The sequence below is a fragment of the Desulfobacter curvatus DSM 3379 genome, assembly GCF_000373985.1.
Classification (GTDB): Bacteria; Desulfobacterota; Desulfobacteria; order Desulfobacterales; family Desulfobacteraceae; genus Desulfobacter; species Desulfobacter curvatus.
Genome location: NZ_KB892901.1, coordinates 1 through 57,671, shown reverse-complemented (window position 1 = coordinate 57,671; position 57,671 = coordinate 1). Strand labels below are relative to the sequence as shown.

General features: G+C 50.7%; 41 protein-coding genes, 1 tRNA gene and 1 pseudogene. 22 read left to right on the top strand and 21 right to left on the bottom strand.

What is annotated here, in order from left to right:
• Window positions 1-132 precede the first annotated feature (132 nt).
• From rpmI to B147_RS0100925, 13 genes are all read left to right on the top strand, one after another.
• Complete coding sequence (rpmI, locus tag B147_RS0100985; RefSeq protein WP_004071481.1) at window positions 133-330, top strand: 50S ribosomal protein L35; 198 nt, start codon at window positions 133-135, stop codon at window positions 328-330.
• Window positions 331-533: 203 nt separating this feature from the next.
• On the top strand, window positions 534-887 hold the full coding sequence (rplT, locus tag B147_RS0100980; RefSeq protein WP_020585394.1) for a 50S ribosomal protein L20: 354 nt from the start codon (window positions 534-536) through the stop codon (window positions 885-887).
• A 53-nt stretch (window positions 888-940) separates the two neighbouring features.
• Window positions 941-1,948, top strand: coding sequence for a phenylalanine--tRNA ligase subunit alpha (pheS, locus tag B147_RS0100975; protein ID WP_026259459.1), 1,008 nt, complete (start codon window positions 941-943; stop codon window positions 1,946-1,948).
• 2 nt (window positions 1,949-1,950) lie between these two features.
• Window positions 1,951-4,413 (top strand): phenylalanine--tRNA ligase subunit beta, encoded by a 2,463-nt coding sequence (gene pheT / locus B147_RS0100970; protein ID WP_020585392.1) that lies wholly within the window; start codon window positions 1,951-1,953, stop codon window positions 4,411-4,413.
• A gap of 114 nt (window positions 4,414-4,527) precedes the next feature.
• Window positions 4,528-4,603, top strand: a tRNA-Gly gene (locus B147_RS0100965).
• A 157-nt stretch (window positions 4,604-4,760) separates the two neighbouring features.
• The gene (locus B147_RS0100960) at window positions 4,761-5,237 is read left to right on the top strand and encodes a ribosome maturation factor RimP (RefSeq protein WP_245568879.1); all 477 of its coding nucleotides are present in this window, start codon (window positions 4,761-4,763) and stop codon (window positions 5,235-5,237) included.
• A 17-nt stretch (window positions 5,238-5,254) separates the two neighbouring features.
• Entirely contained in the window at window positions 5,255-6,628 is a 1,374-nt protein-coding gene (nusA, locus tag B147_RS0100955) for a transcription termination factor NusA (RefSeq protein WP_020585390.1), read from the top strand.
• 72 nt (window positions 6,629-6,700) lie between these two features.
• Entirely contained in the window at window positions 6,701-9,673 is a 2,973-nt protein-coding gene (gene infB / locus B147_RS0100950; protein ID WP_020585389.1) for a translation initiation factor IF-2, read from the top strand.
• Between the two features lie 12 nt (window positions 9,674-9,685).
• Window positions 9,686-10,096 carry a 30S ribosome-binding factor RbfA gene (gene rbfA, locus B147_RS0100945; RefSeq protein WP_020585388.1) on the top strand — a complete coding sequence of 137 codons (411 nt, stop codon included), beginning with the start codon at window positions 9,686-9,688 and terminating at the stop codon, window positions 10,094-10,096.
• Window positions 10,093-11,046 (top strand): tRNA pseudouridine(55) synthase TruB, encoded by a 954-nt coding sequence (gene truB / locus B147_RS0100940; protein ID WP_020585387.1) that lies wholly within the window; start codon window positions 10,093-10,095, stop codon window positions 11,044-11,046. Before rbfA ends, truB begins: the two co-directional genes overlap by 4 nt.
• Before the next feature lie 150 nt (window positions 11,047-11,196).
• The gene (gene rpsO / locus B147_RS0100935; protein ID WP_020585386.1) at window positions 11,197-11,466 is read left to right on the top strand and encodes a 30S ribosomal protein S15; all 270 of its coding nucleotides are present in this window, start codon (window positions 11,197-11,199) and stop codon (window positions 11,464-11,466) included.
• Window positions 11,467-11,696: 230 nt separating this feature from the next.
• Entirely contained in the window at window positions 11,697-13,799 is a 2,103-nt protein-coding gene (pnp, locus tag B147_RS0100930; RefSeq protein WP_020585385.1) for a polyribonucleotide nucleotidyltransferase, read from the top strand.
• On the top strand, window positions 13,777-14,565 hold the full coding sequence (locus tag B147_RS0100925) for an MBL fold metallo-hydrolase (protein ID WP_020585384.1): 789 nt from the start codon (window positions 13,777-13,779) through the stop codon (window positions 14,563-14,565). Before pnp ends, B147_RS0100925 begins: the two co-directional genes overlap by 23 nt.
• An 18-nt stretch (window positions 14,566-14,583) precedes the next feature.
• On the opposite strand, the gene B147_RS0100920 is transcribed toward B147_RS0100925, so the two are convergent.
• Window positions 14,584-15,879, bottom strand: coding sequence for a sodium:solute symporter family protein (locus tag B147_RS0100920; RefSeq protein WP_020585383.1), 1,296 nt, complete (start codon window positions 15,877-15,879; stop codon window positions 14,584-14,586).
• 313 nt (window positions 15,880-16,192) lie between these two features.
• Here B147_RS0100920 and B147_RS0100915 point away from each other — a divergent pair, with 313 nt between their 5' ends.
• The 4 genes from B147_RS0100915 to B147_RS0100900 all read left to right on the top strand — a co-directional run bounded on the left by B147_RS0100915 (window position 16,193) and on the right by B147_RS0100900 (window position 23,211).
• On the top strand, window positions 16,193-17,629 hold the full coding sequence (locus B147_RS0100915; RefSeq protein ID WP_020585382.1) for an efflux transporter outer membrane subunit: 1,437 nt from the start codon (window positions 16,193-16,195) through the stop codon (window positions 17,627-17,629).
• A 130-nt stretch (window positions 17,630-17,759) separates the two neighbouring features.
• Window positions 17,760-18,944: an efflux RND transporter periplasmic adaptor subunit gene (locus tag B147_RS0100910; RefSeq protein WP_020585381.1), complete on the top strand. Its 1,185-nt coding sequence runs from the start codon at window positions 17,760-17,762 to the stop codon at window positions 18,942-18,944.
• Window positions 18,944-22,066, top strand: coding sequence for an efflux RND transporter permease subunit (locus B147_RS0100905; protein ID WP_020585380.1), 3,123 nt, complete (start codon window positions 18,944-18,946; stop codon window positions 22,064-22,066). The genes B147_RS0100910 and B147_RS0100905 overlap by 1 nt, the downstream gene beginning before the upstream one ends.
• Complete coding sequence (locus B147_RS0100900) at window positions 22,063-23,211, top strand: DUF362 domain-containing protein (RefSeq protein WP_020585379.1); 1,149 nt, start codon at window positions 22,063-22,065, stop codon at window positions 23,209-23,211. The genes B147_RS0100905 and B147_RS0100900 overlap by 4 nt, the downstream gene beginning before the upstream one ends.
• 362 nt (window positions 23,212-23,573) lie before the next feature.
• Here B147_RS0100900 and B147_RS0100895 read toward each other — a convergent pair whose 3' ends face one another.
• The 9 genes from B147_RS0100895 to B147_RS27055 all read right to left on the bottom strand — a co-directional run bounded on the left by B147_RS0100895 (window position 23,574) and on the right by B147_RS27055 (window position 37,848).
• Window positions 23,574-24,227 (bottom strand): hypothetical protein, encoded by a 654-nt coding sequence (locus B147_RS0100895; RefSeq protein ID WP_020585378.1) that lies wholly within the window; start codon window positions 24,225-24,227, stop codon window positions 23,574-23,576.
• Window positions 24,220-25,551 carry a hypothetical protein gene (locus tag B147_RS0100890; protein WP_157237711.1) on the bottom strand — a complete coding sequence of 444 codons (1,332 nt, stop codon included), beginning with the start codon at window positions 25,549-25,551 and terminating at the stop codon, window positions 24,220-24,222. The genes B147_RS0100895 and B147_RS0100890 overlap by 8 nt, the downstream gene beginning before the upstream one ends.
• Window positions 25,523-25,762 (bottom strand): hypothetical protein, encoded by a 240-nt coding sequence (locus B147_RS0100885; RefSeq protein ID WP_020585376.1) that lies wholly within the window; start codon window positions 25,760-25,762, stop codon window positions 25,523-25,525. The genes B147_RS0100890 and B147_RS0100885 overlap by 29 nt, the downstream gene beginning before the upstream one ends.
• 147 nt (window positions 25,763-25,909) lie before the next feature.
• Window positions 25,910-29,467, bottom strand: coding sequence for a DNRLRE domain-containing protein (locus tag B147_RS0100880; RefSeq protein WP_020585375.1), 3,558 nt, complete (start codon window positions 29,465-29,467; stop codon window positions 25,910-25,912).
• Window positions 29,468-29,649: 182 nt separating this feature from the next.
• Window positions 29,650-30,555 carry a type II secretion system protein N gene (locus B147_RS0100875; RefSeq protein ID WP_033396666.1) on the bottom strand — a complete coding sequence of 302 codons (906 nt, stop codon included), beginning with the start codon at window positions 30,553-30,555 and terminating at the stop codon, window positions 29,650-29,652.
• Window positions 30,556-30,673: 118 nt separating this feature from the next.
• Window positions 30,674-32,704: a TonB-dependent receptor plug domain-containing protein gene (locus B147_RS0100870; RefSeq protein ID WP_245568877.1), complete on the bottom strand. Its 2,031-nt coding sequence runs from the start codon at window positions 32,702-32,704 to the stop codon at window positions 30,674-30,676.
• A 13-nt stretch (window positions 32,705-32,717) separates the two neighbouring features.
• On the bottom strand, window positions 32,718-33,107 hold the full coding sequence (locus tag B147_RS0100865) for a DUF2149 domain-containing protein (protein ID WP_020585372.1): 390 nt from the start codon (window positions 33,105-33,107) through the stop codon (window positions 32,718-32,720).
• A gap of 2 nt (window positions 33,108-33,109) precedes the next feature.
• Window positions 33,110-33,718, bottom strand: a complete 609-nt coding sequence (locus B147_RS0100860) for a MotA/TolQ/ExbB proton channel family protein (protein ID WP_020585371.1) — start codon at window positions 33,716-33,718, stop codon at window positions 33,110-33,112.
• Window positions 33,718-37,848 carry a cobaltochelatase subunit CobN gene (locus B147_RS27055; protein ID WP_020585370.1) on the bottom strand — a complete coding sequence of 1,377 codons (4,131 nt, stop codon included), beginning with the start codon at window positions 37,846-37,848 and terminating at the stop codon, window positions 33,718-33,720. Before B147_RS27055 ends, B147_RS0100860 begins: the two co-directional genes overlap by 1 nt.
• A 309-nt stretch (window positions 37,849-38,157) precedes the next feature.
• Between B147_RS27055 and B147_RS29885 the strand changes: the two genes are divergently transcribed.
• Both B147_RS29885 and B147_RS0100845 read left to right on the top strand, forming a co-directional pair.
• The gene (locus B147_RS29885; RefSeq protein ID WP_020585369.1) at window positions 38,158-43,350 is read left to right on the top strand and encodes a choice-of-anchor J domain-containing protein; all 5,193 of its coding nucleotides are present in this window, start codon (window positions 38,158-38,160) and stop codon (window positions 43,348-43,350) included.
• 77 nt (window positions 43,351-43,427) lie between these two features.
• Window positions 43,428-43,994 carry a PEP-CTERM sorting domain-containing protein gene (locus tag B147_RS0100845; protein ID WP_020585368.1) on the top strand — a complete coding sequence of 189 codons (567 nt, stop codon included), beginning with the start codon at window positions 43,428-43,430 and terminating at the stop codon, window positions 43,992-43,994.
• Window positions 43,995-44,062: 68 nt separating this feature from the next.
• Here B147_RS0100845 and B147_RS0100840 read toward each other — a convergent pair whose 3' ends face one another.
• Genes B147_RS0100840 through B147_RS0100805 form a run of 8 tightly spaced genes read right to left on the bottom strand, consistent with a single transcriptional unit; the run spans window position 44,063 to window position 52,903 of the window.
• Window positions 44,063-44,728, bottom strand: coding sequence for a hypothetical protein (locus B147_RS0100840; RefSeq protein ID WP_020585367.1), 666 nt, complete (start codon window positions 44,726-44,728; stop codon window positions 44,063-44,065).
• Window positions 44,698-45,867, bottom strand: coding sequence for a radical SAM/SPASM domain-containing protein (locus B147_RS0100835; RefSeq protein ID WP_020585366.1), 1,170 nt, complete (start codon window positions 45,865-45,867; stop codon window positions 44,698-44,700). The genes B147_RS0100840 and B147_RS0100835 overlap by 31 nt, the downstream gene beginning before the upstream one ends.
• Window positions 45,864-47,201 (bottom strand): hypothetical protein, encoded by a 1,338-nt coding sequence (locus tag B147_RS0100830; protein ID WP_020585365.1) that lies wholly within the window; start codon window positions 47,199-47,201, stop codon window positions 45,864-45,866. The genes B147_RS0100835 and B147_RS0100830 overlap by 4 nt, the downstream gene beginning before the upstream one ends.
• On the bottom strand, window positions 47,194-47,442 hold the full coding sequence (locus tag B147_RS0100825; RefSeq protein ID WP_157237710.1) for a hypothetical protein: 249 nt from the start codon (window positions 47,440-47,442) through the stop codon (window positions 47,194-47,196). Before B147_RS0100825 ends, B147_RS0100830 begins: the two co-directional genes overlap by 8 nt.
• A 5-nt stretch (window positions 47,443-47,447) precedes the next feature.
• Window positions 47,448-49,838, bottom strand: coding sequence for a metallophosphoesterase (locus tag B147_RS0100820; RefSeq protein WP_020585363.1), 2,391 nt, complete (start codon window positions 49,836-49,838; stop codon window positions 47,448-47,450).
• 8 nt (window positions 49,839-49,846) lie between these two features.
• Window positions 49,847-50,440, bottom strand: coding sequence for a TlpA disulfide reductase family protein (locus B147_RS0100815; protein ID WP_020585362.1), 594 nt, complete (start codon window positions 50,438-50,440; stop codon window positions 49,847-49,849).
• Window positions 50,437-50,739 (bottom strand): hypothetical protein, encoded by a 303-nt coding sequence (locus B147_RS0100810; protein WP_020585361.1) that lies wholly within the window; start codon window positions 50,737-50,739, stop codon window positions 50,437-50,439. The genes B147_RS0100815 and B147_RS0100810 overlap by 4 nt, the downstream gene beginning before the upstream one ends.
• Before the next feature lie 13 nt (window positions 50,740-50,752).
• Entirely contained in the window at window positions 50,753-52,903 is a 2,151-nt protein-coding gene (locus B147_RS0100805; RefSeq protein WP_157237709.1) for a tetratricopeptide repeat protein, read from the bottom strand.
• 487 nt (window positions 52,904-53,390) lie between these two features.
• Between B147_RS0100805 and B147_RS0100800 the strand changes: the two genes are divergently transcribed.
• The 3 genes from B147_RS0100800 (at window position 53,391) to B147_RS0100790 (ending at window position 55,267) form a co-directional block, all read left to right on the top strand.
• On the top strand, window positions 53,391-53,699 hold the full coding sequence (locus B147_RS0100800; RefSeq protein WP_020585359.1) for an HU family DNA-binding protein: 309 nt from the start codon (window positions 53,391-53,393) through the stop codon (window positions 53,697-53,699).
• Window positions 53,700-53,716: 17 nt separating this feature from the next.
• Entirely contained in the window at window positions 53,717-54,304 is a 588-nt protein-coding gene (locus B147_RS0100795; protein ID WP_020585358.1) for a DUF2293 domain-containing protein, read from the top strand.
• Window positions 54,305-54,562: 258 nt separating this feature from the next.
• Window positions 54,563-55,267: a spermidine synthase gene (locus tag B147_RS0100790; protein WP_020585357.1), complete on the top strand. Its 705-nt coding sequence runs from the start codon at window positions 54,563-54,565 to the stop codon at window positions 55,265-55,267.
• Window positions 55,268-55,287: 20 nt separating this feature from the next.
• Here B147_RS0100790 and B147_RS33365 read toward each other — a convergent pair whose 3' ends face one another.
• The 3 genes and pseudogenes from B147_RS33365 to B147_RS0100770 all read right to left on the bottom strand — a co-directional run.
• Complete coding sequence (locus B147_RS33365; protein ID WP_020585356.1) at window positions 55,288-55,554, bottom strand: phospholipase D-like domain-containing protein; 267 nt, start codon at window positions 55,552-55,554, stop codon at window positions 55,288-55,290.
• Entirely contained in the window at window positions 55,535-56,428 is an 894-nt protein-coding gene (locus B147_RS0100780) for a phospholipase D-like domain-containing protein (RefSeq protein WP_020585355.1), read from the bottom strand. The genes B147_RS33365 and B147_RS0100780 overlap by 20 nt, the downstream gene beginning before the upstream one ends.
• Before the next feature lie 706 nt (window positions 56,429-57,134).
• Window positions 57,135-57,671 (bottom strand): annotated as a pseudogene (locus tag B147_RS0100770) (IS701 family transposase); the annotation flags it as partial.

Genomic DNA, 57,671 nt, shown 5'->3' with positions numbered 1-57,671 from the left:
CTGTTCACCGGCTGGTTGTTCCTGTTTTTGTGCAGGCTTTCCGGTGTTAAGGGGGTAATGTGTGTGGTGGTATATTCCGTATATACCGCCTTTAGTTTTTATAATAGTTGAGAATCTTCAGGAGATTTAGTAATGCCAAAAATTAAGACATGCCGTGCGGCTGCCAAACGGTTTGAAAAAACCGGGTCAGGTAAATACAAATTCCGCAAGTCCCATGCCAGTCATATTCTGACCAAGAAGACCACCAAACGAAAGAGAAGCCTTCGCCAGCCCCAGATTGTTGCGGGTTCTGATATGAAGGAAGTCCGCCGGATGCTGCCCTACGGCTAATTAGTGTTTGAACACAAAGTCTCCCACCTGCGACGTTGCATATAAAAGCTGCTATCCTCACAACCATGAGGTTCGATTGCAAATTTGTCTGCGCCTTGCATCTGGGCAACTTTTTATCCAAACACAGCGGTTTTAAATAATATTGATATGGAAGCCGACCAATATAAAGTGGTTGGCTGATGGTGTATAAGGAGTGTAGAAAAATGAGAGTAAAAAGAGGATTCAAGGCAAGACGGCGCCGCAACAAGGTGCTTAAGCTGGCAAAAGGTTTCAGGGGTGGGCGAAGCAAGCTTTACAGAACTGCTGCAGACGCAGTGGATAAGGCATTAATGTACGCCTATAGGGACCGTCGGGCAAGAAAAAGAGATTTCAGAAAATTGTGGATTGTACGTATCAATGCCGGCGCACGGATGAATGAATTGTCCTATTCCCGGTTCATGAACGGGCTGAAACTTGCCGGCAGTGAACTGGACAGAAAAGTCCTGGCTGATCTGGCTGTATCCGATCCTGCGGGATTCTCCCAGCTGGCTTCCCAGGCATCTGCCAAACTGAACTAATATCCATCCAGAAATATGGATGGGTAGGAACTAAAGTGTATTTCGGGGGGACTTTGCAAACTAATCTCCAAGACATTGAAAAACAGGCCCTGGAACAAATCGGCGCAGCAGACTCAAAGGACGCCCTTGAGTCGGTTTCCACACATTTTTTGGGTCGTAAGGGGCTGCTTACAGCTTTTTTGCGCAACATTCCATCCCTGCCGGTGGATGAACGTCCTGCTGCAGGGAAAAATGGTAATCTGCTGAAGGTAAAGCTTGAAAAAGCGGTACAGCAAGCCCAGGCCGGCCTGGAAGCCAGCCTGGCCGGTGGTGCTGAGGGTATTGACATTACCCTGCCCGGGCGTATGGTCAAAAAAGGTGCCCTGCACCCTATCACCCAGGTGATAGATGAGATCTGCGGCATTTTTCTGCGCCTGGGGTTTGACATTGCCGAAGGTCCGGAAGTTGAGACGGATTACTATAACTTTGAGGCCCTGAATATTCCCCCATATCATCCGGCCAGGGATATGCAGGATACCTTCTATGTGTCTGAAAATATAGTTTTGAGAACCCATACGTCAGGTTCCCAGCCCCGGGTAATGGAAAAAAATGAGCCGCCTGTGCGCATTATTTCTCCGGGTAAGGTGTTTCGCTGTGACTCGGATTTGACCCATACCCCTATGTTTCATCAGGTGGAAGGCTTGATGGTAGATAAAAATATCTCTTTTGGAGATCTTAAAGGGGTGCTGACTACGTTTGTTCAGCAGTTTTTTGATAAGGATACGTCATTGCGGTTCAGGCCCAGTTTCTTTCCTTTTACCGAACCCAGTGCTGAAGTGGATATCCGCTGTGTCATGTGCAAAGGCAAAGGCTGCCGGGTATGTTCGAAGACCGGCTGGATTGAAATTCTGGGTGCCGGTATGGTCCATCCGGCTGTGTTTGAAAATGTCGGTTATGATACCCAAAAGTATACAGGGTTTGCCTTTGGCCTTGGCATGGAACGGGTTGCCATGCTCAAATACGGAATTGATGATATCAGAAAATATTTCGAAAACGATATGCGTTTTCTAGGGCAGTTCTAATTATGAAAGTCAGTTTAAGCTGGTTGCGTGAATATATTCCCATTGATCTTGATCCCCAGGAAATATCAGACAGACTGACCATGGCCGGTCTTGAAGTGGACGGGGTGGAAAGTCTTTATGATTACCTGGACAATGTGATTGTGGCTCAGGTTGTACAGGCAAGACAGCATCCCAATGCTGATAAGCTTACCTGCTGTGCTGTGGATATTGGAAAAGGGGAGCTTTCTCCCATTGTTTGCGGTGCGCCCAATGTCAGAGAAGGTATGTATGTTGCCTGTGCCCTGCCGGGGGCTGTGCTGCCCGGTGATTTCAAAATAAAGAAAAGCAAACTGCGGGGCGAACCGTCCCATGGTATGCTATGTTCGGCTGCTGAACTGATGCTGGCGGATGATGCATCCGGTATCATGGACCTTGACGGCGAGTTTGTTACAGGAACTCCGCTTGAGTCCGCCTTAAAGCTGGATGATGCCGTTTTTGAGATTGATCTGACCCCTAACCGGCCGGACTGCCTGAGTCTTATTGGGGTCGCCCGTGAAATAGGGGCGTTTACGGACCCTCAAAATAAGGTGACCCTGCCGGACGTGACGTTTCCGGAAGCCCAAATGGATTCCCGGAGTCTTCATGACTTTGTTACTGTGGAGATTGAAGATCCTCAATTGTGTCCCAGATATACTGCAGGCATGCTTTTTGATGTCACGGTCGGGCCTTCTCCGCTTTGGTTGAAACAGCGCCTTGAGGCCGTTGGCCTCTTTTCCGTAAATAACGTCGTGGATGTCACCAATTTTGTTATGATGGAAACCGGGCAGCCCTTGCATGCCTTTGATTATGACAACATTGCCAAAAATAAAATTATTGTCAGAACAGCCGGAAAACCCGGCGATGCGCCCTTAGAGTTTACAACGCTTGATTCGAAAGTCCACAAACTTGACCCTGAAATGCTCATGATCTGTGACGGGGAAAAGCCTGTGGGTATTGCCGGTGTTATGGGTGGCGAGAATTCTGAAATTACCGATGCCACCACCCGGGTGCTGGTGGAAAGTGCTTATTTTAATCCCGTGTCCATCCGGCGTACCGCTAAAAGGACAGGGATCTCTTCGGATGCCTCCCACCGATTTGAGCGCGGTGTTGACCCTGAAGGCACCATGTTTGCCTTGAAGAGAGCTGTTGTATTAATGGCTCAGTTATGTTCGGCCACCATTGCCAAAGACATTATTGATGAGAATCCAATTAAGGCCCAGCCTGTGACCATTGATATGAGCCCTGATGCGTTGAATGTCCGGTTGGGGACCACGTTTTCCGCAGATGAGATGGCGCAGATTCTGACGTCTGTGGCATTTGACGTAGAAAAAAAGATGGACAAAGAAGGCGAGAGTCTTCTGCGGGTTCATGTCCCCTCCTTTAGAGTTGATGTGACCAGGCCCGAAGATCTTTCCGAGGAAGTGGCCCGGTTGTGGGGATATAATAAAATTGAGACCAGCTATCCTTTGGTTAAAGCCGAAGGGCGGCCCCTTGCCGGTCGCCTGGTGTTGCGAAGCAAAATTCGTCAGGCCATGACCGGATTTGGATTTTGTGAGGCCATTAATTACAATTTTATCCGCAAGGACGCCTGTGAGCGTATGGGCATTGAAGCCCCGGACAAAAGAACCCGGATGGTCGAAATTTTAAATCCCATTTCCGACCAGATGTCAGTCCTCAGGACATCCATTGTACCCGGATTGCTGGAATCCATGGCCAGAAATACGGCCCAACAAGTGGACACGCTTCGGTTGTTTGAAATCGGAAAGACCTTTATTGAAACAGCCCCGGGTGAGCAGCCCGAGGAAGCTGAGGTGGTTGGCGGGTTAATCACCGGATGCCGCTGGGAGCAGACCTGGTATTCCAAAAAGGAAGCTGTTGATTTTTTTGATCTAAAGGGTGTTGTGCAGGGGCTGTTGGATACGCTTCAGATTTCCGATGTTGTGTATGAAAGAACCGATGCCGAAACCTGTCCTTATTTTGAAGCGGGATATGGTGCCAGGGTGGTGAAAGACGGTCTGGTGCTTGGTACGCTTGGCAAAATAGCATCAGATGTGGGAACGGCCTTTGGTTTGAAGCAGGATGCTTATCTTTTTGATTTGGACATGGACCGTTTTGAGAAAGTGGTTCCCCAGGCTGTCCAGGCGGTTGGACTGCCCAAATTCCCTTCAATTTCCAGGGACATGACCTTTATCGTGTCAAAGCGTGTTGAGGTCGGAGCCATGATGGATACCATTTCAACCTTTGCCCAAACGCAGGCTTTGATAGAAAATTATTTCCTTTTTGATGTATTTGAAGGCCGGAACATTGGTGAAGATAAAAAGTCCCTGTCATTCAGGATCGTCTACCGCTCTGCGTCAAAAACCCTGACAGAAAAAAATATTAAGAAGATCCATGATCAGTTATCCCAGAAGCTTATCAATGATTTTAATGCGGGTCTGCCCGGATAATTCTTAAGGTGGGCGGGCTGGCAGTTGAACCGGGATAACCGGCGCTACAAAATTGTTTCATAATAAAGGGTGTTGACAAATTTAATATACCCTGTTATATTTAGCCGCTAAAATGCGGGCATAACTCAGTTGGTAGAGTGCAAGCTTCCCAAGCTTGATGTCGCGAGTTCGAGCCTCGTTGCCCGCTCCAAATCAGATTGGTATGGGCTGGCAGATTTGTTCCACTTGTTTGGGGGAAAGTATGATCTGAACCTGATATTTTGGTGAGGATTTTTGAGTGTTTTAGTATCTGGAACGGGCATCTGCCCGTTTTTGTATTTGTGGAAAAAGGACGATTGCTGCAGGGTATGGCATTTATAAATTCTAAAAAAACCGGAGCCGTTGAACAACAGATTCAGGCTGTGGCCGAACCCCTGATTGATTCTTTGGGGTTGGAACTGGTTCACATTGAATGTGTTGTCCATAATCGGCAGAAATTTGTACGAATTTATATGGACAAGCCCGACGGGGTTGGACTGGATGACTGTGTGGCCGTCAGCCGGGAGCTTGGAGATCTGATCGATATCCATATCGCGGATATTGGTCCTTACCGTCTGGAAGTTTCATCTCCCGGTCCAAACCGCCCCTTGAAAACAAAGGCGGATTTTATCAGATTCCAGGGTGAGCGAATTAAAATTGAAACCCATGACGCCGTGGAGGGAAGAAAAAAATTCACCGGGATTCTTGAGAAGACAAATGATGATTCTGTAACGATTGCAGTTGACGGCAAGTCCTTTGATGTTTCCGGAACCAATATCATGAGAGCAATTCTCGCAGGTCAGTAAAATGGAGAGCATTTAGCATGTTTATTACAGACATAAAAAGGGTGATCGATCAGGTAAGCCGAGAAAAAGGTATTGATGCTGAAATCCTTATTAATACCTTGAAAGAGGCCATTGTTTCTGCCGCAAGAAAAAAGATCGGCCCACGGGCGGATATTGAAGTCCATTATGATGAGAAAAGCGGAGATGTTGAAGTTTTCCATTTTAAAGAGGTTGTTGAAGAGGTTGAATATTCGGACAGCGAGCTGACCCTGGAGGAAGGGCTTGAATTCGATCCTGAATGTGAAATCGGTGACTCTTTGGGGATCCGAATGGATACCGAGGAGTTCGGCCGCATTGCAGCCCAGTCCGCCAAGCAGGTGATCATACAAAAAATGCGGGAAGCGGAACGTAATGCCGTGTATGAGAATTTTATTCATAAAAAAGGTAAAATAATCAACGGTATTGTCCAACGGTTTGACCGGGGCGCCATCATTATCAATCTAGGGCAGGCAGAGGCGGTGCTGCGGCCAAGGGAGCAAATGCCCAAGGAAAGCTATAAACGGGGGGACCGGATCCGTGCTTATGTCCTTGATGTGCTGGAAGAATCCAAAGGCGCCCAGATTATTTTATCCCGGACCCATCCGGAATTTTTGGTGGAATTGTTTAAAACCGAGGTGCCGGAGGTAGCAGAAGGCATTGTTTCCATTCGGGGGGCAGCACGCGTGCCCGGCGTAAGGGCAAAAATCGCTGTCTCCTCCATTGATTCCGATGTGGACCCTGTAGGGGCATGTGTGGGTATTAAAGGCAACCGGGTTCAAAATATTGTTCAGGAACTGCGGGGCGAGAAAATAGATATTGTTCAGTGGAGCCCGGACGTTGCAAGATTTGTATGCAATGCCTTGTCCCCGGCTGAGATCGCAAGAGTCATCATTGATGAAGATAACCAGTCCATGGAGGTGATTGTCAATGATGAATATCTTTCCATTGCGATAGGTAAGGGGGGGCAAAATGTGTCCCTTGCCTGTGAGATCACCGGTTGGCATCTTGAAGTCACCAGTGAAGAGGAGTACAGCCGGGAGGTTAAAGAGGGGTACGACAGTTTGATGAAACTGTCCACAGTGGGCCTGCCGGCAGCAGAGTTGCTGTTCAAGGCAGGTTATTCTTCGTTTCTGGATATTATGGATGCCATGCCCGAGGATATCGCAGCCTTTTTAGATATTTCCGTGGAAGAGGCCCAGGCAATGATAGAAGAAGCCGGGCATCTGATGGAAGTCGAGCGGGAAAGGGCCCGGGATGAACTGCTGCAGCCTGCACCTTCTCAGGATACCGACACGTATGTGGACGACAATGCCGGTGATGGAGAAACGTTTGCTGATGTTGAAGATGGGCCGGTTGAAAAATCAGAAGAATGAGGATTGTTGCATCGGTAGCGCGGAGAACGAATTTCAAAAGAATCAACTATAGAGGATTACTGGGGGCAACGAATGGCCAAGGTCAGGGTATACGAGTTAGCTAAAGATCTGAACATGACAAACAAGCAGCTTCTTGAAAAGCTTAACGAGCTGGAAATAGATGCTAAAAGCCATATGAGTGCTCTGAGTAGCAGTGACGTCGCGGCTGTCAAACAGAATTTGTTGGGTAAAAAGAAGCGCTCCAATGAGGTTAAAGTCCGCCCCTCGGTGATCCGTAGGCGAAGGACAAAGACGACATCCCAGGTTGATGAATTGGAGAAGGATGAGGATATGGAAGAATCATTCGAACCCGAAGAACCGATTGTGCAAGACTCTGGTCATCAGGAGAAGGCACAGGATTCGGAAAATGATGCTGTTAGACCGGTGCAGCCGGAGGACTCTGTTACCCAAGGTAGTGAGGATGTGGCGGAATCCAAAAAATCAACGGATGTAAAACGGCCCGCCAAAAAGGTTGTGTCCAAGAACAGCGAACCGGCTAAAATTATCAAGCCTGCCAAGGTTGAAGAACCGCCGGAGCCTGAAGATGTGGCTGTAGATGTTGAAGAAAAGATTGAACAGGTCTCCGCCGAAGATGATAATGCTGTAAAGCCGCAGGAACATGCGACCGCAGAATCGCCGGTGGCATCCACGACTGAATCCGAAGATGAGAATAAAGACGATACGCCTGAACCGGCAGATCCCGGGGAGGGTAAATCATCATCGGAATTGATGGGCGATGACCGGAAATCGTCTCATGAGCAGAAACAGAATACGGATCAGCCCGGTGAAGACGAATCTCCTGAAGAGGACAATGGTCAGGGTAAACGTAAAAAGAAGAAAAAGAAAACAACTCCTGCCAAGATCGTCAGGGTGGCGGATCCCATGGTTTTGGAAAATATAAAGCGGATGAAAGCCGGCGAAAATCATTCAGCTTCCGGAAACGATCATGATCGACCCGCACGCAAACAGCCGGTGGCGGATACCGGAACCGGACCTGCGGATATCCCAGGGCAAAGCTTTGCTATACCGTCTGCAGCGCCCAATGACCGTAAACGGGCAAAGATGCGTGATGAATCTCAATCCGATGATGGCCCTGGAGCCAGGAAGAAACGCCGCAAGAAAAAATCCGTAGTGGAGGGTAATGACCTCTACCGGGGCAGGGGCGGCCGGAAGAAAAAGGGCAAAAAAGATCCCAAGGGTAAAAAAGGCAGCTTTCAAAAAACCCAGATTACAACGCCCAAGGCAATTAAACGCCGTGTAAAAATAGATGAGGCGATTGAGCTGGCAGAGCTTGCCAAACGTATGGGCATCAAAGCCAACGAAATGATTGTCAAGCTCATGGGCATGGGTGTAATGGCCACGGTGAACCAAACCATTGATTTTGATACTGCCTCTCTTGTAGCCGCTGAATTTGACTTTGAAGTTGAAAAGGCAAATTTTGAAGAAGAGACCTTGCTGAATGTCGTGCCCGAGGAGGACGATAAAGAGAAGTTGGAAACATGTCCTCCTGTGGTTACAATCATGGGGCATGTTGACCATGGTAAAACCTCTTTGCTGGACGTGATCCGGGAATCCAAAATCACAAGCGGCGAGGCCGGCGGCATTACCCAGCACATTGGCGCCTACAATGTGGAAACGCCCAACGGCGGACGGATCACCTTTCTTGATACGCCGGGTCATGCCGCATTTACTGCCATGCGTTCCAGGGGAGCCCAGGTTACGGATATTGTTATTTTGGTGGTGGCCGCCGACGATGGTGTCATGCCCCAGACAGTTGAGGCCATCAATCATGCCAAGGCCGCAGGGGTACCTGTGGTGGTTGCCGTGAATAAGATGGATAAAGAGGGGGCGGACCCGGACCGTATCATGCGTGAGTTGTCCGAACACGATCTGCTGGCCGAGGAATGGGGCGGTAATGTCATTTTTGTGAAGGTTTCCGCAAAAACCGGTAAGGGCATTGATGAACTGCTTGAAATGGTGCTGCTCCAGGCCGAAGTTCTGGAATTGCGGGCCAACGCGGATCGGAATGCCACTGGCTATGTTGTGGAATCCCGTCTGGACATCGGCCGTGGTGCTGTGGCCACCGTACTGGTAAAACAGGGCACCTTAAAGGATGGTGACCCCATTGTATGCGGTCTTCATTCAGGCCATATCCGGGCCATGATTGATGATTCCGGTAACCGGGTGGAATCGGCTGGGCCTTCCACGCCTGTGGAAATCGTGGGCCTGGCCGGCGTGCCCGATGCCGGTGACGAGTTCGTGGCTGTGGCGTCGGATAAGGACGCCAAGCAGATCGCTGCCCATCGTATGCAGAAACAGCGGGCCAAGGAACTGGCCAAAAAGAGCCGGGCCAATCTGCAAAAAATGTTTGAAAATCTTGGCACCGCCGAAATCAAAGAGCTTAAACTCATTGTCAAGGCTGATGTCCAGGGCTCCATTGAAGCGCTTAACGATTCCCTCAAAGACCTGGCCAAGGAAGAGGTGGATGTTAAAATTGTTCATTCCGGCGTGGGCACCATCAATGAATCGGATGTGTCCCTGGCGGCTGTCTCCGATGCCATTATTATCGGGTTTAATGTCCGGCCCACACCCCAGATCCGTAAGCTGGCCAAGGATGAGAACGTGGACATGCGCTTCTATGACATCATCTATGATGTGATCAATGATATTAAAGCCGCCCTTGACGGCATGATGCCCTCCACCTTTCAGGAGAATATCATTGGGCGGGCCGAGGTCCGGGACACCTTTGTGGTTCCCAAGATCGGAACCATTGCCGGGTGCGGTATCACGGAAGGCAAGGTTGTGCGAGGCAAAAAGGTGCGCCTGCTGCGTGACGGTATTATAAAATGTGATACGGAGCTGTCTTCCCTGCGCAGATTCAAGGATGATGTCAAGGAAGTTGAACAAGGATATGAATGTGGTATCGGCCTTGAAAAGTATAATGATATCAAGGTGGGCGATGCCATTGAATGCTATGAAGTTGAAGAAGTTAAATATCAGGGATAGCAGGACTGATTTATGAAACCCTATACACGTGCCGAGCGGGTCTCCATACAGATTCAGCAGGCCATAACAGAGCTTTTGGCCAAAAAGATGCAGGACCCCAGAATGGAGATGGTAACGATATCCGGTGTTAAAATGTCCCCGGACCTTAGCCTGGCTTATGTTTATGTCACGGTGTTCGGGGATAAAAAAAGGATTCGTGAAGCCCTGGAAGGATTCCAGAAATCAAAGGGGTTTATTAAGAAAAAAATTGCCCCGAAATTGGGTCTGCGGTTGATGCCGGACCTGCGCTTTATCCATGATGATTCCTTTGATGAGGCTGCCCGCCTGGATGCCCTGATTGATGCGGCCCCTAAGGGGGAGAACCGGGAATCGGACGATACGTCCGGTGCCCCGGACGGGCCTTCCGGCGACCCTGCTGAATGAAAAGCGGCATTCTTGTTGTTAATAAACCCAAAGGTATCTCCTCGGCAGCAGTGGTCAACCGGCTCAAGCGTCTGCTCAAGGTAAAAAAAATTGGGCATACAGGCACCCTGGATCCCTTTGCCACAGGGGTACTGCCCATTGCCGTGGGCCAGGCCACCCGGATTTCAAAATATTTTCTAAAAGGTGTTAAAGGGTACTATGCCCAAGTTACTCTTGGCATCGAAACCGACACCTATGATTGCACCGGCACGGTTATTCACACGGTGCCTTCCGGTCATCTTGCCGCCCTGGGTCCAAATCAGGTTAAAGATGTTGTGACTGGTTTTTTGGGGCCCCAAGAACAAATCCCTCCGGCTTACTCGGCCCTGAAGCATAAAGGCCAACCCCTCTATAAACTGGCCCGCCAGGGACATATGATTGAGAAGCCGCCCCGGCCCATTGAAATTATGGCCATTGCCATGGAAAATTTTCATAAGGATACGAACGGGTATCCGGTTTTTGACATGCCGGTGACATGCTCGGGGGGCACTTATATTCGCAGTCTGGCCCATGATATCGGGGCGGCACTGGGGTGTGGTGCTCATTTGTCTGCATTGCAACGCACCCGGGCCGGCCAGTTTAAAATTGAAGATGCTGTGGATCTTGACCGCTTTGAAAAGATGCCGATCCCGGATATGGATGCCCGGTTCATATCCATGTCCCGGTGTCTGGATTTTCTTCCAAGCATCGTTGCAGACAGTGAAACAGCCGGAAAAGTTAAACATGGCCGGCCCTTGTCTGTGGCGAAATTTCCCATGCCAGACGCCTTGGTGGGTGCCGGTGATAAAAACAAATCCCAAAACACTATTTCCGATATCCGGGTACTGGATTCCGATGATAACCTGCTGGCCATCGTAACCCCGGATAAATCCGGGCAAACATACAAATATTGTTGCGTTTTTAATAGTTAACTGATAAAAATATCAGGCTATCTCTTCGATGTCCGGGCGGTTTGTTGCCTTTTTTTCTGAATGGAATATTGGATAAAAGGCAATTTAGGTGAACTGCTTGTCTCTTTATGGCATCGAATTTTAATTTATTCCAAATAAAGGAGTGTTACAGTGGTACTACTTGCAGAAAACAAAGAGGAGATGATTGAAAAATTCAAGCTCCATGAGTCCGACACCGGTTCACCTGAAGTTCAGGTGGCTATTTTAACCCACAGGATCAGCTATCTGACCGATCATTTGAAGACCCATAAAAAAGACCACCATTCAAGGCGTGGGCTTTTAATCCTGGTCGGTCGGCGCAGAAGTCTTCTGGATTATCTCAAGAAAAAAGATATTAACAGATATCGTTCATTGATCGAGAAGCTCGGACTCAGAAGATAAGATGGTCTTTTTAAACCGGTTTTTGATGCGCTTTGGGTCAAAAACCGGTTTTTGTTTTAAGCAGGGCGGTACAAGACGGGAACGGCTTTTATATAAGTTCGCATCTTTGCTATCAAATCAACCTTGGCATGCAATGAGGTGTTTGATGGTAAATATGCGGGTTTATTATATGTAAGCGCTTTTCCTACCTTATGCCGCCCGATCTATTTTTTAGTTTATCAGGAGAATTTATGGAAAAAGTTGTTTCAGCCGATATCGGCGGCAAAGAATTAATAATCAGTACAGGAAAAATTGCCAAACAGGCCTCCGGGTCTGTGATGGTGCAGTATGGCGAGACCGTGGTGCTTGTAACGGCAGTGGCCTCCAAAGACCCCAAAGAGGACATCAGTTTTCTGCCATTGTCCGTTGAATACCAGGAAAAGATTTATGCGGCCGGCAGAATTCCGGGGAACTATTTCAGACGGGAAATCGGCAGGCCTTCGGAACATGAGACCTTAAATGCACGTCTCATTGACCGGCCCATCCGTCCCTTGTTTGAAGATGGCTATAATTTTGAAACCCAGGTGATCGCAACTGTTATGTCCACGGACAAGTTGTGCGAACCGGGCATTCTTGCCATGATCGGGGCCTCTGCTGCCCTTGAAATTTCAGACATCCCCTTTGATGGCCCCATTGCCGGTGTTAAGGTGGGACGGGTCAACGGACAGTTTATTGCCAACCCCACACCTGCACAGATGGAACAAAGTGATATTGATCTGACCGTGGCCGGTTCCAAAACCGGTGTGGTCATGGTGGAAGGCGGCGCTGACATCGTATCTGAAAAGGATATGCTGGATGCCATTTTCTTTGGCCATGAAGCCATGCAGCCTGCTATTGCCATGCAGGAAGAGCTGAAAAGCACCGTGGGAAAGACCAAACGGGAATTTATTGCACCGGAAAAGGATGAGGCGCTTGCTGCCAAGGTCCAAGATTGGGCCTGGGACAAGATTCATGAAAAGGTTCAGATCAAAACAAAAATTGAGCGTCAGAACGCCTTGCGTGAACTCAAGGATGACGCTGTTGCCCAGTTTGAGTCTGAGTATCCGGAGCAAATTAAAGATATCAAGGAATTTTTCGGTAAAACCGTTAAAAACGTATGCCGGGATATTGTGCTCAAGGAAAACAAACGCATTGACGGTCGCGCCTTTGATGAGGTCCGCCAGATCACCTGCGAAGTGGGCTGTCTGCCCCGGCCCCATGGTTCGGCTTTGTTTACCCGCGGTGAAACACAGGTTCTGGGCGTACTTACCCTGGGTTCCGGACTGGACGAGCAGCGTCTGGAGACCCTGGAATCCAATAATGAGACCCGGGCATTTATGCTTCATTACAACTTTCCTCCCTATTCCGTTGGCGAAGTGAAACGTCCGGGTGGGCCGTCTCGCCGGGATATCGGCCATGGAAACTTGGCCCACAGGGCATTGAGCCGGGTTATTCCACCCCATGATGAATTCGAGTATACCATCCGTCTGGTGGGCGAAGTCATGGAATCCAACGGGTCCTCATCCATGGGAACCGTATGTTCCGGGTGCCTGGCGCTGATGGATGGCGGTGTGCCCATTAAAGCCCCGGTCTCCGGCATCGCCATGGGTCTGGTATCCGATGAAAATAATACGGTTGTGCTTTCCGATATCCTTGGGGACGAGGACCATTTCGGTGACATGGACTTCAAGGTTGCCGGTACCAAAGAAGGCATTACCGCCCTGCAGATGGACATCAAGATCAAAGAATTGTCCAAACAGATTATGGAAGACGCTTTGAACCAGGCCAATGGCGGCCGCCTGCACATTTTGCAGAGAATGCTGGATACCCTGGATCAAGCAAGGACGGAGATCTCACCCCATGCGCCCAAGATCGTATCCGTTCAGATTAACAAGGACAAGATCCGGGATATCATCGGCCCGGGCGGCAAGGTGATCCGGGCTCTCCAGGCCGACACCAATACCACTATAGAAGTGGATGATGACGGTATTGTGAAAATCGCCGCTGAAAATGAAGACGATTCCGCCAAGGCTGTGGCCATGGTCAAGGATATTGCCATGGATCCGGAGATCGGTGCCATCTACGAAGGGGCTGTGGTTAAGATCACGGACTTTGGCGCCTTTGTAAACATCAAGTCCGGTACGGACGGTCTGGTTCATATTTCGGAACTGGCAGACTACCGGGTTAAGAAAGTCACCGATGTGGTCAAGGAAGGCGAAGTGATCAAGGTTAAGGTGCTGGATATCACCCGGGACGGAAAAATCAAGCTTTCCTATAAAGCCGCTAAAAAAGATGCAGAAAAAGCCGGAAAATAGCGCATTCTGCCTGTGTCCTCTTGCCAGCGGCAGCAAAGGGAACGCTATATTCGTATCCACACCGGATACTGCCGTGCTTGTTGATGCAGGGCTTTCAGGTATAGAGATTCAGCGTCGAATGGCCGCTTTAGGCCGGACGCCGAATGAACTGAAAGCCATCATCATCACCCACGAGCACACCGATCACGTTAAGGGGGCAGGGGTGTTGAGCCGCAGGTTCAATATTCCTGTCTATGTGACCTCCGATACCTTTAATGCCTGCAAGGGCTTGGGCAAAATTGACCAGCTCAACTTTTTTGAATGCGGAGCTGCCTTCGACATCGGCTCCCTGGCAGTCAATCCCTTCTCCATCAGCCACGATGCCTGCGATCCTGCAGGCCTTACCTTGCAACACCAGGGAAAAAAGATCGGCATTGCTACGGATCTCGGGGTAGTCACAAATCTTGTGCGAACCCATTTGAGCCATGCCAATGCCCTTTATATTGAAGCCAACCATGACCCGGAAATGTTAATGACAGGCCCTTATCCCTGGTATCTGAAGCAGCGCATCCAGTCGCGAACCGGCCATCTTTCCAACCAGGATGCCAGGGATCTGGTAGCGCAAGTTTCTCACAAGAATCTTGACCATGTGGTGCTTGCCCATTTAAGTGAAGAAAATAATTGTCCTGAAAAAGCATCCGCAGAGATGTCTAAAAATCTTGACCCTTTGTCCACGGCACTGCATGTTGCCGGCCCGGACCAACCCGGGGAAATGATCTGGCTATAATTCAACGCGTTGTGGTTTTCATAGAAAGACTGCCAGGATAAAGTAACAGATTGGCAGAAAGTATAGAATACCGCGTATCATGGCAGAATATTTTTTTTGTCTTGTAAACACCACAATACATAATCCAACAAAGACGGACGCCCCCCTGAACCCCATGGAAAGATAGCTCCAGCGCAAAATTGTTGTGCTAAAACCCGCTTGTACAATACAACCGGATAGAATGAGGACGGCAAGTGTGCATAACCGGACGATGAACAGGCTGTGCTTTGGTTCTTTTGTGAACAGGTGTCGAATTCCATCCATATAAACATTGGTCGTAACCCCAAGGACAAGTCCTGCACCAGTGCCCAGGACTGCAAGCAACAACACGGCAGAGCAAAAAGCGGCGATTGCCGGGGGCAGGGTATACTGGAAGAAAAAGGGTAATGCCTGGGCACTTTGGCCATCAAGTTCCGGACAGTTAGCCCGAAGAAAAAGACCCACAATAATACCTAAAATGCCTATGGGAGGAATGATAACGGCGGTAAGAAAAGCACCGTTTCTGGCCTCTTTTATGGTTTTAGCTGAAAAAATGGCCTGCAGGTAAATCTGGGTGGATAAAACGCCGGTGACCATGGAGACGATATCAATGGTCGTTGTGCCAAAACCATTGGAGAAAAAATTTAGAAAATCAGTATCTTTCGGCAGTTGAGATAGAATGTTGCCAAGGCCCTGGCCTTTGATAAGTGCAATAACCGTGCATACGATCATGATGCCGTACAGCAGGAAAAATTTGATTTTGCCCACTATGCCGGCACCGGAAATTCCGCCTGAAATGACAAAAAAGCCCATGAGGGCCACGGTAATTAATAAAGAGACAGGCAGCGGAAAGTGAAATACCGAGGTCAGGATGGCAATGGCGGCCAGGTACTGGGCAATAATATGGATAAACATGCCGCAGGAATTGAGCATGGAACAGTAATATTGAAAGTGGGTGCCAAAGTATTTGCCGAGCAGTTCGGAAACGGTTGTGACCTGCTCTCGTCTTAATGCTGTTGCAAAAAAGCATCCCAGGATAAAGCAGGAGATACCGCTGCCCAGGGTAAAAATCCAGGCGCTTATGCCATGGTCATAGGCCGATTGAACTGTCCCGATGGTTGAGACGCCACCGACCAGCGTGCCGATAATTACCCAGGATACCTGGGTGGTAGAAAGGGATCTGCCTGCTACGGAGAAATCCGAACCACTGACCATGCGCCTTTGATTTTTTAAAACCAGGGCGCCAAAAAGAACAAATGCGCCGACAAATACCACTGCGTATGTTAACTGTCCCAATCCGATTCTCCTCACTACTGCAGTGTCCTTTAAACCGGACCCAGTTTGAAAATTTTAAAAACGCAGTTCTACGCCTGATCAACACATAAAGCAATGGAAGAATCGGATTTTTAATCTTTTTGTTTTTTCGTCTGCCATCATAACATTGTTGATGAGCAAACACGAACTAACGAAAATGTGATTATGCGTAACTGCATAATTGGGGTATTTTATAAGCCCTGTCAGCCCGGTGAAATGATCTGGCTAAAGCCTAAAGGCCATGGTATATTTTTGCCTGCCAATAATTTTGAAGTTATAAACAGTGGGTTGTGAAATGATGCGTTATGCTTTGATCCTCATTGTACTGATGTCGGTTTTTTTTATTGCAGGTTGCAATCTGATAGCCCCTGAGCCTGTGGCGGAGATGTCCGTTGAGATTCCTGACGCCTATGTTTATCAGGCAGATACCGCAACGCCCCGAAGCGGTGAAGAAAATCCGGAGAGCGGTTGGTGGCTTGCGTTTGACGTTGATGAGCTCAGTGAACTGATCCGGACAGGTCTTGGCGCCAATCATGATTTAAACGTGCTTAAAGCCCGGGCTGACCAGGCCCTGGCTGATGTGAAACGCGAAAAGTCAAATTTGGGCCCCACCCTTGATTATTCCCTTGGCGGTGAACAAAATTACTCCCAATCTAAAACCCGGGATCAGTATAGTTCTTCTTCGGACCATAATCACAGCTACTCGGCCTCCCTGAATGCCGGCTATACCCTGGACCTGTGGGGGAAAAACCGCGCCGATGTCAATGCAAGAGCGTTGGAATACCTGGCTACGCTACAGGATTTGGAGGACGGGGCCCTGACCCTGTCCACCGATATTGCCGATACCTGGGTGGATATTGTGTCCGTACGGACCCGTATGCAGGTGCTTACCCGGCAGATAGAAGCCAACCAAATGACGTTGAACTTGCAGGAATTGCGCTATCTTAACGGCATGGCCATGGCCCTGGATGTGTCCCAGCAGCGACAAGCCCTGGCCCAGGTGCGTTCTGCCATGCCCTTGCTTGAAAAAGAGGAAAAACAACTGGTCAATGCCATGGGCCTGTCTTTGGGCCAGACACCCGGGACGCCTGTGGCGGTGTCCACCACAGATCTTCCCCAAACCTTTCTGGCACCCCAGCCCGGCATCCCTACTGACCTGCTTGAAAACAGGGCCGATATCCGGGCCGCCCGGATGCGCCTTGAAGCGGCTGCCCTGGACGTGGAAGCGGCTAAGGCCGATCTGTTGCCGGAACTGACCCTGTCTGCCTCGGCGGCATTTTCCAGCGGAACCCTGGACCTGCTGTTCCAGAATTGGGTGATCTCCCTGGGCGCTGCCCTGGCAGGCCCCCTGTTGGACGGGGGGAAACGCAAAGCCGAAATTGAACGCACCCGGGCCGTGGTTCGTGAAGAGGTTAATACCTATGCTAAAACCGTTGCCAATGCCATTTACGAGGTGGAAGATGCCCTGGTGGCCATTGACCGCCAGAAAGCCTATATTGAACTTTTAGAGCAGCAGCTTGCGGCTGTCAAGGTGACCCTGCAGGACGCCCGGGTTCAGTACCTGAACGGCCAGAGCAGTTACCTGAACTATCTTTCGGCCTGGGCTTCCATGGAGAGCCTGGAACGTCAGCTGGTCAGCGAGCAGGCAACCTATGTCAAGGAACGGATTGCACTTTATAAAGTAACAGGCCGGCGAGGTGCGTTTTTTAAAGCCACCCCCGCTACAAGATAATAAACTACAACAAACAATGAAATTAAAGGCATCAACAATGAAGGGCTAAAATGGGCGCCGCAGGCGCTTCGCCCTCTTGTTTCTCGTATCTTGTCTCTATTTTCATGAAAATACCGGAGCCAAGTGATTTATGAACCAGACTGCTTCACACACTTCCCTGGGTGTAACCCTTTTGAAAATTATTCTGCCTGTGTGCCTGATTGCCCTCGGTATTGCCGGATTTTGGTACTACAAATCAAAAGCCGTGAAAGTCCAACGCAAACCTGCTGAGAAAACTGCTCCGGTGGTGGATGTCATGAAGGTGGATCCTGATCGGGTCATCGCACAGATCCGGGCCATGGGTACGGTCCAGCCGGACAAGGAAGTGGTCATTAAATCCCAGGTGGCCGGCACGGTCATCCAGGTGGCCCCGGAATTTGTCCAGGGGGGATTGATTCGCAAGGGGCGGACCATGGTCCGGATTGATCCGGCTGACTATACGCTTGCCGTGAGCAAGGCGCAAAGCGCATTGGCCCAGGCCCAGGCTGATTTTGAAATTGAAAAGGGCCAGCAGCAGATTGCAAAAGAAGAGCTTAAGCTTATGTCCACAATGTCGCCCAATGAGATACAGGCGACCAGCCTGGTGCTCAGAAAACCCCAGCTTGAGCAGGCCCGGGCTGCCGTGGCAAGTGCCCAAAGCGATCTTGAAGCCGCACGCCTGGACCTGGAACGAACCAGAATAACAGCCCCCTTCCATGCCCTGGTATTGTCCAAAGAGGTGGATAAAGGGGCCATGGCCGCAGTCCAGGGAACCCTTGCTTCCCTGGTGGACGTGGCCTGTTACCAGGTGGAAGTCCAGGTGCCCCTGGACCGCCTGGATCGGATCCGGGTCCATGAAACCAAAGGCAGTCCGGCCCGTATCCGCTCCCTTTATGCCGGCCGTGAGTGGGAAGGGCGTGTGGTGCGGACCACCGGCGCCGTTACCGAGCAAAGCCGCATGGCAGGCGTGATTATTCAGGTGGATGACCCCTTGGGGCTTGGGCCTGCCAAAGGCCGTCCGGCCATGCTGTTAGATGATCACGTGGAAGCAATCATTGAAGGCCAGGCCTTTGACCATGTGTTTTCCCTGCCCCGGACCCTGGTCCGGGAGGATTCCAGTTTATGGATATATAATGACGGGCGCCTGGAGATCCGCAAGGTGGCCCCCGTGTGGATTGAAAATGACCGGGTGTTTGTTCAGTCCGGACTTTCCCCGGGGGACCTTGTGGTATCTTCTGATCTTTCCGCGCCAGTGCCGGGCATGGCCTTGACCCTTGCGTCACAGGAGAGCCGATAATGTCTGAACACAACCCGGGTTCTCCCGGTCCTTCAGGACACGGCCCAAGGGGTGCCATCGCCTGGATGGCCGGCAACACCGTGGCCGCCAATCTGCTCATGGCGGTTTTTCTTGTGGGCGGCCTTTTTATGGGCGTTAATATCAAACAGGAGGTGTTCCCCGAATTCTCCCTGGATACGGTGAGTATTTCAGTGGCCTATCCCGGGGCCAGTCCCGAAGAGGTGGAGTCCGGTATTATCCTGGCTGTGGAAGAGGCGGTGCGGGACCTTGAAGGCATTGATGAGATAACATCCCAGGCTTTGGAAGGCCGGGCGTCGGTCACCATAGAAGCGCTGGACGGGGCTGATGTCACCCGGTTGTGGCAGGAGATCAAAAGTGAGGTGGACCGGATTGACACCTTTCCCGATGAGGCGGAAGACCCGGTGATCACCATCACCTCCCGGCAGCGGGAAGTGGTGCGTCTGGCCCTTCACGGCAACGCGCCGGAAACCACCATGCGCGATCTTGCCGACGATATCAGGGACAGGTTTTTGTCCGACCCTGCAATCACCCAGGTGGAGCTTGAAGGCGTCAGGGAGCGTGAGATCCTGGTGGAGATCTCCACCAATACCCTGCGGCGTTACGGCATGACCCTGTCCGATGTGGCGGATGCCGTCTCCACGGCCTCGGTGGAGCTGGGCGGTGGTGCCATTAAATCCGGTGGCGGGGATATCCTGCTGCGCGTCAAATCCCGCAAAGACTATGCCCTGCAATATGAAAAACTACCCATCCTCACCCGGGAGGACGGATCTCAATTGGTGTTGTCCGACATTGCCAAGGTCAGCGAAGGCTTTGAGGATTCGGAAGAATGGGCTTCATTTAACGGCGAACGGGCCGTCACCATTGCGGTTTACCGGGTGGGCAAACAAACCCCCACCCGAGTGGCTGAGGCCACCAAAAAGATGCTGAAAATCATTAATGAGGACCTGCCCGAGGGGATTCATTTAAGCATTGTCAGGGATCTGTCCGAAATTTTTGCCCAAAGGGCGGATCTATTGCTGCGCAACGCCTATATGGGACTTGGCCTGGTGTTCTTGTGTCTGGCCTTGTTCCTTGAAATCCGTCTGGCCTTCTGGGTCAGTCTGGGTATCCCCATTTCATTTTTAGGATCTTTTATTTTTTTGTCCGCAACCGATTTTACCATCAATATGGTCAGCATGTTTGCCTTTATCGTTACGTTGGGTATTGTGGTGGACGATGCCGTGGTAGTGGGGGAAAATATCTATCATTGCCGCCGTCAGGGCATGAAGTTTCTGGAGGCTTCCATCCAGGGGGCAAAAAGCATTGCCGTTCCCGTATTTTTTTCAGTGGTCACCAATATGGTCACCTTTATGCCCATCATGTACATCCCGGGCATCATGGGCAAGATATTTAAAACCATGCCCCTGGTGGTGGTGGCTGTGTTTGGTGTCTCCTTGATTGAGAGCCTGTTGATCCTGCCGGCCCATTTAAGTCATGGCAGCCGTCCTTTGTTTTTCCCCTTAAATGTCTTTGAAGCCTGGCAGGCAAGATTCTCTGAAAAATTTGAAACCGTTATCAAATCCGTATATGGCCGGATTTTGTCCGGACTGCTTTCCTGGCGGTATACGGTACTTGCCTTAGGAGCTGCCCTGTTGCTGATTACCTTTGGATATGTAAAATCCGGGAAAATGGGCATGGTTTTGTTTCCAAAAGTTGAATCCGATTACGCCTTTTGTGAAATTTATCTGCCCTATGGCACGCCTGAAAGCAAGGTCCGGCAAATGGAAATCCGCCTGGTGGCATCGGCCCAAAAGACCGTGGATGAAAATGGAAAGCAGGAGTTGTCCACGGGAATTTTTTCCCAGGTCAGTGAGAACAATATCCAGGTGAGGATTTATTTGACGCCTCCCGAGGTGCGCCCGATATCAACCTCCGAGGTGACCCGGATCTGGCGGGAAAAAACCGGCCGGGTTGCCGGTGTTGAGACCATCTCCTTTGAATCCAACCGGGGCGGGCCCGGTTCCGGCAAGGGGCTGACCATTGCCTTGAGCCACCGGGATGCGGATATTTTGAACCGGGCCGGGGAAGACCTTGCCCAGCAACTGGGTGAATACCCCATCGTATCGGACATTGATGACGGATCTGCCCAGGGAAAACGGCAGTTTGACATCACCCTGACCCCTGCCGGTCACCGTATGGGACTTACCCCGGGAACCATTGCCCGCAAAATTCGAAATGCTTACCAGGGGATTGAGGCCGTGAAAAACCAAAGGGGAAGAAATGAGGTTACGGTCAGGGTGCGGATTGCAGACGATGAGCGCATTTCCGAAACCGCATTTGACAATTATGTGCTCAATACCCCAAACGGGGAGATCATGCTCCGGGATGCCATCGAAACTATCAAAGGAAGGGCTTATACCGAAATCAGCCGGAGCAACGGACGGCGGGAAATTGAGGTCTCGGCCAATGTTACCCCCCAGTCGCAGTCCGAGAATATTATCCGGGATATGGAGCAGGAGATTCTGCCGTCACTGATGAAGCAGTATCCGGGCCTGTCATACGAATTCAAGGGTAAACAGGCGGATATCAAGGAGAGTGTGACCGCGCTGGTCAAAGGCCTGGCCCTGGCGTTATTCTGTGTGTTTGCGCTGCTGGCCATTCCTTTTAAAAGCTATTTTCAGCCTTTGATCATCATGCTTTGTATTCCTTTTGGCGTGATTGGGGCTGTGGCCGGCCATATTATCATGGGGTATTCCCTTTCGGTTATGAGCCTGTTTGGCCTTGTGGCCATGGCCGGCGTGGTGGTCAATGACTCTTTGGTGCTCATTGATTTTGCCAACCGGCTTGTGCGTGGGGGCATGCCCGTGGCGGCCGCGGTTAAGGCTGCCGGGATACAGCGGTTCAGGCCCATTCTTTTGACGACCTTAACCACCTGCGGAGGTCTGGCGCCGATTATCACGGAGACGTCGCGCCAGGCAAAGTTTTTGATTCCCATGGCCATCTCCCTGGGGTTCGGTATTTTTTTTGCCACGCTGATTACCTTGGGGCTTGTCCCCTGTCTTTACCTGATATTAGAGGACATCAAAGATTTATTTAAAGATAATAAGGGGTCGTCTTTATGACCAAGGTGGCACTTTGTGCCTGTCCGAATTATGAGGCGGGGAATGTGGCTTCTGCTGTGGAGCGGGCCGTGGCGTTGTGTGGGGGCATGGAAACGTTTGTCCGTCCGGGACAGCGTGTGTTGCTCAAACCCAATATGCTCAGTGCCGCGCCTTTGGCGCAGCGGGTGACCACTGATCCAGCCGTAGTACGTGCCGTGGGAAAATTGGTGTTGAAGGCAGGGGGACAGGTCGTCATCGGAGACAGTCCGGCCATTGACAAGGTATCCCGTATTTCCCGGGTTACCGGCATGAAAGATGTGGCTGCCGAGCTTGGGGCGGATCTGATTGAGTTTTGCCGCCCCTCCTTGGCTAAAACGCCCGATGGCTCTATATACCATGCCCTGGAACTGGAAGAGACCGCACTGGCCGCTGATGTGGTCATCAATTTGCCCAAGCTCAAGACCCATTGCATGATGCTTTTAACCATGGGGGTTAAAAATCTTTTCGGAATGGTGGTGGGTCCGCGGAAAAGCCAGTGGCATATGCATGCCGGGGCAGACCGAATCATGTTTGCCGATCTTTTGCTGGATATCTGCCGCACGGTCAAGCCGGCCCTGACCATCCTTGACGGTGTCTGGGGCATGCAGGGCCGGGGACCCAATAACGGCACACCCTGCCATTTAGGCTTTCTGGGGGCCTCCTGTGATCCCCTGGCCATGGATTTGGCCCTGGCGCCTCTACTGGGTGCGCATCCGGCAAGCTTTCCTTTGTATAGTGCTGCCGTTCGCAGGGGGCTTGTCCGATCCGATGGGTCTGATACCCAGATGGTTGGTGACGATCCAAATGGATTAATCCCCCAAAATTTTCAATTGCCGGTACTGGAATCGGCCATGCTGGTGCCAAGGTTTATGTCCGGGCCAATGCGCAAGCACCTGACCTCCCGGCCGGTTCAAGACCCTGGCCTGTGCCGGGACTGCGGCAAATGTGCAGCAGTCTGTCCACCGGGAAGCCTTCGGTTCGAGGAGCCCCGTCACGCTGTCATTGATCATCTGACCTGTATCCGCTGTTATTGCTGCCAGGAGGTCTGCCCGGCCAACGCCATTCATTTCAAAACCGGCGCGCTGGTGGGCATTGTCGAGCGGTTGCGCGCTATAATGCCCCATTGAAAATTTGAAATGCTTCGCCTACACAATACTTTTGCTATTGAATACTGTTTTGAAATAGGCTTGGGTGAGAATAAATACCATCATTGTGGTCTAGTCAAAATTTCGAATTGAGAGGAATCGAAAACCCCGTGATACACGTAATATTGCTCGCTGGTTTGAGGATTTACAAAGTGTGGAAGTACAGGGATAGTCTGCGGTAGTCGTTCACCCCAGAATGGACTCTGTTTTTGAGGTAGTCTGCTCTATCTATGTTATTTTTAGCCTGCCAAAATAGACCTCTTTTCAATCCATATTTTGACAGTGAATTTTCTAGCCGAATGAAAAAAGTCCAGGCACAAGATGCGTGACCAATGTATTTTCGATCATGGCATGGGTCCTTTTTCCTGTAATACGGCAAGATCCTCTTTAGTGGTCAGCAGAGTCCATCCACCTTTTTCGGGGTGCACGGGATACCGGGACGCATATTTGTCGACCGGAATGGCACTGAGGGCTCTTGTCTGGTCGATCATCAGTACGAAACTGCCAGACTGTCCCGGTTTTTGCGGAATGGCCGCCACAGTCCAGGCTTTGGTGTAATCTATAGTAACAGGCGCCTGCTTCCCGGAGATTCTGCGCTGCCTGACATCTATGAAATAGTACCCGTCCACGATTTTGGTTGTCCCCACGGCAACGGCCAAAGATTCAGGAATCAGATTTAAGTTAACTGGGCGGCCTCCACGATCTACTGCCTTCCACAAATGGGTTAAAAATACGGCATACAATTTGCGACCCACGATTTCCCGGCTCTTTTCATAATAGGCGTTTTGTGCCGTAAAGATCTCTTTTAGATGGTCATAGGCAGCCATTTCATTTTTTCTCATCCGGGACAGGGTGACGGTGTCGTTTGAAAAAAAAGTGGTATAAGCCAAAAAAAGTCCTGCACAGATAAATCCCACAAAAATAGTATTGATAACGATGCCCGGCAGCTTGACAAAAGCGTGTTCCCGGCGGTTCTGTAGTTTGTGTCGGTTAATCATCGTCTTTTTTACCAAAATTCTTTGCCAGCTGATCATAGGATTTGAGCCATTCGATCAATTTTAAATCATCAATCTGGGTCAGATCCAGACCCTGGTAATACAAGGGGTTGGTTAACAGGTAGGGCTCAGGATCGCTTAGGGGATAGGCCAGGCAGCCTTTTGCCAGGTCCGCCACCCTGGTCTGCCTGGGGTAAAATTCAACATTTGTCTGACAGTGGTTTAGATAAAACAAGGTCCCCAATGATGTGCAAAGGACCAAGCCAAAAGCAAAATTTAGACCTGTGGCCAACAGTCGCCGCTTAAACCGGCCTGTGGCGGCACTGAAAAGAAAACTGCCGGTCACAGCCGCCAGTCCGTAGTAAAACAGGTAGTTTAAAGGCCCGGATCCGGGCGACCCTGATTTCAGATGCAGATAAAGGGGCAGCGGATAGATGCCGTCACTGTTCACAAGCTGGTGTGCATTGTCAAGGTGTTGGGGGGTAACAGCCCCAAAATGAAAGATCAGTACCCATACGCCTGCAACCACAGCTCCTGCAGCCAGATGCCTGAATCCAAACCAGCGTCCGGGCCGTTGAACGTACCAGGTGACCGTTAGGATCAACAGGACAATGCAAAGCAGCGTGCCTGCACCGATCCTTAAAAATTTGATCTGCCACATCAGCCGGGTCTCTTTTTCAAGCCGGGATACCGGCATATACAGATCCATGGCGGGCTTCAAGGTCAGGGCATGCCTGAACGCCTTCCAGGCCGCAAAGGGCTGGTCACAAACCTTGTGGGTCAGGCCCAGTGTATAATACAATTCGTGAAGCCCGTAATAATCGGGGCGGGATTTGATTATACTGCTGAGTGTATTGATATTCTGCCGGAGTCTTCGGGCCTGGGACGGGTTGCCCACGATTCGGCGTGTGAAGGTCAACTGCTTCATTTCCCGGATTTTCGGAAACAGGGCTGTCTCTTGTTTTCTAAGGGTTTCCCATTGGTCCAGCTGGTGTTGGGCGTCCTGGGAAACTTTAACTGAGTTCATGTTTTTCCAAGGTGACAGGGCGCGTTTCAACACCTGGGATGCCCGTTGAAAATCTCCGACCTGGTCTGCATAAAATCCGGCAAGGGCAAGGCTTGCTTGAAGTCGTTCCTGCTCTGATGCGGTTTTCTCTGCGGCGGCCCTGCGCAAAATATTTACCCCGTCCTGGAACTGTCCGGCTGTAAACTGCTTTTGCGCGTCATCCAGGACAGAGGCAGCTCCGGCGGTTCCCCCCGGGAGGATCAGCAGGATTAGAGCCAGGGAAACAATATACTTAAACATCACGTGGGCTTTCGACGTCATCGGTACCGGATATCTTTTCGTGCACATCAACAGGATCCGTGTGAGACAAAGGGCTTTTGTCCTTAACAAAGTGAGGCAGTATCAGACTGGATATGGCTGCCGTGCCAAAGGCCACACCGATCATAGACAGAGGCAGCACAAAAATAATGCTCCCCATGGAGGATGAGTTGGGATTATACCCGTGTTTCACCCTTAAAATTGAACCTTTCATATAAGGATTCCATAAAATTTAAGGAAGCAGCACCTTAAGGCACCGCTTCCTTATTAAATTTTTAAAATTTGTCCGTGCCGTTAAAGAAAGAAGAGCCGGGCGGCCGGACAGAATCGCTCCAGGCTCTTTTTCAGGCATTACAATAATTTATTCAGTTGCACATCTTGCACGCGTACAGCTTTTCATAAGCATTCTTGCATCTCTTATCGTAATTGTGCCGTCACCATCAATGTCGCACGCCTCACATACGGAAGCAGATGCGCGCAGGTGGGATCTGATCCTAGCAATATCATCCTTGTCAACATCACCGTCTTCATCCAAATCACCTTCTATGGTATAGTAGACGGTTAATTGAGGCCGGTCGCTCTGGGTCGCTGTCTCTGAGGCGTAGAAATCCCAGCCGTCGGTGGAGGAGTTGATGATACCCCATCCATAGTTGGGGACTCCGGCAGCCCAGGCTTTAACGGACTCTGTAACATCAATATATGTCAATTCGCCGGAGGACGGTGAGCCGGCCGTTGCTTCAGCCTCGGCTGTCGCTTCAGTGCCGTCAGGGGAAACCCCATCACCGCCCAGTGCGCTCCAGGTACACGCTTCGGGCCAGTCGGTCAGCATCCTGTAAAAGGATTGGGTGCCGTCCGAGCTGCTGGTGGTAAGCACCTGGAGTTCCGCACTGACAATTTCAGCGTTATCGGGAATGGATGCAATAAGGTTTTTAAATTTCACCATGCCGTGTACGACACCGCCGTCGGCCATATCCACACTCACGGATTCGGTGCCGTCAAACGCTGAGTCCGGGGATGCTGACCGAATTTCCATATCAAGGGTGCCGTCATAACCGTCCCGGCCGGTCTGGAAGACAACTTTCAGGCGGGGGTCAGTAAGGGTCGCAACGCTACACACACCGGTATAATTGGAATACCCAAAGATATTTCTGGCGCGCATTCTGAATTTATAGGTTGTTCCATCCTGGAGTCCGCTCAGCTCATAGGATTCAAGTTCCGGCTGAATCTGGCTGCTGAGGATTTCCCAGTCACCATCTCCAATTTTACGCTCAAGTTCAATCTTTTGAACGGATTCCGTGGATGTATTTGCCCATGTCAGGACGATCTCAGTGTAAGAGACAGCCTCTCCAGACAAGTCGGCGGGGGCTGTGGGCACATCACCGGAATAGGTGTTGCGGGTGAAGGGAAGCTGGATTTCAGTGCCGAAATAAGGGGCGTCCGCGAAAACGATGTTTTCAGGGATGGCCGTATATTTATTCTCTTCGGTCAGGCTTTCCACATCAGGCACCTGGGATACGGTGTCACCCGAGGTTTCACCTTCAGCACAGTTGTCATAGTAGCAGTTCTTTTTGCCGGTAATAACGGTTCTGATGGACAAATACGCCTCTTGGGTGCCTGTGGCCGGATAGACATGGATCCACTTAAACTGGTTAAAGGAATCACTGTCAAGGGTCCAGGGTTTGTCGTCGTTGTGGTCTCTGGGGCTTGCACCCCAGCTGCCTTCACCCAGGTAGAACGTACCGTTTTCCTCGTCAATTTTAAAGTCCTGAAAGCACGTGTCATCCGTGTCGTCACAGGGTGCCAGGGGAAAGGTCAGTTTGTGCATGTGGGAGTCGGCATCACAGGATATATCCATCCCGTAGGTGTAAAACAGATTTGCCCAGGCATTAATCAGGGTGGGGTTTTCAGCTTTGCCTGCTGTATGGGGGTGCAGGGGTTTGTGATATCCACACGTCTTAAACGTTACATCCTGACTTGCATAAAGCTCATCGGCCAGCCATTGGTTCATACTTTCAAAGGCTGTTGCATAGGTATCGCCGTTCTGCAGCTCGGAGTTCAGGGCAAACACCTTGAGCAGGTTACCGCCGAAGGTCAGCGCATAAAAGTTATACATATAACCGTTGGTTTCCGGGGTGTCGAATAACTTGTGCAACACCTCGTAATCCCCGTTTTCATGGTTGCCGTGAACGGCAATGATGGGGATAAGCCGGCCGTCTTCGGTGGTGGTCTGTTCGGACCAGTTGGTCAGCCAGTCTGCCCAGGCGTTTGCATCTGTGCCGTCCCCGCTGTTGTAGTCCCCGCTGAATAGAACAAACAAGGGGCGCAGCTTGGCCACCATCTGGTTTGAATACTGGCCGGCCAGGTAGGCATCGCCGGTGCTTTTGGTGTCACCGCCGGCAATGTAGGCAAAGGGCTCGGGGGAATCCGGGGCGGTTAAAAAGCAGTACCGTTTGCTGGTGTTCAGGCTGTCCTGGATCACAAAGTAAACCATGGTGTTGGGTGCAAGGCCCGTAAACGCTGCAAACTGGGTGTTCATGTCATAGGCGCTGACGGTTTTGTAAGGTGCCAGGGTATTGGGATAGGCACTTGCATCCCGGCCATGGTCGGTGGTATCCCATTTTACAACCGGGTTTTCACCGTCCAGCTGGTCCCAGCTGACCACCATGGTGGTGGCGGGATCCGCATTCCAGCTTGCTCTGATTTTTCCAATGGAGGGGCTCTCTTCTTCCCCGATAAATTTTACCACCAGGGTGGGCCGCTGCCCGGTGTTATCCCCTGCGCCGTCAAAGGATTCTGCGGTGCGCTGGCCGGTGCCTTCAAGGATAAAAACCATGTTGTTGCCGCCGTACCAGTCGGTGCGGTTGACAATTTCCTGAACAATGGGGGTCAGATCGCTGGTTCTCTGATCCTCACCCGCCGCTTGTTTGACAGTCCACATGGGGATGTCGTTCCACTCAACACTTGCGGACGTTCTTGTTCTTGAAGAGATATCATAAAGTGTATTTGAAAACGCTTCGGGGTAAGCGTTGGCTTCACCTGTAATGGTCACATTGAAGGGATCTGCATTTTTATCTTCTTCATCCACGTTGAACTGGATAAAGGCGCTCTGGATTTCAGCCCCCTGGGGGATGGAAACGCCTCTGAAGCGGATACCCACAGTCTGGTTCCGGCTGGGATCATCTTCATGATCCATGACAATTTCAAGATCAGAACTGTCGATATCCATGACACCTGCACCATCATCACCCTCTTCGGCGTCGTCGGCAGAGGATAACGGCTGGTAGGATGCGGTGGTGGCTGTTTCGATCACCAGTATCGGGGCATAGGTTTCCCCGCCGCCGTCATAGGACTCGGCGGTACGGGTACCAGTAGCTTCAAAGATGAATACGATACTCTGGCCATCGTTCCAATCCCCCCTGGCCTTGATTTCCTTGAGAATATTTGTCAGATCAGGCGTCTGCTGGTCCTTACCCTGTTCGTGGGTGACCGTCCACTCGGGTACATCCGTCCAGGCTACGGAAGCGCTTGTTTTTTCCCGTGAAGAAACAGCATAAGTCTCTTCCTGAAACTGGGGTGCGTCGCCGATGGCCTGTCCCCAGATGGTCGCTGAAAATGGAGACTGGTTTTTATCCTCATCCTGGGTAAACTGGATGTAAACTTTTGCAATTTCATCGGTTGCAGGGATGGTTACATTCTGGAACCTAACCCCGACAATCTGCTGTTCCTGGTCTTCCTCGCCAGGCTTTTCATAACCGATCTCAAGATCGGAACTGCCCGAGTCCCAGGAGCCGTCGGAGACGTACTCTTCAATATTGTCGAGTACTATCTGAGTTGTGTACATCGTTTTCTGTGCCCACACCGATGTGCTTATCAACAAACTGAAGCACAGTATGAGCAGGGTCGCTGTTGCCTTTTTCATTTCTCCTCCCAATTTACTGTTTAGTGAGCGATCTGCGACACCGTACAGCATCAATGCTTGGATTGTTTTGTTTTTTTATTAGTATTTTTTTAGGGCTTTGTTAGGGCGCAGATTCGGCGGAGGAAGGGAACCGCAGAAGTTACGTTCAACAAAACGACACATGAAATCTGCCATCATCCTCATTATTCAATATCGTTGACAGCGAAAGACTTTTCCTGTTCATTATATACAATTTCTTTGGTCTTTCCGCGCCGGATCACCGAAACCGTGATATCGGAATCCCTGTCCATACGGTCCATCATGCTTTCCAGATCTTGCGGATTTGTAATTTCAGTATCGTCCACGGCCTGGACAACATCTCCGTTTTTCAAGCCGAGGGCTTGGGCTGAGGCGCCTCGTCTGATGCCGTAAATCATCACGCCGGATTCCCGGCCATTGTCATAGTAAGTACGGGTTTTAAACAGCGGTTGTCTGGGGGCCGGTTCAATGTCGCCTGTCAGTTCTTTGACTGCATCAAGATCAATTTCTTTTTTTTTAGACGCGGCGGGTTGATGCTGTTGTTCTATGCTGGGATGAGGGCGGTTTGTACGTTTTCTGTAATTTTTCGTAAGGTTCTGGTTCACCTCTAAAATCTGATCTTGCCCATTGACCGATAATATAATTTTATTTCTTAAAATTGATTTGATTGTTCCATTTTGGATTGTATCTCCCACGTTGTACAGTGTCTGTTTTTTATTATTGGCCTCCTCTATGACAGCCCATCCTTTATTCTTTTTGCCTGGTGTTGTCACCGTACCCAAAAGGGTAATTTTAAGGTTGGTTTTTTCCAGCTGTGATATGTTTTCAAGCTTAAGGTTTTGATGCTTGTCCACCTCGACATTGAACAGATTTCGACCTGTGATGGTGCGCTGGTCATCATTTAATTTTACCGTTTGTTTTTTTAAAACGTTGGGTTCCGGCGTTTCGGGTGCAGCCGGTGAATCAGTTATCTTCTGCCCTACTTTATCCCCAGGACGGACTAAGGCATAAACCTGGAATGCCACCAGAGCGGTCAGAGCGGTCAGTATCGTGTAAAAAATAAATTTCATTATGGCTATCAATTGCCCGGCATTGTGTCGGCAGGGACGCATAAAATACCGTAGACTTCACGGCAGTTCGTTGGGAACAGACCGCTGATGAAATAAAGTAAGCAACATCCGGCCGGGATTAAAAACTATAGCTGACTTCAATGCCGTAAGTGGCGCCCACATCACGCAGGCAACCCCATTGGGCAAATGTTGGATATCCTTTGTTGTTGGTTGCGTATTCGTCATCCGTGATGTTTTTACCAAAGAGGGTTACCTTGACACCATTGAAAATCGTCCGGCTGACACTTAAGTTCACGGTTGTGAAATCCCCCACAGTGTATCCGTAACTTGAATAGGGCCCGACGTGAAGAATCGTCAAGTCGCTGCGCCAGTCACCATAATGCCAGTTAAGGCGTCCGCTGAATTTGTTTTCCGGATTTTCAGTCCCATTGTTCCCGTCCTCTTCGGTGTCCACAAAATGCGTCCATCCCAGTTCATATCCCAGGATGTCCTTGTAAAAACGGCCTTTAATGCTCAATTCAAAACCGTACAGTTCCCTGTCCTGGGAATCATATACCGTGATGTCCGTGGGATCTCCGCTAACCGGATCAAGGATGGGATCGCCATTGGAATCCGTGCTGATGGTATCCGCCGACACCTTGGCATTTTTAATGTTATAGTAAAATGGTGTTGCCGAGACCTGGATGACCTTGTTGAAATCAGCCGCCACACCCACTTCATAGCGATGTCGCTGTTCATCAGGCAGTTCGGCATCATCAACGGTTGTCAGCACATCCGGCGTCGGTGTCACATTAAACGAATAGCGCGCCGTCAATTTCCATATGGGATTGATCTGCCAGGCATTGCCCAGGGAAGCCACAAAGGCCTCATCGGTCCACTCCCCGTCAGACAGTTTTACCTGTGTGCCGTTGGACAGGTATGTATCTCCCCCATGAACAATTTTCTTTTTATCCACCCGCAAGGCTCCATCTATGAACCACCACTCTTTGATTTTATAGGCATCGGTTATATATGCCCCATAAATCTCTTCCTCCCGGGGTGAGGGAGCGCGCTCAATAAATTGAAACCAACTGACCATTTGCGTGCCGATTTTGAAGGTATTGCGATCCGTGGCAATGGAATGGGTAAGGTTCCACTCACTGGAACGGTCTTTGGCATAGTTACCGGTCGCCGATTTATCATCAATGGTGTACCTATATCCCGTGCACTCGGTTCTATTCCAGCCATAGGTCAGTGAGGTGGTATGATGTTCATTCCATGGCCGGGTCAGGTTGATGGACATCAGCAGGGTATCGATGGGATCGTATTCCCAGACATTTTCATTCAGTTCTCCGGTGTAGATGCTCTCGTGGCGTTGGATTTCTCTGGCTGCCGTGTTGTAGTAAAGTGAGAAATTAGCCAGAAGCACATCATTGTTGAAACCGCCGTTAAACAGCAAGGTATCCCCGGTATAGCCGTTGTTCCAATCGTCTCTTCCCTGGCTATGGGTCCGCTGGTATCCAGCGCTGAATGTAAAGCGGTCGTCCTGCCACGAATGGCCGGTAACCGCCGAGGCTTTGAACGTGTCATAGGAGGCGTAGCTTGCGCGGATCTGCGTGCCGTATTTTGTGTCCGGCCCTTTCTTCCGGGTCTCAATGATGATGAATCCCTGGTTGGGGGAACCTTCCTCGGCGGTACCAAACGACATCAAAGGTCCGATGGTGATCACCGATGCGTCACGTACAAATTTGATGGAATCGATCATCTCTACGGGGATATCTGAAATCATGCGCCGGGCCTCGTTTGATGTGAGATAGACCCCGTTCAGAATAACGCTGACCGCATCTCCGCGACTGAAGGAAAAGGTATGGATCCGGGCGCCTTGTTTCCACATGTTCATGCCCAGCGAATACTCGATCAGGTCTGTGACATCCCGGGGCTGGATGGCCTCAATATCTTCCCGGGTCAGGGTCTGGACGGCTTCCACGCTTTCCGGAAGATAAAAACGGCTTGAAACCTCTACCGCTTCCGGGGCCACCGTCTCCCCGATAACCGTCATGGACTCAAGTTCAGTGGTTTCTTTTTTTTCCGCTTCTTGTCCCCAGGCATTGAGGCTAAAACATTGCAAGAGAAAAATTAAAAGGACCAAGTTCCATATTCTGCTCATCATTTTCTTCCTTAGCTTAATTATCGGCATTGTTGGTTTTGGGTTTTTTCGTGGATTCAGGTACATAGACCATTTCACCGCCCTCCAGTCTGTAGCACACCCCTAACCGCTGCCCGTTGCCGCCGGCATCCTCCCGGCTCATGGTGTACTTCTCCATTTTTTTGCCATTTTTTTGTATGATCTCCATGTTGGCTTTCCCTGGATTCTTTATGATGGTGACATCATCGGTCCCCATGAGCAGTTCGGGAATGTTGAGTACATGGAAAATGCCTAAAATCAGCGCCACGGCAAACACCATGGCCACATCAAACAGGTTGGCCACACCGGACATGGGATCATCGGCATCGCTGTGGAACAACGCACTTTTACTGCGTGATCGTCTTATTGTAGAATGCGGTTTTACCATGGCTATACCCCGGGACAGATTTGCTGAAACAGGTTGTCGAGAAACGCAATATCCATTTTGTACCAGTGCTGGCGTACCACCAGGATTACCAGGCAGACCGAGCCGGTTAAAAGTCCGATCACGGTGGTGGAAAATGCCATAATCAGATTTTGGGCCATGGTTTCAAGGTTGCCTGTTGAAATGTTCATTAATGCCGGCCCCATGGGGATTAAGGTCCCCATCAGCCCCAGTACGGGCCCAAGGCGCACCCCAAGCTGAACCAGCCGGCACCTGCGGGCCGCCTCCATCTCCACATCTGTAAATACCTTTTCCAGATAGGCCGAATTTTCAGGGTGTTCACCTGCTTTTTCCAAAAAAGCAGCCACGGTTTCAGGACAGATCTGCAGGTTCCCGGACAGGGTTTCCAGTATCCGGGCCGGGGTGATTGGTTTTAAGATAAATGTATCCTGAAAGGTTTCCCATTGACCGGATTTGGCCCTGCGATTGACCCATTCGTTCAGGAACATGCCGGTTTCAAACAGGATAACCGCAAAGAGCAATAACAGGCAGACCACCACAGGTATTTTGAGTACCATGGTGATCTGGAACAGTATTTCCATTAAAATGGGCATTATTTTTTCTTTGCCCCTTTCACAACAAATCCGGCCAGAATAATGGCCAGTATACCCAAGGCAATGAGATACAGCATCATGTGGTTATGGGCGGTGTTGCTTTCTTCCTTTGTTTTATCTGGTTGTTCCATCTGCTCATGGACCATCTTCTTTCCCTGCACCTGCTGCTCACCCTGGGTCTGTTCCGGAGGCAGTGTCATCTGGGCTACCTTCTTTTTGAAAGGTTCGGCCAGGGTATTGAGTTCGGGCTTCCCAGGGGCTGTCAGTTGCCGGGTTACAAATTGTTCAAGCTTTTCATTGCCGCCTGCCCTAATGCCCGAGCCTGTGCCGTGATCCACAACAGACTGGGCATAGGCCCGAACAATCTGCTCCAGGGTCTGTTCATCGGCCTGCCAATACCCCTTTCTCACGGTTTCCAGCAGGGTCACCGTGATGTCCTGGAACGCATGGGGATTGTTTTTTTCAAACCATTGGAAAAGCCCCAGATCAAACGTGTCGTTTACATAGACATCGGTGACTTTTTGCCAGTCCCGGTCGGTGATGGTATTTTCCCGGGTGATCTCCCAACCCATGAGATTACCGGTATCCTTGGCCAGCACCGTGGCCCCGGCATACCCCTCTTTCATCAACGCTTTTATCCACTTGGGATTGAGCAGCCGGGAGTTGAGATCCATCTTCACGGCATCTTCGGCCCGCACAACCCGTGCGTTATCGGGATTGCGCACATCCATGTACAGATAGTCCGGTTCTTTACCGGTTGATTCTTTGATGGCCAAAGACATCATCCCTTCCACCCACCAGGAAAATTTATTTCCCAGGGCAAAATCACGGTTGTCATACCAGCTTCTGATGATGGACTCGGTGCCCTGGATGGCCTGGTCAAAGGCCTGGGGCGCACTTTCACCCCAGTGGTCTTTGGTATACACATGCTTGCAATACTTGAGGTATACATCCAGAAGATCCTTTCGGGAGTCCCATTCCCCGGTTCGGTCGGCCAGGTAGAAAAACCAGTTGTGGCTGTCCTGGATTTCGTCCTTTTCCGTGCCGAACATGCGTGCCAAAGAAAGGGCGTGGGCGCTTTTTTCAGACCGGCCCGATGCCGTCAGTGCTGACTGGATGGCCTGGCTGTTGCGGTAGACATAGTTGTCCTTTTCCTTGTGGGAGGCTGCCAGCCGGATGGCCTTATCCATAAATTTCATCAGGGAGGGCAGCTCTTCTCTGTACACGCTGCGGGCCGACAAGAACACATCAATGCGGGGCCGTCCCAACTCTTTTGCGGGAATCAACGCCACATCCCGCACCCGGTTCTTTGTATCCCACACCGGACGCACCCCCATCAGATACAAAATCTGGCACTCGGTGATCCCGTAATCACTGTAGGTGGCATAGGGCACCAGGGAAAAAGCAATTTTTTCAGGGTAACGGCCCTTTGCCTTTAATTCGTTGGCCAGATAGGTTTTCATCAATTGGGTGCCAAGCTCCCAGGATGCCCGGGTGGGCAGTTCGGCTGGATTGAGCACCACCATGTTTCTGCCGGTGGGAATTACACCCGGGTTGCGTTCGGGACTGCCCGAAGAGCCAGGGACAATGAATTGGCCGTCCAGGGCATTGATGATGCTGTCCATCTCCATTTTGGGATCGCTCATCTCCTTGTACAGCCGCCGGGCAAGTTCAAGCCCTTCGCGGACCGGTTCAGGCAGTTTTTTGCCTGTCACCGTCAACCCGGCACCTTTAACGGCCTCTCGGTTGGAAAAACCGCTGTGCAGAATTAAATCCAGGATTTCAAGGGCTTTGCCGTGCATTGTATCTTCTGGGGCATCCCCATTTCCGGCAGCGGACGCATTGTCCGGAGCCAACCCTGCCAGCGCTTTGGTAAAGCGCTTCCCTGCGCACTGGACAATGTATGGGATCAGCAGTTTATCGTCCGGCCCTTTGCCCAGGGTGTGCATGGCCGAAGGGATCTTCTGATTTTTCAGGTCATGCAGGTAAACACCGATCCGTCTGATCTGGGCATCATTGAGGGTGAATCCGGCCATGGAACGCAGTTTTTCCAGGCGCACGGACAGATCCTTCTCACCGGAGGACATGATCCATTCCACATCCAGGTTGCTCGATTTCACCTGTGCGGTGATGGTGTCGGCAAATTTGGCTTTCAAGGCCCCCTCATCCAGGGCCAGATATTTTGTGATGGTGGATTCCATATTCAACAGGTTTTCGGGCAGGTCCGCATCCATCAGGGGCGGGGGCATGAAGTCCGGGGTAACGGCGTAAGCCCTGCGCTTGCAGGGGGTATGTTCGGCAATGTTGCTGGAGAGCCATGGGTTTATGTTGGGCATGTTTGCCAACAGGATGTCACTCCAGTCTGATTTTGACATAAACGCCTGCTTGCCTTCAAACAGCCACTCGGTGCCGTGTGAGCCGAAGTGGACCACGGCATCGGCTTTAAATTCCTCCTGGAGCCAGAAATAGGTGGCAAGATAGTGGTGCGTGGGCGGTAAAATGGTCTCGTCCATCTCCTTTTTTGTGGTGGCGGTCAACGCCTCGCCCTTGGGGGGCTGGGTAAGCAGTACCAGGTTGCCCAGGTCCAGCCGGGGAATGACCAGGTATTTCTGACCGCTGTACGTCCACATCATAAGGTCGCCCGGCGGCGGTCCCCAATACTTGATCACCTCCTGGCGGCGCCACTCCGGCACCTTGGTTTCAAACCACTTCTGGTAGGTTTCCAAGGGGATCAGCACCGCTTTACCGCTTTTGGCCAGGGCATCCAGGGTGGCCGGCTCCCAGGTGCCCATCTGGCGGCCATGGTCGATGAGCCGGTCCAGCAGTTCGGTTTCATCGGCGGGCAGGTTGGCAGTGGTGTACCCTTCGGCCTTGAGGCGTTCTAAGAGTCGCAACATGCTTTTAGGCGCATTGAGGCAGTGGTGGGGACCGCTCATCAGGCTGAGTTTGTCCGCCACCCGGTCATAGGTGACCAGGGCAATTTTTTTTTGGTTATTGGGCCTTTTTTCAAGGGCGATCCAGTTCTTGGCCCGGCCGCAGATGCGTTGAATCCGATCGGGAATGGGAACAATCTGTTCGCCGCTGTCATGCCCTGATTTTGTACCCCCGGAAGTGAGGCACTCGGTGGCGCCCTTGAGTTCCGCAGATGTGATCTGGTGCACCTGGCGGCCCACACTCATGCCGGGACGGTTGTTGGTCTCCCATTGGGCAATGGACTCTTCGGTGAACCACAGGGCATGAATTCTGGGCACATTCAGGGTTTTCCAGAAATCCACCGACTCCCGGGTATGGGAGGTCATGATCACCAGATCCGGTTTAAATTCGATCAAGTGCTGCCGAAACGTGGGATCATCTGCCACCAGACACACCGATAATATCCCTTGGGTTTTCAACTCATCCATCAATGCTCGGATCACCTGGGGCTGGTGAAAGAGCACATGGTGCCGCCAGGAGCCGATTACCACACGCGGGGTGGTCTCAATGTCCCAGCCGGCCTGGGCGGCCTGGTCAAAAAACTGTTTAACCGACGCCAACTGCCCGTATTCCGGGTGGTAAATACGCACCAGTTCGCCCTGACCCGGTTGGGGCACCGTGGCCTTTCTGCCAAAATAATTAACCAGGGCAAACTGCACCATGTCGCCCATGGATTGCCAGGACAGCCCGTAATAGGCGGCCATTTTTTTATCAAGGATGACGTTTTCAGGACCGATCCAGTCCGCCCAGTTTTGGTACAGATGGGGCGGGCCCACACAAAAGATCTTTAAATCGGGGTTTTTCTTTTTAGCGGACACAACGGCGCGTTTATAATTTTTTTTGTAATCACCTGCGGCAAACGAGACAAAAATCAGATCAAAGCCGGCCAGCTCCGGCAGCGGGTCTGCGGCAAAGGTGCCGGGTTCAACCTTTTGTATATCTACGCTTAATCGGTTCTGAGCCTCGGACATGGCCTCGACCGCCCCCCCGGCCATGCCGATCACCCCTATTTTGAACTCTGCCTTGACCTGGCTCACACTTTCAGCTTCGTGGACTGCTGCTGTGAGTTCAGGTAAAAATGTTGCCGACAATGCACAAAGAAAAAGCGCTGTTAAGTATATTTTCTTTTGCCTGCTGCAGGAGACGATCCAATGCATGGTAAATCCTTGGGTATCTTAAGTTTATTTTACAGGTCGGTATTTTTAGTTCGACGACTGAGAAGATCACAGGAATGTTCGGGTTTGATGAGAAGAATGGGTTTAAATAAAAAACTAACCGACCCCGGGTTTTGCCCGTCTTAATTTAATGAACAACATGTTAACTGTTTCATAACATCCGGGGGTTAATTCTAATATTTACCTAATTTCCCTCTATTGTTTTCACGCTATTTTGTGTTTTTGGAAAAGAAGTAGTTCGTTTTGTTGCATTTAAAGAAAACGCAAATTTACAAAAAAGGGGAAAAGAAAATGAAGTTAAGATTGGCTCTATGCGTGCTGCTGGGGCTTGCGGTGCTTGGGGTCACCCAGAGCGCCTTTGCCGGCAGTGACAAATACAGGTTGTCCTGGACATCCGATCCGGCCACCGCCATGACCATCGGGTGGTGCCAGACATCGGGTGAAGCCTACGGTGTCAAATATGGTACCGACCCGGCGTTGGCCACCTACACCACCCAGGTTCCGGATGTAACCCGGACCTATGACAACACCTCCAGTGCAGAGGGCGCCCCCTTGGTCAGCTACTTCTGCGATCTTACAGGCCTGCAGCCGGATACGGTCTACTATTTCAGGACCTATGATTCCCAGGGCGACAATACCATTTACTGGTTTAAAACCGCACCCAATACGCCCAAAGCCATCACTTTTATATCCGGCGGCGATTCAAGGACCCACCAGGAGCCCCGGCAGTGGGGCAACACCCTGGTATCCAAACTGCGCCCGCTGTTTGTTGCCTTTGGCGGGGACTACCACGATGACTGCACCAACGATGAGATGCGTGAATGGCTTGATGACTGGCAGTTGACCATCTCTTCGGACAACCGCATGTATCCCATTATCCCATCCCACGGCAACCACGAAAATGACATGACCGAGTTTGTACAGCTCATCTTCAATATGCCTAACGCCGATGCCTACTATGCGGCAAGCGTGGGCGGCACCATGATGCGTTTGTACTCCTTGAACACCGAGCTTGAACCTGGTGTGGGATACGGTGCCTTCACGGACCAGGACGATACCAAATGGAATGACCAGGCCAACTGGCTGGCCGCTGATATGGCGGCCAATCCCGGTTACACCTGGAAAATCGGTCAGTTCCACCGGCCCATGCGGCCCCACCAGAGCGACAAAGCTGAAGGCACAGGCAGAATCGACGCCTGGGCCCAGACCATGTATGACAATGGTATGGACCTGGTCATTGACTGCGATTCCCATCTGGTTAAATATACCTATCCTGTGGCGCCCAGTGAAGATGCAGGATCTTACGAAAGTTTTGTAAGAGATGATGCCGCCGGTACCATGTTTATCGGTGAAGGCTCTTGGGGTGCCCCCCACCGGGCCAATGATGATGACAAACCCTGGACCCTGTCTTCAGACACCTTCTGGCAGTTTAAGCTGATCCAGGCCAATGCCTCCAACATCTATATCCGCACCGTGAAATTCGGCCAATATGATACAGACGGCAATCCGGCGCTGGGATATGACATGGATGATGTGGCGGAGCTGACCCAGGCTGCCCAGGATGCCGACGCCTTTGCCGTGCCTGCCGGGCTGGATGAAATCCTGTGGAAACCTTTGGCAGGCAAGGTGGTTACCCTGAATGCCACGGGTGACCTTTTCAGTGGCGCAGAGATTAACAATGTTGAATACATATCCACCGGTGCCAACTGGAAATACCTGGATGACGGGTCTGACCAGGGAACGGACTGGGCTGGAACCAGCTTTGATGATTCCGCATGGGCCAGTGGAGATGCCCAGCTGGGATACGGTGACGGTGATGAAACCACGGTAATCAGTTACGGTGATGATGCTGATAACAAAAATATTACCGCATATTTCCGTAAAACCTTTACGGTTGCTGATGCGGCTAAGGTGATCAAACTCAAAGTGATGATGCTGCGGGACGACGGAGCCGTACTATATATTAATGGTACTGAAGCTGCCCGGTCCAGCATGCCTGACGGTGACATCACCTATACCACCCTTGCCAATGATGCCGGCAGCGAAACCACCTATTATGAATACAATCTGGATCCTTCGCTGCTGGTTACAGGATCAAACACCGTTGCCGTGGAGGTTCACCAGAGCGGCGCGACAAGTTCCGATACCAGTTTTGATCTTGTTCTTTACGGGGTTGAGTCCAATACAACCGGTACGGCCCCAGCAGACCCCACCGGCCTTGTCCCGGTTGATGTGACCACCACTACAATTGATCTGTCGTGGACGGACAATGCCGGCGATGAAGTGGGGTATGAGCTTTGGCGCAAAATAGCAGACGGTGCCTGGGAAATTCTTGAGCCTGCCATGGCCGCCGATACGGCAACCTACGGCGATACCATGCTCAGTGAGGGAACCACCTATACTTATAAAGTAAGAGCCTTTAATGCCGCAGGCCTGTCAGCTTTCAGCGATGAGCTGGCCGTCACCACTGCCGTGGCCTCTACGCCCCTTGTCTACGGTGAGGATTTTAATACCGGATCATTTGGCCAGTTCACAACTGTCAGTGTTGCCAGTTCCGGGGATAATGCCGACTGGCATGCGTATGAATATCCCACCGGCTCCGGTGACTGGTTCGCCCGTATCAACGGGTATGGGGCCGATGAAGCCAGTAACGACTGGCTGATTTCACCTGAGCTGAACCTCTATGCCTATGACGGGGAGTATGTCACCGCCGATCTGGCATATAACTACTCCGGCCCTGAAATCGAGGTGCTGGTTTCCGACAATTATGATCCCGAGGTCCACACCAACCCGGGCGATGCCCACTGGGTCTTCATGGGCGCCACAATGCCCACCACAGGCAGTTATACCTTTGAGACCACAGGAGAGCTGAGCTTTGACCTGGCTACAGTCGATTTTGACGTTGATTTCGGCAGCTTCACCCCTTACAGCGTGGCCAGCAATGCCGACTGGGTCATCCAGGAGCAGGCCGGGAAAGTAGGTGCAGTGGCCAATGGGTTTGGTGCTGACGACGCCAGCGAAGACTGGCTGATTTCACCGGCCTTCACTGTGGGTGCCGGATCTGAGATTGAAATTGCCTTTAACCTCTACCGCAAATACGACGGGCCAGAGCTTCAGGTCATGATTTCCACGGATTATGCCGGCAGCGGAGATCCGAATCTGGCCACCTGGGAAAGTTATTCCGTTGCCCACGATGATGTTTATGGCGCATGGAAAAATGTGAGTATTACCCATGAGATTGCCGCTGATGCCACGGTTTACGTGGCCTTCCTGTATACGACCACCGGAACCGCTTCAGGAGATGGCGCCCGCATCGGCGTTGATGATGTCGTCATCCAGCCCACCAAAGCAAGGGTTGCCTTCCACTACATATCTACCGGTACCGGCGGTGGCGACGGCCGTGTCTGGGAAGTGGATAATTTTGAGTTCCGCGCCAACCAGGTCTCTTACCTGTCTGAAAATTTTGACCAGGACCTGATCTCGGCCTCAAGCTTTACGGTATACAGTGTGGCCAGCGACGCCGACTGGATACTCCAAGAGCAGGCCGGGCAACAGGGCGCGGTGGCCAATGGTTACGGTGCAGATGGCCCCAGTGATGACTGGCTTATTTCTCCTGCCATGCTGCTGGCGGCGTCTGAATGTTCGGAACTGACATTTGACTTTTACTATAAATACGGCGGCCCAGAACTGCAGGTGATGATCTCTACCGACTATGACGGTGAAAGTGATCCCACATCCTTTACCTGGGATGCGGTTACCATTGAATTTGACGCAGATTACTATAACGACTGGAAACCGGTCACCGTTGATCTGTGCGATTACTCGGGCATCGTATATGTGGCCTTTCGCTACACCTCCACAGGTACCGGAAGCGGCGAGGGCGCCCGCATCGGTGTGGACAATGTCCAGGTGGTTCGCAAAGTTTCCACCGCGTTCAGTGTGAATTTTACGGCCGGCCCCGATACCGTGACCACCCATGATGCCGAAGTCGGGTTCACGGCCTATGTGAACGGCGGTACCGAACCTTACACCTATGCATGGACATTTGGAAACGGTGACGCATCTACGGACGCCAATCCGGTATATACCTACACCAATGCCGGTATTTACTCGGTGACCCTGTGTGCCACTGATGCCGATGGTACCCAGGCATGCAGCAGCAAAACCGATCTGATCACAGTAGAACAAGGTACCACCTATGCCCTGCCGGAAAAAGCTGGTGACCTCAGGGTCGCCACATTTAACTGCTACCTGAACCGCACCAGTGAAGGCCGGATTGTCACGGACCTTGAATCCGGAACCGACGAGCAGATCCGGAAAGTGGCCGAGATCATCCAGCGGGTGAACCCGGATGTGATCCTGCTCAACGAGTTCGATTACGTGGCCGACGGCAGTGCCCTTGAATTGTTAAAGCAAAAGTATCTGAACGTCAGCCAGAATGGTGCAGACCCTATTGAATTTTCATATAGCTTTATTGCTGAGTCCAACACCGGTGTTGAATCAGGATATGACTTTAATAACGACGGGTCCACAACAAGCGGTGGTGACGACTGCTACGGCTATGGCGATTTTTATGGACAGTATGGCATGGCTTTCTTGTCCAAGTATCCCATTGATGAGGAGAACGTTCGGACCTTCCAGAAATTTTTATGGAAGGATATGACGGACAGCAGCCTGCCCACAAATTACTATGATACCGACGAGCAGGCGATTTTTCGGTTAAGCTCCAAGAGTCATTGGGATATTCCCGTGACTGTGAATGGAGAAACCGTCCACCTGCTGTGCGCTCACCCCACCCCGCCCACCTTTGATGACGGCGATGCCGATGAGGATGAAAGTCTCTACGACTGGAACGGCAAACGGAACCATGATGAAATCCGGTTCTGGGCCGACTATGTCTCCCCGGGCTATGACGACTACATCTATGATGATGACAACCTCATGGGCGGGATTGATGAAGATGCCAGATTTGTGATCCTGGGCGACCAGAATGCCGATCCGGATGAAGGAGATTCCTACCAGAACGCAATCTTGCAGTTGCTTGACAACGAAAATATCAACTCAAGTTATGTGCCGGTAAGCACCGGTGGCGTGGATTACGGTATTGATGAAGATGATACGGCATCCTGGGCCATGAGAGCCGACTATGTCCTGCCTTCAGCCGACGGGTTTGAGATCAAACAGGGCGGCGTGTTTTGGCCCACCCACACAGACGATGTCTACTACCTGGTGGATTCGGATGCAAGTTCGGATCATCGTCTGGTCTGGATTGATTTGAGCATCATATCCGACACCATTGTTGAGGGGGATCTTGATGGTGATGGCGATGTGGACAAAGATGACATCACAGTGATCCGCAGTCACCTGCGTGAGGATGCCTCGGTGTGTCCTGCCTGTGATATTGACAACGATGGCACAATTACAATCAAGGATGCGCGTAAAGCCACAGGGTTGTGTACCCTCAGCCGCTGTGCCCGTCCTTAAAAAAAATCCCTTGCCGGGGGACAGGGTTCCCCGGCAAGGGGATTTTAATTAAACAAAATTTAGAAAGGAAGCAAGTGATGTTTAACGTAAGAAAATATGTACTGACGGTTTTAGTAATTGTACTTGTGGGAATGTCGTCGTCGGCGTTTGCCGATACGACAACCGTGGAAATTTCCATCAGTGGCCTGAGTACCGTGGATCTTTCCGCTGTTGATTTGACTGTTGAGTATGACAATGCATTAGTGACTACTGATGGTTATACGGTGACTGACGCCTTAGGTTCTGTTGATGCCGGCGATGCTGAGGATTGGAGCGGTATTTCCGCTGTCGGCGACGGATTTGATGTAAGTATTTTTTCCTGGCTTACAGATTTCAGCAGCCAGGCAGACAGCTTTGTTCTGGCGACCCTCACGCTTTCAAGTGATGATGGCGGAGCCTTGGCTGCCGTTAATCTGGATGATTTCTCATATATCGACCTGGTTGACCAGAACAATAATTGGATTAGTGCTTATACCGTTGAAACCACAGCCCGCGGATTCAACATCAGTGTCGCCAGCGCCAGTGCAGTTCCTGAGCCTTCAGCGTTTACGCTTCTGGCTTTTGGCCTGCTCGGTCTGACTCAGCTTGCAAGGCGGCGTGCATAACGTTTGTTGCCTTTTGTTTTGAAACAGTTATGCCCTGTGATGTTAACCTTCACAGGGCATGACTGTTTTTAGCGTCCTGATTTAAGAAGTGTTTTCAGTTTTTTGGGGGATGAGATATTCTGCCAGCCCTGTTTTAACGGGACTGCAGGAAAGGTTATTGGCCGGGCCGTAAAAAATTTCACATAGACGTTGCCGGACTCATCGGCCAGAAAGCATGGAAAACCAGAGCTGGGCATCTTGCCCGGCAGTGCGGCCACCGCCCACTCCTGTTGAATGTCGATATTGGATTTTTTGCCTCTGCCGTTAAACCTGTGGTGGATATCCACAAAGAAAAAGCCGTCCAGGGTTTGGTTGTAATCCATGGCCAGGGCAATTTTTTGGGGAATCAGGTCCAGTTTAACCTGGTTTCCCCGGTGGTCCGGTGTGATCCACAAATGGGCCATGAACCGGGCAAACTGCGGTTGGCCCAGGACCTGTTTTATTCGGTCCGGATAACGGGCCTGGGCCCTGCTGATCTGCTGGATGTACGCGTAAGCTTTAAGGGCCTGGGCCGTGGTAGGGCCAGTGTTTTCCTCATTTTTTAGAATTCCGGCTGCACCCAGCCATTGAACGGTCATCCACCCAATGGTCACCCAGAAAATAATTGAAAAAATCACTCCGCTGATAGACCAGCGCTTTAGACCCATATTGGGGTGGGCCAATGTCACGGCCGACACCCTTTTCCCTGCATCCATTCCACCACCCGGGGACAGTCCGGGTCCGGGGTATCGAGGTGGCCCGATACTTCCATGGACACGGCATGACATCCCCCTTTGCACACCGTAAGATATGGGCAGGATCTGCACGGTTCCGGGGCCCGCTCTTCCCAGGTGATGAGCTGATTTAAAGCGGGATTCCGGACATAACCGTCGCCATAGTCAAATACATTCATGCCCGAATCTTTAAGAAATGAGCAGCCTGCCACAGCCCCGTTGCTGCGGATGCCTAAAAGCACGTTGCCGGCCTCGCATCCATAGGTGGCAAGCCCTGTCAGGGCCTCCATGGGCGGGTTGTGCCAACATAGCATGGGGATAAACGAACAGTCGATTTTGGCCTGGATTCCATGGGTTTGGGACAACTCCCCTAAAAGGGGCACAAGGGCGATATTCTGCTCGTGGGTACAGGCTTCCCGGCGGTAGGTTTTAGCGGCCCTCCCCGCAGGTTTGTACCGCAATATTTCGATCTCATTGAGGCCTTTGTTTCGGGCATAGGTGAATAAGTCCGGCAGCTGATCAAAATTACGACGGCCCAGCACCGTGTTGATGCCGGTGGGAACACCCGCCTTGATGAGATTGTCAATGGCCTGGTCCGCCGTGTCAAACATCTCTTTGCCCCGGAAGACGGCATAGGCATCGCCCGTACCATCCATGGAGATGTTCACCTGGCCGAATACCGTCATCTGCTGTGCAATGTCCGACGTGATGCCCCGGCCTGACACCGTGAGGTTGGGCACAAGGCCGATCTGTCTTGCGTAATGGGCAATCTGAAACAGATCTTCTCTTTCCAGGGCCTCACCGCCCCCTAACGCCACATGGAATACCTTCATGTCGGCCAGAATTTTCAAGGCCTTTTTAAAGGTGGGGGTATCCAGCTCCTGGGGGTCGGCAACGGCCGAATCCATATAGCAGTGGGGACAGTCCCCCGAGCATTGGTTGGTCAAAGCGATATGGACTTCAAGGGGGGCGGATAAAAGCCCCACATCGGGATTCGGGATTTCCCAGATTTTTGATTCAGGCAGTTTCAGTTCTCTCATATATTCCTGGTCCACAAAGGCCAGAAACGGCGGATCATCACTGGCGATAATGCCGCCGAAATTTTCATACCGGTATTTCATTGGTACCTTTCCAACCATTTCACCAGCTCGGGGTCTTCCACGGCATCCAGTTCGATCACCGGGTAGTTCAGCGGGTTGGTCAGCAAATAAGGTTCTGGTTCATTGATCCTGAAGGCAAAATACCCCGGATCATTTTGGCCGGCATAATACCGGCTTTTAAAGTCCACATGACGAAGATAAAAAAGTCCGAGCACAGACACGGCCCCGAGACAGGCGCACAACAGATTGACGCTGACCGCAGCCATGGGCTTTCGCAGTTTTGATGTAAAAAGAGTTAAAAAATAGATGCCGGCCACAAGAGTAGTACCATGGGCAAATAAGAGCCACACAGGCATGGCCCCCGGGGCATTGTAACGGAAGTCCACATAGGCCGGAGGTGGGAAAAAATCATCTTTGTTCACGACCTCCCGGGGTTTTCCAGCCCCGCCATAGGCGTACAGGGTCCCCCAGAAACACCCGGTCCAGGCAGCCAGCAAAATAAGCCCGGCAACAAGATGGACACCGCGGACCCATTGCCAGGGATGCGTCAAAAAAAATCCTGCAACCAGACCCAGAATCAAACATACTGCTGTGCCCAGGACAAAAAGATGCCCCAGGTGCCGGGTCCACTGGTACCGGGCATTTTGTTTCAACCGTGTCACCGGAACGGTTAGAAACAGGGCCGGACGCAGTTTAAGGGCTTTTCCAAAGGCGAGGTCCGCCCTGAACGGCCGGTTTTGCTTCAAATGGATCATCCCCATAAGATAGTGGATATTGTAAACCGGATAATCTGCCGACACCTGATCAAGGCCTTGTTTCAGCTTTGAAAAATCATTTTCAAGGGTTTTGGCATCCTGTTGGGAAAAACTGACTCCGGGCTTCATCACAAGGGTTCTGGCATGCAGATACACGTTGTGAAAATCGGCATTGGTATTCAAGGCCTGGTCCATGCGTACAAGCTCAATATTGGCCAGGTGAAAGGCTTTTAAGCGTTTGTAATCCGGTTCGGAAGTGATTTTTTTCAGCTGGACCCGGGCCTTGGCCGCATCCCCGGCCTGGTTCCGGTAAAAGTTTGAAAGGGCCAGCAAAAGGCGGGCCCGCTCGACTGCCGGCAGGGTGTTGTCTTTGATCGTTTCATTAAAAAGTTTGACAACGGGTTTATACGCTTTGGCATGGACAAGTATTTCCAATTGTTGCAGCACGCTGTCCGCCGTTCCATTCGTATCATCGCCCAAAACCGGCACCGTCGGCAGCATAACCAGCAGCAGAGCCACCCACACCAGGGCAAGGTTGATTTTTGCGGCAATGACCTGTCCGTAATAAAATGGTGTTGTCAGGGCATTACGATCAGTCATCCGACGATGTCTCTTTCGTACCGGAATTTGTTTTGCCTGTATCTTGCCCGGAATTCACATTTTTCCCCTGGCACTTTTTGGCAAATGCAGTGAGAATCAGGGCCGAAACAACAGCAAATCCCCCTGTCATCACCATCACCGATACCGGCAGCGCATAGATCAAAGACCCCATGGAAGAGGAGTTGGGGTTGTACCCGTGTTTGACCTTTAAAATTTTTCCCTTTCGGGATTGTTGCGTCATGATACTCATATCCATCCAAGATTATAGGTCAGCACCAGGGACATCACCACAAACAGCAGGGCATGGGCCAGCTTGGAGGCAAAAATAAACATGGGATTTTGGCCGGTTTTAACGACCTTTAACCCAAATGCAGCCCCGAAAAAGACCACCACCAGGGGGATAATAAATGCCAGGTTGTAAACCACCAGATACCCCAAGGCTTTGAGACGGTATGCAGGGTCGGTGAGCATGGTGACAATGGGCACATAGACCTGGCCGGTGCAGGTGAATTCCAGGCCTGAGATGACCAGGCCCAGGAGAAACGGGGTGCCGAATATCAGCACCGGCCGGTTCACAACACCCCGGATCAGGCGTTCAATAAACCAGGAAAAGGGTTTGGGCATCTTCAATATCTGGGCTGAATCCTCCTTTTGCCGGATCACCCGGACGGCGTCAATGAGGCTGACCACGGCCAGGACCACCACCACCGTCAGCATCACCGTGTTGACGGTCATGGACAGGGTGCTGTTGAGCAGAATCTGCCGCAACCCGTGGTAAAAGGCCAGGCCAATGGCAAGATACGCCAGAAACACCCCAAGGGTAAAGGTGGCACCGGCCCAGATAATGGTGCGCTGGTCCAGGCCGAACAAGGTGAGATAAGAGACCAGTAGAATGATGGTGGCAAAGGCGCAGGGGTTCAGCCCGTCCACCAGGCCGGCCACGGCCGTCAGCACCGGGGTCAGGGAGAGAAACGCATCTGTTTTGGCATCTTTGACATCAATTTTTTTGTCAAAAGGATGAATGGCCTCGGCCTTATATTTATCCGGATTCTTTTTAAACGCTTCGATCTCCCGGGCCAGTTTTTCCCTGATGCCGTTTTCCCCGCCAATCACCCGGGCACCTGCAAAAATGGCGGGCAGATCGGCGTCCTGGCGCCCAAATGCCTGGCCAGCCGTAAGAAATAACGCATAGGCTTCGGGCTGGCTTAAATCAAAATAAGAGATGTTGATGTTCACCTGGTAATATTGGGACAACGCAGGCAGAATCCGCTGCAAAAGCCTTCGGCAGAAGGGGCAGTCATAGGAGAACAGAACCAGGGGCAAGGTGGGTGAATCGGGCCCTGCGGATAAAAAGATCTCCTGTTTCATCTGCCCTGCGGTCTGTTCTGATTCCGGTTCCATCCTGACCGCCCCTGTTTTCGGAGTCAGGGTCAGTTCGTCCAGAACCGTGCCGTCAACAGACATGGCTTTAAGTGTCATAAACCGGGGATTGACATCCACCCGGCAGAAATGATGGGCGCGGGCTTCGGCCTGGGAGGCATAGGCAGGGTCCGGAGGATTCCAGATTAGTTCTGCGCCGGCGCCTCCTGAGATCACATACGTGACCCCGTTTTTATGGGAACGCTCGTATAAGTGCCATGAGGAAAACACAATATCAACATTGCCCTGTTCAAATACCGGTGCCCATTCCCGTTTAAGCAGATCCGCAGACCGGCCCCGGCTGATGAAGACGGGATCATGGATAAAGACCACCCTGAACGGCGCGCTTTGTACTTCAGGCCGTGCCAGTTCCTGTTTGAGCCACACCATCTGTTCGCTGTTTTTATCAAGTTCAGCCGTATCCTGGTTCCCCCGGCTGTCCCAGGCGTTCAGGGCAAAAAAGTTGATGCCGGCCCATTGAAATGCGTACCATCCCTTTTTAAGCGCAGGAAAAAAACGGGCCCCGATCCCTTTGTTCGAATCCACATCATTATCTCCAAGAACCGGAAATATTGCCGATTTAGCCATCAGTTCTTTTTCGATGCTGAAAAAATTTTGCCACAGTTTGAGGTCCCGGCCCTGGTCCACCATATCCCCGAGCAGCAGGTAGAAGGCGGGTTCAAGCTCACCCACCTGGGATACGACCTCCCGATGAAAACGGCTTGAGCCCGTATCCCCGGGCCGGGGATCGCCGAACACACAAAAATGAAAGGAGTCCCCGGGCCTGCCGGCCGTTTTTATGGTAAATCCGGTAGCGTTGTCCGGCGTCTTCACTTGTCCGTTGCCCGCGGATACGGCATACTTGAACACCTCGCCGGGGCGAAGGCCGTCCACTTTGATAAAATGAGCGCTTCGGGCCTGGTCTGATATAAATTGCCTGGTGCTGTCGTCGATAAATAGCGTCACCTTGGCAGGCATGGGCGTTTTCAGATGAAAGGCCACCACCGCCGAAATCATATCCGGGGATAACACATAAGGGGAGATCAAAAATTCGTCTGATAATTTATGCTCATCTGCCAAGGCGGGAGCGCACAAAAGAGAGCCCGGGAATAACAGCAAAGCCGTCAACAGTAAACAGGCCACAGACAACTTCATGGCCCTAAAATACTGCAGATGGTTTTGCCGGGCAGAAAATGATCGGGAAATGGTTCGATACAAAATGTGGTTTATCCTTTATTGTCCGCTTCAAGGGCCAGTGTGATTTTTGACATCATCTGATGGTAAACGGTCTCGCTAAATCCTTTGGCAATCATGATAACCCGGCCGTCCGGATCAACGGCCACCGTGGTGGGGTAGGCGTTGAGCCCAAGCCTTTTGAACAGCCGGGCCCCCTCATCCAGAAGCATGGGAAAATTAATATGGAATCCCTGGACCACCTGTCTGATTTGCTCTGCGTTTTCAGGATCGGTACAGATTCCGGCCACCATCACCCGGCCCGGGGCAAACTGAGCCGGTAATTTTTTTATTTCAATCAGCTCCTGTTTGCAGTAGTTGCACCAGGTGGCCCAGAACACCAGGACCGTCACATGCCCCTTTTGCCGGTTGGCATAAAATCGGGTATGATCAATGGTCTGAAGCATAAAAGCGGGCAGGATATCCCCCTGGGCCAAAGGTTTATTTCCTGCACACCCGGTAAAAAAAAGAAAAAACATAATGCAGACCGGAAGAACACCCCAAGGTCCAACACCTTTTAAGCAACTACCGCTGTTCATCGTACTGTCTTTACTCCACTGGGGCTTCATGATAGAGATGCCGTTCATTCCATTCCCTGGTCTTTCACACATCGGTCTTTCTCTTTAAACGTTTTGCGTAAACGTTTATCAAATGTATTGAGCAGCATTAAAACCGCCACAGTCATCCCCCCCGAGGCCATGGTAAAGGCCAGAAACAAGGATATCTGGGAGCCCACAGAACTGGAGTTTGGATTATACCCCTGTTTAACGGCCAGCAGTTTTCCCCGGACAGGGGCATTGCCGACAGATGTATCCCGGGTCGGATTATTTTGACGCAGCGGGCCTGAATCAATTCTTTTTCGGTCGAGCCGTTTACAACGTGTCACAACTATTTTTTCCTTACATATTGATAACAATTAAATAATGCTCATACACCATGTATACGGCCAGGTAACTTGCGCTGATAAATACTGTCAGCCCTGCTGTAAGGCCGGTCAGGGTACGTATGACAGCGGCACCCACACCAGGGGTTTCGATCTTGGCCATCAATGCGCCCCCGGCAGCGCCGCCCCATACCGCCGCTATAGATAATCCAAACGCCAGTTCAACCATCTGCAGGGTGGAGATAAATTGTTCATGGATCACCCAGGCCCCCAAAAAATTGACCCCAAAAATAATGGGAAGCGCCCAGACCGCTCGACGGACCGCTCCAAAATAGACCCCTTTGGGGGGTATCAGCACAATGAACAGCGGTATCAGGCAGACCAAGGCGAGGGTTGCCCTGCCGAAAGTTTTCCGCCGGATATTGCGTTTGCTTCGCTGGATTTTCGCATCAATGGCCTGGGACATGCCGGGCATCCCTGGGTGCCGGGTCAGGGCCTTTTCATAGGCCTGGATTGCCGGATCATAGATCTCGGCATCATAATAGGTATCACCGATATCAAGGGCCGCAGTGTCCGCTTCTTCACTGTGCGGGTAATTTTTGCTTAAACGTTCGAATGCTGCCACGGCACGGTCAATATCAATTTCACGGTACGCCATGCCCAGCCAGTGTAAAACGGCCGGGGCCACTACAGCCGTGGGGTATTGATCCACGATGGCCCGGGCCTGTTCCAGGTGTTGAACAAGGGTCTTTGTTGTCGAATCGGTGCCGATCGGCTGGGTGGTTTTGATCTTTTCAAACCGGGCCAGGGGCTCATAGTCAAAATCTGATCGGTGTTGTAAGAATTTAACCCGCTGCCGGGCCAAAGGCGTCAAACCGCTGTTCGGCTCTTTTTGGATCAGGGCTTGATACCATTGAATGGCGGATGGGTAATCAAACAGCTTTTCATCATAGAGCCTGGCTGTGGCGAAATAGGCATCATCAATTTGGAAATGGCCGGCATCGTGGTTTTGAATAAAGGTTTGATACGCCTTTATGGCCGCATTATAGGCGCCTTGATCTGCCAATTTTCTACAGTCGTCACAGGAGATCCGGCCTTCCAGGGGAGGGGCTTTGAGCACAATTTTTTGATGTGTATCCAACAGCACGGCATCCGCCTGGTACCGGCCCACGTCGATACGGACACCGGGCATCTGCTCTGTACCCATGGGAAGACCGATATAGGTGATATCATCCGCGGTTTTATGCCAGGTTCCGATACTTTTCACCAGCACAAACACCACGGGCCGACTCGTTTGCTGCCGGTTGTGGCGGACAAGGGTGTTGTGCAAAAGAGATTGGGGCACAAGTGCCGGCTCCGCATCAAGACCCGCCATACCCCTTGCCAGAACCAGCCCCTGGAGACCTGCTTTATTAAATTCCGGCAAAGACCGGCGGTCAAAATCAGAGGAATTGGAAATCCACAGATGCAGTTCCCCCCAATCCAGACACCAAAAATCAGGCTGGGGCCGTTTGCCCCCGCCCTGGAATTTGGGTTTAGGACCGAAATGATCAAATATGGGTACATAGGGCCGGACCAGGTGGAAGGGATCAATGCCCTTTTCAGAGACAGGGCCTGCGTCAATAATGAAGTCCGGTACCTCATTCATTACCATGGCCCGGATCGTTTCAGAATCACCCTTGGCTCCCAGGATAAATGAAAAAGGGGTGTTGGCTTCCGGTCGGGTCTGGAACTGGTATCGTTTATCGGGGGTGTCTATCCAGTAGGTATATCGTGTTCCCGGTTTCAGATTGGTAAGCTCAACCTGGTGGTGAAATGATCCGGACAAAGCCTCTTTGACCGCTTTTACAGCGTTGTTGCCGGCAGCTGTGCGATAAAATACCTCTCCTTGAAAGGCGTCAACGGTGGTCCAGGCAATGGTAGCCTGTCTGCGTTCCACCCGGATCACCTCTATATCCTGGGCTGTGATATCGTTTGTCTGTTTTTTACAGCCTGCCGCTGCAAAGGTTAAAAGGGCCGTAACTAAAGCAACGCCCACCAGACGGAAAAACCTGTACCATGAATTCTCATAGGGGTACTCATTACAAATCCGGACGGTTGAACCGCCATTTTCAGGGTTAATATGCACCGGTACTTTAATATGATCCTTTAATAGTGTTATAAGCACCAGATTTCTATATCCCAACCAAGTTAGCATTGGATTAGACACAGCATCGATCCAAGTAAAATTTTGTTAAGATAACCAATTCACTATAAAAATTGGAGACGTTTAAATACTTTTGATAAGTACAGGACAGCACCTTTTTACTGAGGACTACATCAATATCGACATATCCCCAATGTTGTATTCAGAACCAAGACTATTATTAACATTCAACACTTTGATATTACTTGTTTTTCAGAGTTTTTGATTTGGGTAATGAGCGAGCCCTTTGTCTATGACCAGTCGCTATTGTTCCGAAAAAAATCATGGCCACTGGCGTTTCTATTGTTGGGCTTGGCCCTTCTCCAATGTCCTTCGAAATCTTGTAAAATAAAATCCAAATTTTATATATAATTGTATTTCAATTGGTTGCTGAATTTTGCCACTTGATAAAATTCAAAGAACCAGCTAAACATGTGGCCCGCTAAAAATAATGACGGGAGCAATGAGTATGAACAAGCTTGAACTAATTCAGGCAATCAAAGATAGAACAGGGCTGACCAAACAGGAATCCACAGACATGGTGAAGCTGTTTTTCGATAGCCTCACTGAGACTATGGTTAAAGGTGACCGGATTGAGATTCGGGGACTGTGTTCTTTTTTCATCAAAGAATACGACGGCTACACTGGCAGAAATCCCAAGACTGGGAAAAAAGTTAAGGTTCCCGGAAAAAGGCTCCCTTTCTTCAAGCCAGGAAAAGAATTGAAGGAGAGGGTCGATTATCCCAATTCAAAACGGTCTTCTCATAAACTTAAATGATTATTAAGGCCCAGTGAATGGTACATCAGCATTTAAGTGTTTCTCCTGGGCCTACAGAAGGAACACTATATTCTGAATCAGGGGAAAAACTGACACCGCCTGAAGGGTGGGCTTTTTTGCCCGCAGGGGATGCCGCGGTTACGAGGCGAGTAAAATCAAAGAGCCCCGTATGGGTGGTCCAGGTAAAATACCGCAGACGGATGATTTCAAAAGGTATATGGGCTCCCGCAGATAATATCCTGGTCGCAAAACAGGAAGTGGCTGCTAAGAGGTCAACACCGGCCTATGCTAATGAGCGGAAGCGGGAACTGGCACGAAGACAGGCCAAGCAAACCGCCTATACACAGGAATTTAATGATGAGGTCATCAAGTTTTTGAATTTCCATCCCCGGTATGAAAAAGAGGCACGACGCCTTGGAAAAATCATAACCACCCACGCAACTCCTGTGGGCAGCGGAACCGTTGCAAGAACCCAGCGTATTCCTATTAATAAAAGAGCTGAAGCAGCTGTAATTGCATGGATGCGACATAAAACCACTGCATATGATTCAATGAAAATTTCACGTGTAAAGGGAAAGCGACGAGAGGCACGTTTTCCGAGATAACTAAACAACCACCGTCTTGAAGACGGTGTGATTGACCTCGCGGACTGAAAGTCCAGCGAGACCGGCTGCAGCCGGTTACAACATCCTCGGGCGGTGCCGGCACCATAAACGCTTTACTCCCCAAGGAAGCCGGGGGCCAGGCATAAGCTCAAACCTGGTCGTATCGGTTGACTGTAAAAACATTGGGCAGGAAGGCCGGAGGCAAATCGGGCTAACGGAGGGGTACCTTCGGTTTACAGAAACAATAAAGGACTATGAATGATCCCTTGGGAAGAAATCGACCGGGCAACGGTGCCGGGCCGGAAAAATGAATTGATTCTCCGGAGGCGGGGCGAGGAGTTTTCCATCCGCACCGGCGGAACAGAACTGATGAACAGCCGGATGCACGGGTCAGAAGAGGCCCTGGCCAACCTGGCCTTTGAGCATATGGGGCAGAAAACGGTAGGGCAGGGATCGGGATTGCGTATCCTGGTGGGCGGCCTGGGCATGGGCTATACCCTGGCCAGAACCCTGGCGCTGGCGCCTTCGGATGCAAGGATTCTTGTGGCTGAACTGATCCCGGAGGTAATCGCTTGGAACAGGTCGGTCTTCGGACACTTGGCCGGAATGCCCTTGAATGATCCCAGGGTGAGGGTGGACACTTCGGATGTCGGGGCGACAGTCCATCGGCAGGCAGACGCTTTTGACGCCATTCTCCTGGATGTGGACAACGGTCCTGCAGGGCTGACCCAGGACGCCAATAACCGCCTTTATGCCAAAAACGGACTGAAAGCCGCCCTCAGAGCCTTGACCCCGGGCGGTGTCCTCGGCATCTGGTCCGCCGGGGACGATCCCGTCTTTACCCGCCGCCTCGCCAACTGCGGATTCAAGGCAAGGGCTGTCTCGGTCAGCGCCGTTGCCCCGGGCAGGGGCGGCCGGCATGTGGTATGGATCGCCGTCAAACCGGAAGGAGAGCCAGGATGAAAATAATAATGTGATTATCATCATTCCGTTAAAACAATTTCCCATAGTTCATTGAATGCATCCGTAAACAATCCAGCGATCTCCGGATTATTAACGATTAAAACATTCTCATCATTTTTAATGTCAGCCGATAGTGTCCAGTTGTATGATCCCAAAATGGTCGTCTTGTTATCAATAATGCCAACTTTATGATGTAGTTTTGCAGATGTATTTTCGACCTTAACGGGTATCCCCAACTTTTTAAATGTTTGATAAGCGGACCAGTATCTACACTGTGAACGCTCCATTCCCACCCGAACTTTTATTTTGGGTTCGTTCGTTTGGCGACGATTGACATATTTGACTGCCTGGAAACGATTGACCACGCCAGCCATCAGTGGAGAATTGGATCCATCCGGGTCCAAAGGTAAACATCATGATATCAAGAGTCTCTTTGGCGCCAACGACGGTTTCCAACAAATAATCATCAGGGTCATTGTCTGGTGAAAAAAGAACTTTAAACCTGGTGTTACCTATCTGAAATGATCCCATCTGACCATCATTCTTATTGCCAAAAATCCCATTCCACAATTCGTTAAATTCATCCCGATAAGCCCGGAGCAAGCCATAATTTTTTTGATTTGTATTTGGAAAATGCAAAATGATGATGTGGTTATAGTTGCGCCTTGTTCCGGTATCAGTAAAGTTTGTGGAACCGGTTAAAAGAGCGGCGCCGGGTTCGTCGTAGTCCCGAACAATGAATTTGTCATGAAAAATAGCCGGATTGCCGTCGGCTTTGACTTGGATATTGTCGGCTGCTTGAAATTCATCGAATGTCTTTTGATTATCCGTGTCCGGTTTTAAATAACTCTTTTCAAGGATCAAATTAACTTTGACACCTCTGGCCGCCGCCCTTTGGACTGCTTCTTTGATCGGGTTGCCGGAATATATTTTTCCAGATCTTAGTTCCTGAACGGCAATATTAAGGGATACCTTCGATTCGTCAATAAAACGGATAATCTCTGTTTCAAGTACGTAATTCTCTTGGGACAGGTCTTTGTGGGTGCTGATGTAAACCTCTATTTTCCCATTTTCAAATGTGGCTGCAATGGCTGTTTGGACGGTGGCGAGAATGATCATTGCACAGAAAATGGTAAACACTGCTGTTAATACCTTTTTCATTTAAACCTCAGAATTGTTAATTATATCTATGGTTAAGGTTGCTCAAAATATCACAATAATCGGAGGAACCGCCTGGGTTCGTGTCGATCGAGCTACTGTGCTTATTAGCCCGCGTTTTTCCAAAAAAACATTAATCGAGATGCGTTTTGTCAAACCGATCATTCTATCGGCTTGCTTCAAAAGCAGAACACCGGCATCAGAAGTAATTTCTCCGCTATTAAAATTTGCTTGAATTTTAGGCCCGTTACATCTTGTGAATTCTATGTGATTCGTGGTACATTTTGTTAGGGCAAAATTCTCTTTATAATTAGTTTAACCAACTGAATTATAAACTATTTTAAAAGATTTTACCTCTTTTTTTATGAATTATTCGGGATAGGTGTGATGGCGTCAGGTTGGCCCATTTTTTTTGGGTATAATGCAATATCCAATGTTTGAGCCAATTCCTTTTTCTATAAAAACCAAGTCTTTTATCCTGAGATTTTCTATGATTTCATCGACAACCAGTGATAAATTTACGCTGGCCTTTTCGCCATTTTTTTTTATATAACCCCCATGTCCTAGCGGACANAACGAAGCATGAAACACTTGCAATTTTTGAAAAATGGTCATAGCTATCAAATTTTTTTTCGACCAAGAAAAATATAAGGAGATACTCGATGTTCGAGTTTTTTGAATTTGACTGCCAAACAATCCTTGATTAGAATCAGGCTACTTTTTTTTGGAAGCGCTCCAAAGATGGAGATGGCTTCATTTGAGGAAAAATACGGCTGCTCATATGTTTTGTAGAAGGATTGAAAGGAATAATATTATCAATGCGTTCTTTTAACTTATCAAGCTTTTGTTCATTGATTTCGTTTCCACAGAAATCCTGGACAAATTGAACTAAGGCTTCTGTATGAATCCGCTGGGATAGGCTTCCCACACTCCATGCAGGAAGTTTGTTTTCCAGGCGGGCTTTCTGGTAATGATGGAAGAACAATGCATGATCTAACAGCAGACTCAGGATCAAGGAACTCCGAGATCCATCTTCGCCTGTATGCTTGGTCAGCTTGCCCCATCCTTCATGACCTTTCCAGTCCTCAAAGAAAACCTCTATCAACCAGCGGAAGAAGTATGCTTGAACAATATCCAATGTTCTCCAACTCAAGTCAGAGGCTAACAAATAACGTGGTTTTTTCTCATCAGGATACTGCATGGCGATCACAAAACGCTTGGCATTGTGAGACGGCACATACAGGCG

Excerpts from the sequence above, each read along its gene's own strand:
- rpmI (WP_004071481.1), top strand. The coding sequence starts at position 133 with ATGCCAAAAATTAAGACATGCCGTGCGGCTGCCAAACGGTTTGAAAAA.
- rplT (WP_020585394.1), top strand. The coding sequence starts at position 534 with ATGAGAGTAAAAAGAGGATTCAAGGCAAGACGGCGCCGCAACAAGGTG.
- pheT (WP_020585392.1), top strand. The coding sequence starts at position 1,951 with ATGAAAGTCAGTTTAAGCTGGTTGCGTGAATATATTCCCATTGATCTT.
- B147_RS0100960 (WP_245568879.1), top strand. The coding sequence starts at position 4,761 with ATGGCATTTATAAATTCTAAAAAAACCGGAGCCGTTGAACAACAGATT.
- nusA (WP_020585390.1), top strand. The coding sequence starts at position 5,255 with ATGTTTATTACAGACATAAAAAGGGTGATCGATCAGGTAAGCCGAGAA.
- infB (WP_020585389.1), top strand. The coding sequence starts at position 6,701 with ATGGCCAAGGTCAGGGTATACGAGTTAGCTAAAGATCTGAACATGACA.
- rbfA (WP_020585388.1), top strand. The coding sequence starts at position 9,686 with ATGAAACCCTATACACGTGCCGAGCGGGTCTCCATACAGATTCAGCAG.
- truB (WP_020585387.1), top strand. The coding sequence starts at position 10,093 with ATGAAAAGCGGCATTCTTGTTGTTAATAAACCCAAAGGTATCTCCTCG.
- pnp (WP_020585385.1), top strand. The coding sequence starts at position 11,697 with ATGGAAAAAGTTGTTTCAGCCGATATCGGCGGCAAAGAATTAATAATC.
- B147_RS0100925 (WP_020585384.1), top strand. The coding sequence starts at position 13,777 with ATGCAGAAAAAGCCGGAAAATAGCGCATTCTGCCTGTGTCCTCTTGCC.
- B147_RS0100915 (WP_020585382.1), top strand. The coding sequence starts at position 16,193 with ATGATGCGTTATGCTTTGATCCTCATTGTACTGATGTCGGTTTTTTTT.
- B147_RS0100910 (WP_020585381.1), top strand. The coding sequence starts at position 17,760 with ATGAACCAGACTGCTTCACACACTTCCCTGGGTGTAACCCTTTTGAAA.
- B147_RS0100905 (WP_020585380.1), top strand. The coding sequence starts at position 18,944 with ATGTCTGAACACAACCCGGGTTCTCCCGGTCCTTCAGGACACGGCCCA.
- B147_RS0100900 (WP_020585379.1), top strand. The coding sequence starts at position 22,063 with ATGACCAAGGTGGCACTTTGTGCCTGTCCGAATTATGAGGCGGGGAAT.
- B147_RS0100895 (WP_020585378.1), bottom strand. The coding sequence starts at position 24,227 with ATGATTAACCGACACAAACTACAGAACCGCCGGGAACACGCTTTTGTC.
- B147_RS0100890 (WP_157237711.1), bottom strand. The coding sequence starts at position 25,551 with ATGACGTCGAAAGCCCACGTGATGTTTAAGTATATTGTTTCCCTGGCT.
- B147_RS0100885 (WP_020585376.1), bottom strand. The coding sequence starts at position 25,762 with ATGAAAGGTTCAATTTTAAGGGTGAAACACGGGTATAATCCCAACTCA.
- B147_RS0100880 (WP_020585375.1), bottom strand. The coding sequence starts at position 29,467 with ATGAAAAAGGCAACAGCGACCCTGCTCATACTGTGCTTCAGTTTGTTG.
- B147_RS0100875 (WP_033396666.1), bottom strand. The coding sequence starts at position 30,555 with ATGAAATTTATTTTTTACACGATACTGACCGCTCTGACCGCTCTGGTG.
- B147_RS0100870 (WP_245568877.1), bottom strand. The coding sequence starts at position 32,704 with ATGATGAGCAGAATATGGAACTTGGTCCTTTTAATTTTTCTCTTGCAA.
- B147_RS0100865 (WP_020585372.1), bottom strand. The coding sequence starts at position 33,107 with ATGGTAAAACCGCATTCTACAATAAGACGATCACGCAGTAAAAGTGCG.
- B147_RS0100860 (WP_020585371.1), bottom strand. The coding sequence starts at position 33,718 with ATGCCCATTTTAATGGAAATACTGTTCCAGATCACCATGGTACTCAAA.
- B147_RS27055 (WP_020585370.1), bottom strand. The coding sequence starts at position 37,848 with ATGCATTGGATCGTCTCCTGCAGCAGGCAAAAGAAAATATACTTAACA.
- B147_RS29885 (WP_020585369.1), top strand. The coding sequence starts at position 38,158 with ATGAAGTTAAGATTGGCTCTATGCGTGCTGCTGGGGCTTGCGGTGCTT.
- B147_RS0100845 (WP_020585368.1), top strand. The coding sequence starts at position 43,428 with ATGTTTAACGTAAGAAAATATGTACTGACGGTTTTAGTAATTGTACTT.
- B147_RS0100840 (WP_020585367.1), bottom strand. The coding sequence starts at position 44,728 with ATGGATGCAGGGAAAAGGGTGTCGGCCGTGACATTGGCCCACCCCAAT.
- B147_RS0100835 (WP_020585366.1), bottom strand. The coding sequence starts at position 45,867 with ATGAAATACCGGTATGAAAATTTCGGCGGCATTATCGCCAGTGATGAT.
- B147_RS0100830 (WP_020585365.1), bottom strand. The coding sequence starts at position 47,201 with ATGACTGATCGTAATGCCCTGACAACACCATTTTATTACGGACAGGTC.
- B147_RS0100825 (WP_157237710.1), bottom strand. The coding sequence starts at position 47,442 with ATGACGCAACAATCCCGAAAGGGAAAAATTTTAAAGGTCAAACACGGG.
- B147_RS0100815 (WP_020585362.1), bottom strand. The coding sequence starts at position 50,440 with ATGAACGGCATCTCTATCATGAAGCCCCAGTGGAGTAAAGACAGTACG.
- B147_RS0100800 (WP_020585359.1), top strand. The coding sequence starts at position 53,391 with ATGAACAAGCTTGAACTAATTCAGGCAATCAAAGATAGAACAGGGCTG.
- B147_RS0100795 (WP_020585358.1), top strand. The coding sequence starts at position 53,717 with ATGGTACATCAGCATTTAAGTGTTTCTCCTGGGCCTACAGAAGGAACA.
- B147_RS0100790 (WP_020585357.1), top strand. The coding sequence starts at position 54,563 with ATGATCCCTTGGGAAGAAATCGACCGGGCAACGGTGCCGGGCCGGAAA.
- B147_RS33365 (WP_020585356.1), bottom strand. The coding sequence starts at position 55,554 with ATGGAGCGTTCACAGTGTAGATACTGGTCCGCTTATCAAACATTTAAA.
- B147_RS0100780 (WP_020585355.1), bottom strand. The coding sequence starts at position 56,428 with ATGAAAAAGGTATTAACAGCAGTGTTTACCATTTTCTGTGCAATGATC.